Origin of the sequence: Gordonia jinhuaensis (genome assembly GCF_014639795.1) — a bacterium.
Taxonomy (GTDB): domain Bacteria; phylum Actinomycetota; class Actinomycetes; order Mycobacteriales; family Mycobacteriaceae; genus Gordonia_B; species Gordonia_B jinhuaensis.
In genome coordinates this window covers 169,510-226,295 of the sequence record NZ_BMGC01000004.1, presented here as the reverse complement: position 1 = coordinate 226,295, position 56,786 = coordinate 169,510, and the positions used below count along the sequence as shown (strand labels likewise).

General features: G+C 68.0%; 56 protein-coding genes (2 of these 56 only partly in view). 38 read left to right on the top strand and 18 right to left on the bottom strand.

All coding sequences use genetic code 11. From position 1 onward, the window contains the following. Positions 1 to 1,443 carry the 3' portion of a magnesium-translocating P-type ATPase gene (mgtA, locus tag IEW22_RS04940; protein ID WP_188585471.1) on the top strand. 1,158 nt of this gene lie to the left of the window's left edge, so 1,443 of the gene's 2,601 nt are visible here — the last part of the coding sequence; the start codon falls outside the window, past its left edge; it ends in the stop codon at positions 1,441 to 1,443. A 10-nt stretch (positions 1,444 to 1,453) separates the two neighbouring features. Further along, positions 1,454 to 2,770, top strand: coding sequence for a WS/DGAT domain-containing protein (locus IEW22_RS04935; protein ID WP_188585470.1), 1,317 nt, complete (start codon positions 1,454 to 1,456; stop codon positions 2,768 to 2,770). Between the two features lie 10 nt (positions 2,771 to 2,780). Here IEW22_RS04935 and IEW22_RS04930 read toward each other — a convergent pair whose 3' ends face one another. Continuing rightward, positions 2,781 to 3,656 (bottom strand): hypothetical protein, encoded by an 876-nt coding sequence (locus IEW22_RS04930; protein ID WP_188585469.1) that lies wholly within the window; start codon positions 3,654 to 3,656, stop codon positions 2,781 to 2,783. 75 nt (positions 3,657 to 3,731) lie between these two features. Then, a complete protein-coding gene (locus IEW22_RS04925; RefSeq protein WP_188585468.1) occupies positions 3,732 to 4,307 on the bottom strand; it encodes an HhH-GPD-type base excision DNA repair protein in 576 nt (191 codons plus the stop codon). A gap of 244 nt (positions 4,308 to 4,551) precedes the next feature. On the opposite strand from IEW22_RS04925, the gene IEW22_RS04920 reads away from it, so the two are divergent. Then, positions 4,552 to 6,006 carry a sugar porter family MFS transporter gene (locus IEW22_RS04920; RefSeq protein ID WP_188585467.1) on the top strand — a complete coding sequence of 485 codons (1,455 nt, stop codon included), beginning with the start codon at positions 4,552 to 4,554 and terminating at the stop codon, positions 6,004 to 6,006. Positions 6,007 to 6,016: 10 nt separating this feature from the next. Here the strand turns inward: IEW22_RS04920 and IEW22_RS04915 are convergent, their stop codons facing one another. The 4 genes from IEW22_RS04915 to IEW22_RS04900 all read right to left on the bottom strand — a co-directional run bounded on the left by IEW22_RS04915 (position 6,017) and on the right by IEW22_RS04900 (position 10,353). Then, positions 6,017 to 6,811 (bottom strand): lysoplasmalogenase family protein, encoded by a 795-nt coding sequence (locus IEW22_RS04915; protein ID WP_188585466.1) that lies wholly within the window; start codon positions 6,809 to 6,811, stop codon positions 6,017 to 6,019. Positions 6,812 to 6,822: 11 nt separating this feature from the next. After that, complete coding sequence (locus IEW22_RS04910) at positions 6,823 to 8,145, bottom strand: lipase family protein (RefSeq protein ID WP_188585465.1); 1,323 nt, start codon at positions 8,143 to 8,145, stop codon at positions 6,823 to 6,825. A gap of 102 nt (positions 8,146 to 8,247) precedes the next feature. After that, complete coding sequence (locus IEW22_RS04905) at positions 8,248 to 9,210, bottom strand: hypothetical protein (RefSeq protein ID WP_229742186.1); 963 nt, start codon at positions 9,208 to 9,210, stop codon at positions 8,248 to 8,250. A gap of 318 nt (positions 9,211 to 9,528) precedes the next feature. Then, a complete protein-coding gene (locus tag IEW22_RS04900; protein WP_229742185.1) occupies positions 9,529 to 10,353 on the bottom strand; it encodes an Rv1157c family protein in 825 nt (274 codons plus the stop codon). 442 nt (positions 10,354 to 10,795) lie between these two features. Here IEW22_RS04900 and IEW22_RS04895 point away from each other — a divergent pair, with 442 nt between their 5' ends. The 12 genes from IEW22_RS04895 (at position 10,796) to IEW22_RS04840 (ending at position 25,423) form a co-directional block, all read left to right on the top strand. Continuing rightward, on the top strand, positions 10,796 to 11,821 hold the full coding sequence (locus IEW22_RS04895) for a thiamine ABC transporter substrate-binding protein (protein WP_229742184.1): 1,026 nt from the start codon (positions 10,796 to 10,798) through the stop codon (positions 11,819 to 11,821). 19 nt (positions 11,822 to 11,840) lie between these two features. Next, positions 11,841 to 13,490: an ABC transporter permease gene (locus IEW22_RS04890; RefSeq protein WP_308421358.1), complete on the top strand. Its 1,650-nt coding sequence runs from the start codon at positions 11,841 to 11,843 to the stop codon at positions 13,488 to 13,490. Further along, a complete protein-coding gene (locus IEW22_RS04885; protein ID WP_188585462.1) occupies positions 13,487 to 14,659 on the top strand; it encodes an ABC transporter ATP-binding protein in 1,173 nt (390 codons plus the stop codon). The genes IEW22_RS04890 and IEW22_RS04885 overlap by 4 nt, the downstream gene beginning before the upstream one ends. Further along, positions 14,656 to 15,078 (top strand): NUDIX domain-containing protein, encoded by a 423-nt coding sequence (locus IEW22_RS04880; RefSeq protein ID WP_188585461.1) that lies wholly within the window; start codon positions 14,656 to 14,658, stop codon positions 15,076 to 15,078. Before IEW22_RS04885 ends, IEW22_RS04880 begins: the two co-directional genes overlap by 4 nt. A gap of 194 nt (positions 15,079 to 15,272) precedes the next feature. After that, a complete protein-coding gene (gene typA / locus IEW22_RS04875) occupies positions 15,273 to 17,183 on the top strand; it encodes a translational GTPase TypA (RefSeq protein WP_188585460.1) in 1,911 nt (636 codons plus the stop codon). Between the two features lie 81 nt (positions 17,184 to 17,264). Beyond that, a complete protein-coding gene (locus IEW22_RS04870; protein ID WP_229742183.1) occupies positions 17,265 to 19,205 on the top strand; it encodes an ABC transporter family substrate-binding protein in 1,941 nt (646 codons plus the stop codon). A 13-nt stretch (positions 19,206 to 19,218) separates the two neighbouring features. After that, positions 19,219 to 20,112: an N-acetyl-1-D-myo-inositol-2-amino-2-deoxy-alpha-D-glucopyranoside deacetylase gene (gene mshB / locus IEW22_RS04865; RefSeq protein ID WP_188585459.1), complete on the top strand. Its 894-nt coding sequence runs from the start codon at positions 19,219 to 19,221 to the stop codon at positions 20,110 to 20,112. Positions 20,113 to 20,138: 26 nt separating this feature from the next. After that, complete coding sequence (locus tag IEW22_RS04860) at positions 20,139 to 20,576, top strand: facilitated glucose transporter (RefSeq protein ID WP_229742182.1); 438 nt, start codon at positions 20,139 to 20,141, stop codon at positions 20,574 to 20,576. 134 nt (positions 20,577 to 20,710) lie between these two features. Further along, positions 20,711 to 21,838 (top strand): FO synthase, encoded by a 1,128-nt coding sequence (locus IEW22_RS04855; protein ID WP_188585458.1) that lies wholly within the window; start codon positions 20,711 to 20,713, stop codon positions 21,836 to 21,838. Then, entirely contained in the window at positions 21,835 to 23,352 is a 1,518-nt protein-coding gene (locus tag IEW22_RS04850) for a flavin-containing monooxygenase (protein WP_188585457.1), read from the top strand. The genes IEW22_RS04855 and IEW22_RS04850 overlap by 4 nt, the downstream gene beginning before the upstream one ends. After that, a complete protein-coding gene (gene cofG / locus IEW22_RS04845; RefSeq protein ID WP_188585456.1) occupies positions 23,349 to 24,626 on the top strand; it encodes a 7,8-didemethyl-8-hydroxy-5-deazariboflavin synthase CofG in 1,278 nt (425 codons plus the stop codon). Before IEW22_RS04850 ends, cofG begins: the two co-directional genes overlap by 4 nt. Continuing rightward, on the top strand, positions 24,623 to 25,423 hold the full coding sequence (locus IEW22_RS04840) for a hypothetical protein (protein WP_188585455.1): 801 nt from the start codon (positions 24,623 to 24,625) through the stop codon (positions 25,421 to 25,423). Before cofG ends, IEW22_RS04840 begins: the two co-directional genes overlap by 4 nt. Before the next feature lie 24 nt (positions 25,424 to 25,447). Here the strand turns inward: IEW22_RS04840 and IEW22_RS04835 are convergent, their stop codons facing one another. Beyond that, complete coding sequence (locus tag IEW22_RS04835) at positions 25,448 to 26,317, bottom strand: helix-turn-helix domain-containing protein (protein ID WP_188585454.1); 870 nt, start codon at positions 26,315 to 26,317, stop codon at positions 25,448 to 25,450. 110 nt (positions 26,318 to 26,427) lie between these two features. Between IEW22_RS04835 and IEW22_RS04830 the strand changes: the two genes are divergently transcribed. Beyond that, positions 26,428 to 26,940: a VOC family protein gene (locus IEW22_RS04830; RefSeq protein ID WP_188585502.1), complete on the top strand. Its 513-nt coding sequence runs from the start codon at positions 26,428 to 26,430 to the stop codon at positions 26,938 to 26,940. 40 nt (positions 26,941 to 26,980) lie between these two features. On the opposite strand, the gene IEW22_RS04825 is transcribed toward IEW22_RS04830, so the two are convergent. Then, positions 26,981 to 28,090 carry an LLM class flavin-dependent oxidoreductase gene (locus IEW22_RS04825; protein WP_188585453.1) on the bottom strand — a complete coding sequence of 370 codons (1,110 nt, stop codon included), beginning with the start codon at positions 28,088 to 28,090 and terminating at the stop codon, positions 26,981 to 26,983. A 245-nt stretch (positions 28,091 to 28,335) separates the two neighbouring features. Between IEW22_RS04825 and IEW22_RS04820 the strand changes: the two genes are divergently transcribed. Further along, on the top strand, positions 28,336 to 28,806 hold the full coding sequence (locus IEW22_RS04820; protein WP_188585501.1) for a DoxX family protein: 471 nt from the start codon (positions 28,336 to 28,338) through the stop codon (positions 28,804 to 28,806). A gap of 55 nt (positions 28,807 to 28,861) precedes the next feature. Here IEW22_RS04820 and IEW22_RS04815 read toward each other — a convergent pair whose 3' ends face one another. Both IEW22_RS04815 and IEW22_RS04810 read right to left on the bottom strand, forming a co-directional pair. After that, entirely contained in the window at positions 28,862 to 29,266 is a 405-nt protein-coding gene (locus IEW22_RS04815) for a rhodanese-like domain-containing protein (protein WP_188585452.1), read from the bottom strand. Positions 29,267 to 29,308: 42 nt separating this feature from the next. Then, positions 29,309 to 29,947 (bottom strand): cysteine dioxygenase, encoded by a 639-nt coding sequence (locus tag IEW22_RS04810; RefSeq protein ID WP_188585451.1) that lies wholly within the window; start codon positions 29,945 to 29,947, stop codon positions 29,309 to 29,311. Between the two features lie 382 nt (positions 29,948 to 30,329). Here IEW22_RS04810 and fdxA point away from each other — a divergent pair, with 382 nt between their 5' ends. Together fdxA and dapC are read left to right on the top strand one after the other, a co-directional pair. After that, a complete protein-coding gene (gene fdxA, locus IEW22_RS19995) occupies positions 30,330 to 30,659 on the top strand; it encodes a ferredoxin (protein ID WP_229742181.1) in 330 nt (109 codons plus the stop codon). After that, positions 30,656 to 31,762 carry a succinyldiaminopimelate transaminase gene (dapC, locus tag IEW22_RS04805; RefSeq protein WP_229742180.1) on the top strand — a complete coding sequence of 369 codons (1,107 nt, stop codon included), beginning with the start codon at positions 30,656 to 30,658 and terminating at the stop codon, positions 31,760 to 31,762. Before fdxA ends, dapC begins: the two co-directional genes overlap by 4 nt. A gap of 71 nt (positions 31,763 to 31,833) precedes the next feature. On the opposite strand, the gene dapD is transcribed toward dapC, so the two are convergent. Both dapD and IEW22_RS04795 read right to left on the bottom strand, forming a co-directional pair. Next, complete coding sequence (dapD, locus tag IEW22_RS04800) at positions 31,834 to 32,796, bottom strand: 2,3,4,5-tetrahydropyridine-2,6-dicarboxylate N-succinyltransferase (protein WP_188585449.1); 963 nt, start codon at positions 32,794 to 32,796, stop codon at positions 31,834 to 31,836. Positions 32,797 to 32,807: 11 nt separating this feature from the next. After that, complete coding sequence (locus IEW22_RS04795; RefSeq protein WP_188585448.1) at positions 32,808 to 33,224, bottom strand: VOC family protein; 417 nt, start codon at positions 33,222 to 33,224, stop codon at positions 32,808 to 32,810. Between the two features lie 339 nt (positions 33,225 to 33,563). Between IEW22_RS04795 and IEW22_RS04790 the strand changes: the two genes are divergently transcribed. From IEW22_RS04790 to IEW22_RS04745, 10 genes are all read left to right on the top strand, one after another. Then, positions 33,564 to 34,478: an SMP-30/gluconolactonase/LRE family protein gene (locus IEW22_RS04790; RefSeq protein ID WP_229742179.1), complete on the top strand. Its 915-nt coding sequence runs from the start codon at positions 33,564 to 33,566 to the stop codon at positions 34,476 to 34,478. A gap of 42 nt (positions 34,479 to 34,520) precedes the next feature. Next, positions 34,521 to 35,642, top strand: coding sequence for a succinyl-diaminopimelate desuccinylase (gene dapE, locus IEW22_RS04785; protein WP_188585447.1), 1,122 nt, complete (start codon positions 34,521 to 34,523; stop codon positions 35,640 to 35,642). A gap of 57 nt (positions 35,643 to 35,699) precedes the next feature. Next, positions 35,700 to 36,581, top strand: coding sequence for an LOG family protein (locus tag IEW22_RS04780; RefSeq protein WP_188585446.1), 882 nt, complete (start codon positions 35,700 to 35,702; stop codon positions 36,579 to 36,581). Beyond that, positions 36,578 to 37,114, top strand: a complete 537-nt coding sequence (locus IEW22_RS04775) for an LOG family protein (protein WP_188585445.1) — start codon at positions 36,578 to 36,580, stop codon at positions 37,112 to 37,114. Before IEW22_RS04780 ends, IEW22_RS04775 begins: the two co-directional genes overlap by 4 nt. 187 nt (positions 37,115 to 37,301) lie before the next feature. Further along, complete coding sequence (locus IEW22_RS04770) at positions 37,302 to 39,017, top strand: long-chain-acyl-CoA synthetase (RefSeq protein ID WP_229742194.1); 1,716 nt, start codon at positions 37,302 to 37,304, stop codon at positions 39,015 to 39,017. After that, positions 38,995 to 39,885, top strand: a complete 891-nt coding sequence (gene folP, locus IEW22_RS04765; RefSeq protein WP_188585443.1) for a dihydropteroate synthase — start codon at positions 38,995 to 38,997, stop codon at positions 39,883 to 39,885. The genes IEW22_RS04770 and folP overlap by 23 nt, the downstream gene beginning before the upstream one ends. Then, positions 39,882 to 40,937, top strand: coding sequence for a glucosyl-3-phosphoglycerate synthase (locus IEW22_RS04760; RefSeq protein ID WP_188585442.1), 1,056 nt, complete (start codon positions 39,882 to 39,884; stop codon positions 40,935 to 40,937). Before folP ends, IEW22_RS04760 begins: the two co-directional genes overlap by 4 nt. An 81-nt stretch (positions 40,938 to 41,018) precedes the next feature. Beyond that, complete coding sequence (locus IEW22_RS04755) at positions 41,019 to 41,510, top strand: DivIVA domain-containing protein (RefSeq protein WP_188585441.1); 492 nt, start codon at positions 41,019 to 41,021, stop codon at positions 41,508 to 41,510. A gap of 210 nt (positions 41,511 to 41,720) precedes the next feature. After that, positions 41,721 to 41,888, top strand: a complete 168-nt coding sequence (locus tag IEW22_RS04750; protein WP_076479797.1) for a DUF3117 domain-containing protein — start codon at positions 41,721 to 41,723, stop codon at positions 41,886 to 41,888. Between the two features lie 25 nt (positions 41,889 to 41,913). Further along, positions 41,914 to 42,837 carry a putative RNA methyltransferase gene (locus tag IEW22_RS04745; protein ID WP_188585440.1) on the top strand — a complete coding sequence of 308 codons (924 nt, stop codon included), beginning with the start codon at positions 41,914 to 41,916 and terminating at the stop codon, positions 42,835 to 42,837. Here IEW22_RS04745 and glgA read toward each other — a convergent pair. Next, complete coding sequence (gene glgA, locus IEW22_RS04740) at positions 42,816 to 43,988, bottom strand: glycogen synthase (protein ID WP_194440720.1); 1,173 nt, start codon at positions 43,986 to 43,988, stop codon at positions 42,816 to 42,818. The two genes, IEW22_RS04745 and glgA, sit on opposite strands and share 22 nt — an antisense overlap. 195 nt (positions 43,989 to 44,183) lie before the next feature. On the opposite strand from glgA, the gene glgC reads away from it, so the two are divergent. After that, positions 44,184 to 45,410: a glucose-1-phosphate adenylyltransferase gene (gene glgC, locus IEW22_RS04735; RefSeq protein WP_188585439.1), complete on the top strand. Its 1,227-nt coding sequence runs from the start codon at positions 44,184 to 44,186 to the stop codon at positions 45,408 to 45,410. Between the two features lie 71 nt (positions 45,411 to 45,481). Here the strand turns inward: glgC and IEW22_RS04730 are convergent, their stop codons facing one another. From IEW22_RS04730 to IEW22_RS04720, 3 genes are read right to left on the bottom strand one after another with little or no spacing between them, the layout of a single operon-like run. Beyond that, positions 45,482 to 46,039, bottom strand: coding sequence for an NUDIX hydrolase (locus IEW22_RS04730; protein ID WP_188585438.1), 558 nt, complete (start codon positions 46,037 to 46,039; stop codon positions 45,482 to 45,484). Then, positions 46,036 to 47,460: a coenzyme F420-0:L-glutamate ligase gene (locus IEW22_RS04725; RefSeq protein ID WP_188585437.1), complete on the bottom strand. Its 1,425-nt coding sequence runs from the start codon at positions 47,458 to 47,460 to the stop codon at positions 46,036 to 46,038. Before IEW22_RS04725 ends, IEW22_RS04730 begins: the two co-directional genes overlap by 4 nt. Continuing rightward, complete coding sequence (locus IEW22_RS04720; protein WP_188585436.1) at positions 47,457 to 48,518, bottom strand: 2-phospho-L-lactate transferase CofD family protein; 1,062 nt, start codon at positions 48,516 to 48,518, stop codon at positions 47,457 to 47,459. The genes IEW22_RS04725 and IEW22_RS04720 overlap by 4 nt, the downstream gene beginning before the upstream one ends. A 657-nt stretch (positions 48,519 to 49,175) precedes the next feature. Between IEW22_RS04720 and IEW22_RS04715 the strand changes: the two genes are divergently transcribed. Continuing rightward, positions 49,176 to 49,427, top strand: coding sequence for a WhiB family transcriptional regulator (locus IEW22_RS04715; protein WP_188585498.1), 252 nt, complete (start codon positions 49,176 to 49,178; stop codon positions 49,425 to 49,427). Positions 49,428 to 49,546: 119 nt separating this feature from the next. Here the strand turns inward: IEW22_RS04715 and IEW22_RS04710 are convergent, their stop codons facing one another. Further along, on the bottom strand, positions 49,547 to 50,065 hold the full coding sequence (locus tag IEW22_RS04710) for a metallopeptidase family protein (protein ID WP_188585435.1): 519 nt from the start codon (positions 50,063 to 50,065) through the stop codon (positions 49,547 to 49,549). Between the two features lie 142 nt (positions 50,066 to 50,207). Here IEW22_RS04710 and IEW22_RS04705 point away from each other — a divergent pair, with 142 nt between their 5' ends. From IEW22_RS04705 to manA, 3 genes are all read left to right on the top strand, one after another. Then, on the top strand, positions 50,208 to 50,735 hold the full coding sequence (locus IEW22_RS04705; protein ID WP_188585434.1) for a DUF3499 domain-containing protein: 528 nt from the start codon (positions 50,208 to 50,210) through the stop codon (positions 50,733 to 50,735). A 134-nt stretch (positions 50,736 to 50,869) separates the two neighbouring features. After that, entirely contained in the window at positions 50,870 to 51,961 is a 1,092-nt protein-coding gene (locus IEW22_RS04700) for a hypothetical protein (RefSeq protein ID WP_188585433.1), read from the top strand. Beyond that, a complete protein-coding gene (manA, locus tag IEW22_RS04695; protein WP_188585432.1) occupies positions 51,958 to 53,283 on the top strand; it encodes a mannose-6-phosphate isomerase, class I in 1,326 nt (441 codons plus the stop codon). The genes IEW22_RS04700 and manA overlap by 4 nt, the downstream gene beginning before the upstream one ends. Positions 53,284 to 53,349: 66 nt before the next feature. Here the strand turns inward: manA and IEW22_RS04690 are convergent, their stop codons facing one another. Further along, the gene (locus IEW22_RS04690; protein WP_188585431.1) at positions 53,350 to 54,006 is read right to left on the bottom strand and encodes a TetR/AcrR family transcriptional regulator; all 657 of its coding nucleotides are present in this window, start codon (positions 54,004 to 54,006) and stop codon (positions 53,350 to 53,352) included. A 190-nt stretch (positions 54,007 to 54,196) separates the two neighbouring features. Here IEW22_RS04690 and IEW22_RS04685 point away from each other — a divergent pair, with 190 nt between their 5' ends. The 4 genes from IEW22_RS04685 to nrdE all read left to right on the top strand — a co-directional run. After that, a complete protein-coding gene (locus tag IEW22_RS04685) occupies positions 54,197 to 54,739 on the top strand; it encodes an NAD(P)H-dependent oxidoreductase (protein ID WP_188585430.1) in 543 nt (180 codons plus the stop codon). A 631-nt stretch (positions 54,740 to 55,370) separates the two neighbouring features. Continuing rightward, positions 55,371 to 55,607 carry a redoxin NrdH gene (locus IEW22_RS04680; protein ID WP_188585429.1) on the top strand — a complete coding sequence of 79 codons (237 nt, stop codon included), beginning with the start codon at positions 55,371 to 55,373 and terminating at the stop codon, positions 55,605 to 55,607. A 139-nt stretch (positions 55,608 to 55,746) separates the two neighbouring features. Further along, positions 55,747 to 56,301, top strand: a complete 555-nt coding sequence (gene nrdI, locus IEW22_RS04675) for a class Ib ribonucleoside-diphosphate reductase assembly flavoprotein NrdI (RefSeq protein WP_229742178.1) — start codon at positions 55,747 to 55,749, stop codon at positions 56,299 to 56,301. A gap of 98 nt (positions 56,302 to 56,399) precedes the next feature. Further along, positions 56,400 to 56,786, top strand: the start of a protein-coding gene (gene nrdE, locus IEW22_RS04670) for a class 1b ribonucleoside-diphosphate reductase subunit alpha (protein WP_188585428.1). The gene runs 1,809 nt beyond the window's last position; the window shows 387 of its 2,196 coding nt (coding positions 1–387); its start codon is at positions 56,400 to 56,402; its stop codon lies beyond the right edge, outside the window.

The following is a 56,786-nucleotide window of genomic DNA, read 5'->3' as shown; positions in this document are numbered from 1 at the left end:
GAGGCACCGGATTCGGCTGCGGCGCGTGAACAGCCCTGGGATCGTGTCGACCTGCTGCCCTTCGATCACAAGCGGCGGGCGACGAGTGCGCTGGTCGTCGACGGGCAACGTCGGATCATGATCACCAAAGGCGCACCCGAGCAGGTGATGGCCGCGTGCGTCGACGTGCCCGCGGCGGCGTCGGACGTGCTCGAGGATCTGTTCGGGCAGGGCCGACGGGTTGTCGCAGTCGCATCGAAACCCGTTGCTCCCGACTGTGATCACCTCACCGTTGCAGATGAGCAGAGCCTGCACCTCGACGGATTTCTCGTGTTCGCCGATCAACCCAAGGTTGCGGCACGAGAGTCGCTGAAGGCACTCGACAGCCTGGGAATCGTCGTGAAGGTGGCCACCGGGGACAATGCGCTGGTCGCCGAAAAGGTCTGCAGCGAACTGGGTCTGGTCTCCGGCGGCACGATCCTCGGTCCCGACATCGACCGCCTTGACGATCACGAACTCGCCGATGTGGCCATGCGCAACACCATCTTCGCGCGGGTCTCGCCCGAGCAGAAGGCGCGAATCCTCACGGCTCTGCGCACGCAGCGGTCGTCGGCGTTCCTCGGCGACGGGGTCAACGATGCGCTGGCACTGCACGCCGCCGATGTCGGCATCTCCGTCGACACCGCGACCGATGTCGCCAAGGACGCCGCCGACGTGGTGCTGCTGGAGAAGGATCTCGGCGTACTCGCCTCCGGGGTGGCCACCGGGCGACGGATCTTCGCCAACACCATGAAATACGTGCTGATGGGCACGTCGAGCAACTTCGGCAACATGTTCTCCGCCGCGGCGGCATCGGCGTTCCTGTCGTTCCTGCCGATGCTGCCGTCGCAGATCCTGCTCAACAATCTGCTCTACGACAGCAGTCAACTGGCGATCCCCACCGACAATGTCGACGTCGAACAGTTGCGGCGGCCCTCGCACTGGGACATCGGGTTCATCAGGCGGTTCATGACGCTGTTCGGCCCGATCAGCTCACTGTTCGATTTCCTCACCTTCGGGCTGATGCTCGGCGTCCTGCACGCCGGCGTCGCCGAGTTCCGCACCGGCTGGTTCGTCGAGTCGATCGCGACGCAAACCCTGATCATCTTCGTGATCCGCACCCGACGGATACCGTTCTTCCGCAGCCGGCCCAGCGGACCGCTGGTCGCGGCGATGTTCGGGGTGATCGCGGTCGGGGTGGTGCTGACGGTGCTGCCGTTCGCCGGCCACCTCGGTTTCACCGCACTGCCGTGGCAGTTCTACCTGGCGCTGGTGGGATTGATCATCGGTTACCTCGTGGTGGTCGAATTGGCCAAGTGGGCGTTCTACGCCGACCCGCTGCATCTCGTCCGGGTCGAGCGCGACGCCGGCTCGGCGATTCGCCGGATCAACCGGCGCGCATCCAGATTCAGCACCGGAGACTAACGTCGTCGTCGTGGATCAGCTCAGCGCCCGCGACACCCAGACGTTGTGGCTGTCGGCGAAGATCCCGTCGGATCAATTCCTGGTGTTCGGTTTCGACCCCGTCGATTCGATCCCGGAATTGCTGTCGCAGTTGATGGTTCGTGCTCATGTGGTGGACGGCCTGGCGGTGCGGGTCGACGCCCCGGTCGGCCGTCTGGACCATCCGTACTGGGTTCCGACGCTGATCGGCCCCGAGCGGTTCATCACCCACGACGCGGTGGTCGATCTCGACGCCTGCTACCGGTCTCTCGCCACGGCGATGAGCGAGCAGGTCGATCCCTACCGCCACCCGTGGCGATGCCACGTGTGGCCGGTGGGTTCGGGCGCGCCGACGCCGTCGGGTGCGGCAACCGTCGTGGTGGTGCAGATGTCGCATGCCTTCGCCGACGGCCGGCTGGCGACTGCCTTCGCGCGCCGGCTTCTCGGGGGTCGTGACGAACTGCCGGTCTCGCGAGCGGTCGACGTGGCCCGGTCGCGTGCGTTGCTGCGGGGTATCGGCAGATTCGGCCGTCAGTCCGCGCGGCTGATCGCGGCGGTGCGCGACGAGCAGCGATGTGTCCGTGCGAGCCCCGACGACGGTGGTGGCGGCGGCGTGCCGGTCTGCCGGGTCAATCGCGCCACCGGGGCGGTTCCGGTCGCCGCCTCACGGACGGTCGCGACCGCCGACCTGCGCCCCGGCGACGTCGGTGTGTCGGCAGGAGCGCTGGCGACCATCTCCGCCGCACTGGCCGGATATCTCGGCGCCGACCCGGCAACCCCGTTGGCGGCCGAGACCACCATCGCTCGTCCCGGTTCGCGAGAGACGCCGGATCTGCTCTATCGCAACCACTTCCGCAACGTCGGCGTCGATCTGCACACCGAGATCGGTGACCTCGCCGAGCGCGCTGCTGCCATCGCCGCCGCGCTGCGGGTCGCGCAGGTCGTGCGCCCGCGCGCCGACGCCGCGGCCCGGGTGGCCCAGAGTGTGCCCGCACCGATGCTCGCCGCCGGGGTGCGGGCCTTCGACGTGCAGACGCGCTCACCCGTGGTCACCGGGAACACCGTCGTCTCGTCGGTGAACCGCGGATCCGCCGATCTGGTGCTCGGCGGCGCGGCAGTTCGGTTCACCGCCGGATTCCCGGCACTGTCACCGATGCAGGGACTCACCCACGGCGTCCACGGAATCGGTGACACCGTGACGGTCTCGGTGCTCGCCGATCCCACCGTGGTGGACGTACCCGACTACCTCACCCGGTTGGATGCTGCCCTCGAGGCGATGACCGCGGTCGCCGGGCGTTCGCATCGGTGACGTTTCGCGCTCAGTCCTCGGAGTCGGCCACCAGCTCGGTGCTTGAGTTCTTCCCGCGCACGAGGCGCCGCGGGATCCGTCCGGCGAGTTCGCCCAGCGGTGTGACCGCGGCGTTGAGCATGTCCACGGCCGTACGCAATTCGCCGACCGTCTCCTGCATCGTGGCGATCTGCGGGGAGAGGATGTCGATCACGTCGGCGAGTTCGGTGATCTTGTCGAGCGGGCCGCCCGGAGCGATCGCCCGTTCGAGTGCGCCCTCCTCGCCGACGAGCTGGTCGAGCAGACCGTCGGGTGCGGCCAGGCGATCGAGCAGCCCGCCGGGAGCGGTGATCTTGTCGAGCACGCCGGCGTCGGAGGTGAGCTTGTCGATGAGCCCGCCCTCGCGGGTGAGTCGATCGAGTACGCCCTCGTTGTCGGTGATCTGATCGATCACGCCGCCATCGCGGGTGAGTCGGTCCAGCGGGCCGTCGCGACTGGTGAGGCGCAACAGGATGCTGTCGGGTTCAGTCATCTGGTCGAGGAGGCCGTCGTCGGCGGTGAGTCGGTCGAGGATGCCGCCGGGCTGGGTCAACCGGTCGAAGACGCCGCCGTCGGCGAGCAGCCGGTCGGCGACTCCACCGGGAGCCAGCGCCTTACCCACCGGGCGATCGCGCTGCAGGAGATCGGCGACCTGTTGGAGCAGCGCGAACGGGGTCGCCGAGGCGCCGACGTCGGCGGCGTCGAGTCCGAGCGAGCTGGCGACCTCACGCGTGAGGGTGTCCACCGCCATCCGGCTGAGCGTGATGCTCGCCTCGGCGATCGTGAACGAGGTCTCGGTGACCGCCGCACTCAGGCGCATCGGGACACTGACCGCGTCGCGCAGGTTCTGAAGATCGAGGCCGGGCATGACTGGCAGCCTAGATGATCGGACAGATCAGTCGGTGGGCGTTGGCGGTCACAGCCTCACCCATCGGTCACAGCCTCACCCTTGGGTGGCTGCCTTGGTCTTCGCCTTGACGGCCTTCTTGTAATCGCGGACCTTCTGCAGCGAGTCGGGGTCGGTGACATCGGCGACCGACCGGAATCCGCTCTTGCCGTAGTCGCCGACCGCCTCCTCCCAGCCGTCGGGTCGGACGCCGAGCTGTTTGCCGACCAACGCGGCGAAGATCTTCGCCTTCTGCTCGCCGAATCCGGGCAGTGCGCGGATACGCGTGACGAGGTCGGCGCCGGACTCGGCCTGTGTCCAGATCAGTTCGGCGTTCCCGTCATAGTTCTCCACCACCGCCGAGGCGAGAGCCTGCAGTCGACCCGCCATCGACCGTCCGTAGCGGTGGATGGCAGGCGGGGTCGAGCACAGCTCGGCGAAAGATTCCGGGTCGGCGGTGGCGATCCGATGCGGATCAAGGGTGCCGAATCGGTCGAGGACTTTCGCCGGCCCGGCGAAGGCGCGTTCCATCGGGAATTGCTGATCGAGGAGCATTCCCGCCAGCAAGGCGAACGGGTCCGACGACAGCAGCGCGTCGGCGTCGGGATCCTGGGCGATGTGCAAGGCCACCATGGTCGACCATCGTAATGCGACCAGTCTGCGCAGACGGCATCGACGTACGACCGCGTGCGTGACGACGAGACATCGCGGATCGGCAAACACGTTGTCCGACTTGGACTGTCGAAATGACCGATTCGTCTGGAACTGCAAAAGAATGTGTCGCGATGTGGTACGAGAACGCCAGTCTCGGCATGTAGCGTCGGGACAGAGAGCGTGCATGGTTCATACAAGGCGTCGGCGAGACCGGGGGCTATACATGACAAATCCACAGACGTCGGTGCATCACGATCAACACGTCGGCAAGGTCATCGGCGTCACGATCGCCGCGGCAGTAGGCGGCTTTCTCTTCGGCTTCGACAGTTCGGTCATCAACGGTGCGGTCGACTCGCTGACCGATCACTTCCACCTCAATCACTTCATGAGTGGCTTCGGCGTCGCCATCGCCCTGTTGGGGTGTGCGCTGGGCGCCTGGTTCGCCGGCCGACTCGCCGACATGTGGGGCCGCAAGCGCGTGATGCTTCTCGGCGCGGTGCTCTTCTTCGTCTCCTCGATCGGAACCGGTCTCGCGTTCAACGTCGGCATCCTGCTGTTCTGGCGCGTGCTCGGCGGTATCGGTATCGGCATCGCATCGGTCATCGCCCCCGCCTACATCTCCGAGATCGCGCCCGCGCGCTATCGCGGCGGACTCGCGTCGATGCAGCAGCTGGCGATCACGGTGGGCATCTTCGTGGCGCTGCTCTCGGATGCGATGCTGCGCGATGCGGCCGACGGCGCGGCCAACACCCTGTGGTGGGGATATGAGGCATGGCGATGGATGTTCTTCGTCGGCGTGATCCCCGCAGTTGTGTACGGAGTGCTGGCGCTGATGATCCCGGAATCGCCGAGATATCTCGTCGGCAGCCATCTCGACAACGAGGCCGCGAAGATCCTGCGTGACGTCACCGGCGAAGAGCATCCACTCGAACGCGTCAAGGAGATCCGACTGACGCTGCGCCGTGAGTCGCAGGCGTCGGTGAAGGACCTGCGAGGTCCCACATTCGGGCTGAACCCCTTTGTGTGGGTGGGTATCTGGCTTGCGGTGCTGCAGCAGTTCGTGGGTATCAACGTGATTTTCTACTATTCGAACACGTTGTGGCATTCGGTCGGATTCTCCGAGAGTCGGTCGTTCACCACCTCGGTCATCACGTCGGTCATCAACGTGGTGATGACCTTCGTGGCGATCCTGTTCGTCGACCGGATCGGCAGGCGGTTGCTGCTGATGGTCGGATCGGTGGGCATGTTCGTGGGTCTGCTCATGGCGTGTATCGCCTTCACCCAGCAGCAGGGATCCGGTGACGACATCACGCTGCCGAAGGGTTCTGGTGTGACGGCACTGATCGGTGCGAACCTGTTCGTGATCTTCTTCGCCGCCACCTGGGGGCCGATCATGTGGGTGATGCTCGGCGAGATGTTCCCCAACCGCATCAGAACTGTGGCCCTGGGGCTGTGTACGGCGGTGAACTGGATCGCGAACTTCATCATCTCATTGCTGTTCCCGCAGCTGAACAGCACGATCGGACTCGCCTGGATCTACGGGTTCTTCGCGGCGTGTGCGGCCATCTCGTTCTTCTTCGTCAAATTCAAGGTGCCCGAGACCAAGGGGCTCGAACTCGAGGAGATGGACGGGCTGGGTGGTCCACGCGTCCCGGCCCATTCCTCGGACATCGTCTGAGCCGCGGTGGTCACCGCGGGTGTGAAGCGGTTCGCGCCGGTCGTCGGCGCACGCCGGCACCGGCCGCGGTCGGCAGGAGGAGACGCTGCGCGCCGAAGTAGGTCGCGAGCACCACGGCCTCGGTGACCGCGCGTCGGCGTCCGGACAGCAGATGTCGACGATTGATCAGCAGGTCATCGGAGATCACGAACAGCATTCCACCCACACGCAGACGGGTCGCCGCGGCGCCCGATGACGAGCACTCGCCGGCCGACGCAGGATCGGCGGCCATCGCCGACATCGCCGACAGCACAGCGCCGTACGGGCCCAGCACCGGCGTCAGCGCGGGACGGGCGGCGGCGACCAGCAGTCCCGGCTCGCCCATCACTGCCAGCCGGGGGAGTATGCGCCGGCTGCTCAACCGGCCGCCGCGGCGTCCGAACAGCCCCAGATAGGACAGATGTGCGCAGCCGAAGGCCAACGCGCCCAGGCGCATCCAGTCGTCCTTGCCCCGAGGTGTGCTGTCCTTTGCCGTCGCCGGGCGACGGTGTGGTGCATCGTCGGCGAACTCTTCCCGGTACATCAGGTAGTCACCCGCCAGCGAGAACACCGCGGCGCCGGTGAGCAGTGCCCGGTCGAGCGGGGCGTTGCGCGCGATGTCGGGAACCGAACGGGCGATCACGGCCGTCAGCGCCAACGGTTTGGCGGCGGCGACCAGCCGGCGCCGATGCAACGCCCCACCCAGGCACACCGCGAGCGTCGACGCGACGAAGACGGCGTCGATCTGCGGTGCCCAGCGGGGCGTCAGCTGTCGGTCGTGCGACATCGGGTGCGTGGTCAGTGCCGTGTCGGGGGCTTCGCGCGCAGGAAGCGGTTGACGAATGCCGCCGAATCGGCCTGTGCCGCCAGCGGTGTCGACGTGGAGGTGCCAGGGTAGGTCTTCACGGTCACCTCGCTGGACGGCAGACCCACAGCGGCCAGATAGGTCAGCGTCAGTGGCATCACCACGTCGGTGTCAGCCAAGCCCTGCGCCATCATCGCCGGGGTGGAGAACCCCAGCACCGGCAGGTGCAGGTAGTCACGCAACGCCGAGAGCAGGGCGGGTTCGGTACCCATCGACCGGTCGATCAGACTGCCCAGTGCCACCCCCGAGATCTCCTGGGCGAGTTGGCCGGAGCACTCGGTCTTCGCGCGGGTGAGCCAGCGCCGGCCGGCATCGGTCATCTTCGAGGCGACCTTCAGTTCCGGGCGGGCGGCGTCGAGTCCGGCGAGGGCGTACACCGCCGACGCGGTCGCGCCGCCGGGCAGTGCGAGTGGCAGTCCGGGTGCGATGGTCGACACCAGCTGGTCGAGGTAGGCGGGGATGCCGATGGCCACCGAGGCGCGTAGATCCAGTCCGCTGGCCCGGATCTGACCGGCCATCGACGAGGTGGCGAGGTTCAGCGAAGCCATCGATCCCTGCGAGATCCCCAGGGAGACGAATGATTTCGAGAGTGTCGGCACGATGTCGTGGGCGGCGTGCACACCGTCGACCACGTTGTTGGCCGCCGCCTTTCCGTCGAGGAAGTCGACCTGACCCGACGTCCCGGCACCCGCGTAATCGGTTGCGGCGATGGCATATCCGTCGGCGAGCCACTTCGAGGCCACCGTGGACTGGGGGCTGGTGGCGGTCAGCGCGGTGGAGCAGCGGTCGGCCAGACCCGCGGCTGCCGGTGCCCAGCCCACCACCGGCCAACCACCTTTGGGCGCAGTGCCCTTGGGTGTGAACAGGGTTCCGTAGGACAGTCGCGGCTGTCCTGCGGAGTTACGACTCCAGTAGGTGTAGCGGAAGCCCTGCGCGGCACCGGCGACCCACTGATCTGCGGGCAGCGAGCCGGTGGCGAACACACTGCCGGTGTGACCCGAATGCGAGGGTGCGGCCGCATCGGCGGCCGCCGGGATGGACGCCGCTGCGCCGGCCGCCGGAACGGGCGTCGCGCCCGAGGCATCGGTGGCGGAGCTGATCGGGGAGGCCGCGGTGTCGTCGGCACCCTCCGGTGCGGCCGACGCGGCGACCGTGGAGATGACGGCGGTCGCGGCGACGGTGGTGACCGTCATGGCGGCGATGGCCGACAGGCGTCGGCGAGCGATCGTGGTGTGACGCCGCACGCGCGGGGACATGGGCAGGCTCCTGGTGATCGGAAGGGGGAGAGGGGGCGAGCGCTGAGCGCGGGTGTGCGATCAGGCGTCAGGCATCAGGCGTTACGTGTCAGGCGTCACGCGTCAGGCGTTGACGATGCCCACCATGGGGAAGAAGAAGCAGCTGCGACCGCCGTTGTCGACGGTCCCGTAGACCGCGGCCAGCACGGTGCCGTGCCCGGTCTTCACCGGTGCCAGGCGCATCCCCGGCATGGTGTCGAGGCTCTGGGCGATGCGCGTGAGTGCCGCCACCGCAGGAACGCGCAGGATGGGCGGCAGATCGGTGGGCAGTGCGGCCAGCCACGTCTGCAAGACCACCGAGGACAGCTTGCCCATCTGGGCGAAGCCGCCCTGCAGTGTGTTGACGTTGAACCAGGCCACCTGCATGCCCGAACCGACGGTGTCGGAGGTGATCCCGCTGGGGACGAAGGCGAATGCGGTGTCGCCGCTCTTGACGATGTTGGGATCGAAGCCGCCCACGGTCGGCAGCGACGTGCCCAGCGTCCACGGTCCGGCGACCGCGCCGGAGACGCCGGGGACGATGCCGAGCGGGTTGTCGGCGGTGGGGACAGCGCAGTTGAACGAGACCGACGGATTCAGGAACGGCTGGACCTTGAGCGTCTTGAGGATCGCGTTCACCGCAGCGAGGCCGCTGAGTACGTCGGTTGGACCGGCGGCGGGCGTGGCCCCTGATGGTGTGGCTGGTGTGGCCCCTCCCGCGGCGAGAATCGACTCAGCCGCAGAGGCCGCGACGGAGTACGCGGGCAGCCGGCGCGCTGCCGAGGTCAGTTGCGCGACACTGGGCGAGGCCGTGTCGGCAGACGATGTCGCAGCGGTCGGTGCGGCGTCGGCGGTCGCGGTGAGCGCCGGTGCGGCGGCCAGGGCACCGACGGTGCACAGCGCGGCTGCGGTCACCGCGAGTCGGCGCCGGGCCGCGGGACGGCGAGCAGGCCGACGGCGTGCCGACACCGCACCGCGTGTGTCGACGGAATCGTCGGTGCTGACAATGCTCCCGGTGCTCGCCGTGGCCGTGACGACCGTGTTCATGGCAACCCGCCCTTGCTCTCGTACCGTCACAGCCGCGACATCACTCACGCGTGTTACTGATGTTGCTGATGTGACTAATGATGACTGAGTTAAAGATAATCATGTCGCGGACGTCGTTTTCAAGCCCGTGCATGTGGGCGTGACCGAACTGCGACCGCTGGCCGGCTACTGGCCGCCGACGCTGCGGCAGATACGACGATGGCGCCCGACCAGCTGGTCGGGCGCCATCGCGGGGAATGTGGGACGTAGCTCAGACAATCACCTGACGCGCATGTCAGCCGAGGGCCATGTCAGTCGAGAGCCATGTCAGTCGAGGGCTCAGACGAACGCCAGGCCCACCGTCGGGATGATCGTGCAGCCCACGACCTTGCCCTTGATCGTTGTGGTCACGTTGCCGTAGATCGCCGAGATCACCCGGCCGCGGCCGGTGTTGGCGATGGCGGTGAACGTGCCGGGACCCTTGGCGGCGTTGATCTTCGGATTGCGCAGCAAGTTGATCTGACCGGTGCGCTGGGTGTCGATGTTGATCCAGGCGGCCACCAGCGGATGGGTCTTGCTGTTGAACGCCGGGCCGGTTCCCAGTGCGGTGTAGACGTATCCGGCCTGACCTGCGCGCGGGCCGGGTGCGGGAGCGTCCTGCGGACCGGCGGTCACGAGGGCGGTGCCCACCGAGTTGCCGCCGGGGATGCAGCCGAAGCCCACGGTGGGGTAGAGGAACTGCTGGATCTTCGGGGCGTTCGGGCCGGTCGGGATCTCCGGTGCACCGCCCGCGGCGCGCGTGGCGGCGGCAGGCTTGGCGGAACCGTCGAGGAAGGAGATCACCTGGTCCCAGATCGCCTTGAGCTCGGGCGGGAACTGCCCGGTCGCGGCCAGTGCCCTGGCCTGCTCGAGCAGGGCGGTGTTGATCTTGCCGTCGGCCCCCGGGGTGGCCGCCGCCCCGATGATGGCGGGCACGAAGGCCCCGACCGAGGACAGCACGCGCTGATCGACCTTCGGCGGAGTGCTCGGAGTGCCGAACGGCGAGGCGCCGGCGACCGTCGTGCCGACGGGCGGTGAGGGCACCGCGGGAGAGGCCGGTGCCGCCTGCGCGAGGGGCGCCCCCAACACTGCTGCGGCGACCACGGCTGTCGCGGTGATCGTCATCTGCCTCAGGGGGTGGCGCAATCGCACGGTGGGCTTCCAATCCTCGTCGGTCGGTCGGTCGTGTCGGGTCTGCCCGAGATGCCAGGCCCGTGCAGAACATCGTCGCAGCCGCGGTGTTCGCTACACCCGGGGCGTCCGGTGAACTCTCGAGCCCGGCCGGACAACCCGGTCACAGGTGCACCGGCTGCAGGCGCACATGACACTAGCCTGTTACAGAAGTTACTAGTGTGAATGTTGATGCGATTGTTACCTGCATCCGGCCATCGGTGCCCGTGGACCGGACTCATCGTCGCAGAGATCGCCCACTGCGTCGCGGTGGCCGGGTGGGGTTAGATCGTGGGGATCGTCCGCATGTCGACAACAGAAGAAGGGGATCACGAGAATGCGAGCTGGGCGGGGGTCTGCGGCCGCGGTGAGACGCAGGGGAAAGTGGCGCCGGAGTATGCGCGCCGACGCCACCACGACGGTGGCGCTCGCGATGGCGGGAGTGGTCGCCACGGGGCTGGTGGCTGCCTGCGGCGGGTCCGGCAGTGACGCCAAAGAGGTGGTTCTGATGACGCACGACTCGTTCTCGCTGCCGCAGTCGTTGCTCACGTCGTTCACCAAACAGACCGGGTGGACGATCAAGACCGTTGCCGCCGGTGACGCCGGCAAACTCGCCACCACGGTCTCGCTCACCCCGGGTAAACCCAAGGCCGATGTGGTCTACGGCATCGACAATGCCTTCGCCTCACGTCCGGTCAAGGCCTCAGCGCTGGAATCCTATGAGTCACCCGAGGTCGGCAACGGGGCGTCGGACTACTCCATCACCTCCGACAACGAGCTGACCGCCATCGATCACGCCGACGTCTGTATCAACGTCGACCCGGCCTGGTACGCCTCCCGCGGTATCCAGGCGCCCACACAGATCGATCAGCTGACGCAGCCGACGTACAAGGACCAGACCGTGGTGCTCGACCCGGCCACCTCCTCGCCCGGACTCGGCTTCCTGCTGGCGACCATCGCCAACTTCCCCGGCGACTGGCAGAACTACTGGACGGGTCTGAAGAACAACGGAGTCGAGGTGCAGTCGGGCTGGGAGACCGCCTACAACCAGCGCTTCTCCGGTGGTCCGGGTAAGGGTCCCAAACCGGTGGTGGTGTCGTATTCGTCCTCACCGGCGGAGAACACCCAGACCAAGGCATTACTCGACGGCTGCTTCCGTCAGGTGGAGTACGCGGGGGTACTTCGCGGCGCCAAACACCCCGACGCCAGCAAGAAGGTGATCGACTTCCTGCTCAGTACACCTGTGCAGCAGGCACTTCCGGAGTCGATGTATGTCTACCCGGTGAACAACGGTGTGGCACTGCCCGAATCGTGGAGCAAATATGCCCCCGCGCCGACCGATGTGATCTCACTCGACGCCGCCGCGATCGCAACGCGTCGTGACGACTGGCAGAAGCAATGGCGCCAGATCATGGGGCGCTGACCGTCGCGTGCACATCCTCGTGAGTGAGCGCCCCGCCCGACGGCCGACCGGTCGCCCGGCGGGGCGTGCACGCACCACCGTCGCGTTGCTGCTCGTCGGTGCGATCCCGGTGATGTTCGTGGCGATTCTGTTCGCACTGCCGGTGATCGCGCTGGCCGTGCGCGCCTTCGGTCACGGTGGCGGCGGTGATCTCCTCGATCTGCTCGATGGTGCCGGCGCCTGGCATCTGGTGGCCTTCACCGTCGAACAGGCCGCACTCTCGGCGGTGGTGACGCTGGCGGTGTCCCTACCCATCATCTGGCTGGTGGTGCGCGCGGGCCCGACCGTCAGACGCATCGTCATGGTCGGCGTCACCGTCCCATTCGTTCTGCCGACGGTGGTGGTGGGCATGGCCTTTCGTGCGCTGCTCGGCGACGGCGGCCCACTGTCGCTGCTGGGGCTCGACGGCACGATCGGCGCGCTGCTGTGCGCCCACGCCTTCCTCAATGTCGCGGTGGTGGTGCGGGTGGTCTCGGCGGTGTTGCTGTCACTGGACACCCGGGCGGCGGAGGCAGCACGCACTCTGGGCGCGAGCGCGCCGCGCGCCTTCCTCACCGTCGTGGTGCCGCGGCTGATGCCCGCGGTCGCCTCGGCGATGGCACTGGTATTCCTCTTCTGCAGCACGAGTTTCGGTGTGGTGCTGATACTCGGCAACGGGAGACTGCAGACCATCGAGACCGAGATCTATCGTCAGGCCGTCGACTACTTCGACATCCCCACCGCCGTCGCGCTGACCCTGCTGCAGGTGGTGTTGGTGGCCGCGGTGGCGCTGCTGACGATGCCCTGGCGCGCCGACCGCGCCGTCGCGGTCGGTCGGCGCGGTCGCAGACCCGCATCGGCGGCCACGCGTGTCGGACTGACTCTCGCAGCGGCGTGGGCGGTGGTGGTGTGCCTGCTGCCCGTGGCAGTGCTGGTGGTGCGCTCGGTGCGTCCCACCACCGGTGGTCAGTGGACGCTGGTGGGATACCGGATGCTGACCGCCCAGGTCAACGGACAGAGTGCGGTGTCGAGTCTGCGCTATTCGCTGGAGACCGCGCTGGGTGCGATGGTTCTCTCGGTGATCGTGGGAGTGGCAGCGGCGGTGGGTATTTCGCGTGCGCCGAGAGTCGTCGGGGCGTTCGGCGGGGTACTGGTGGTGCTACCGCTGGGCGTCAGTGCGGTGACGGTGGGGTTCGGCTATCTCATCGTGTTGTCGAATGCGCCCGATTCCATCGCGACCTCGGCAGCGGTGATCCCCTGTGTGCAGGCGCTGATCTGCATCCCAGTGGTCTACCGGATGGTCGCGCCCGCGTTGGCAGCCGTGCCGCAGAACCTCCGCGACAGTGCCGCGACGCTGGGTGCGGGGCCGTTGCGATTGTGGTGGACGGTCGACCTGCCCATCGCCTCGCGGGCGATCACCTCGGCGGCCGGCTTCGCCTTCATCATGGCCGTCGGTGAATTCGGTGCGACCAGCTTCCTCACCCGCCCGGGCACGGTGACCCTGCCGGTGCTCATCGGCGCGGCACTCGGGCGACCCGGTGAGGAGAATCTCGCCGCGGCGATGGCGGCGTCGGTGCTGCTGGTGGTGATCACCGGTGCGGGGATCGCCGTCATCGAGATGTTCTGCCGCGACGGGGAGGCGGGTATATGAGCCGACACGACGTTCACACGCACGGTGAGCATCGCGCGGCCGACACCCTGGCGTTGCGTGAGGTGACCGTCGCCTACGGCGACACCGTGGTGCTCGACCACCTTGATCTAGTGGTCCCGGCCCGCTCCGGCCGGTCGATCACCGTGCTGCTCGGGCCGTCGGGATGCGGCAAGTCGACGTTGATCCGCGCCGTCGCCGGTCTGGAACCTCTCACTGGTGGCACGATCACCGTCGACGGGGCCGACCTGTCGTCGATTCCGGTGCACCGCAGGGATTTCGGGGTGGTCTTCCAGGATCATCAACTCTTCGCCGGGCGCAGCGTATTCGACAACGTCGCCTACGGCCTGCGCATGCGGCGGGTGCCGCGCGCCGAGATCGCCGCGCGTGTGGCCGAGGTGCTCGATCTGGTGAAACTGTCGGGCCGCGAACGTGATTCGGTGCAGAACCTGTCCGGCGGGCAGGCGCAGCGGGTGGCATTGGCACGTGCGCTCGCGCCGAGACCTCGGCTGCTGCTGCTCGACGAGCCGCTGTCGTCGCTGGACCGCCGGCTGCGGGAGGAACTGGCCGAGGATCTCGCCGAGATCATCGCCGCCGCACGCACACCCGCGGTGATGGTGACCCATGACCACGACGAGGCGGCCGCGCTGGGTGATGCGGTCGCGGTGATGCGCGAAGGGCGTATCGAACAGGTCGGTGCGCCGTCGAGACTGTGGCGGTCACCGCGCAACGACTGGGTGGCGCGTTTCCTCGGTGCGACCGACATCGTCGACGTCGAGGTCTCGGGCCCCCGGGTGTGCGGCGACCTCGGCGATCTGAGTGTTCTCGCGGCGGGCGAAGGCGGCACCCTCACCCGCACCGATATCGCGCTGACCGACGGCCCGCACCGCCTCGCGTTACGGCCGGAGAGTCTGGTGGTCGAGGCGGCGCGACCCGGGGAGCCGGGCGCGGGCGAGGTCGTCGCGAGTGTGTCGCTGCCCGGGCGCCACCGGGTACGTGTGCGCCTCGACGCGACCGGAACCGGCACACACTCGCAGGCCGCCACCGGGCTGCGTGAGCTGCGCGGGGTCAGTGCCGCCGACCTCGCGGTCGGGACCCGGGTGAGGCTGCGGCTCGATCCGGCCGCGGTCGCCTTGGTCGGCGAGGACCAGGGAGGGGGAGCAGTGGCATGACCGACGGTGCGGAGATCCGGCTCGTCGTCGCCGGTGCGGTGATGCGGTCCGGGCGGCTGCTGCTCGCCCAGCGCACCTATCCGCCCGAGGTGGCCGGTCGGTGGGAGTTGCCCGGCGGAAAGGCCGAACCGGGTGAGCATGCCGCAGCGGCGTTGCGGCGCGAACTGGCCGAGGAGCTCGGCGTGGTGGTGCAACCGGGGTCCCGGCTCGACGCGGAAGTGGATCTGCCCGGCCCGATGAGGCTGATCGCGTTGCGGGCCACGCTGGTCTCCGGTGAACCCGTGGCCGAGGAACACAGCGCGCTCAGGTGGGTCGACGCCGCCGAACTACGGCAGATGGCCGCGCGCGACGAACTGGTCGCGGCCGACACCGTGTGGGTGGCACAGCTGTGCGCACTGCTCGACTCGACTCGTCCATGAAGTAGAGCGGGCCATGAGGCAGAGCGGGCCGACCAGTGCGGGATAGCGGTGGGTGTCGGCGCGCAATTGTGCCGGTGAGAGGCGTCTGGGTCACCGGGAATCGGTGATCTGCGGCCTAACCGATACGCTGGAGGGTAGTACGACTCGACGGCGCGGCGCCCTCGCCCGCCACACACCACGTGAAAGAGACCTCAGTGAGCGCTGCCCCCAACTTCCGCAATGTCGCGATTGTCGCGCACGTCGACCACGGCAAGACGACTCTGGTCGATGCGATGCTGCGTCAATCGGGTGTGTTCGGTGAGCGTGAGGAACCCGTCGATCGAGTCATGGACTCCGGTGACCTCGAGCGCGAGAAGGGCATCACCATTCTCGCCAAGAACACCGCGGTGCACCGTCGCCAGCCCGACGGCACCGAGGTCATCATCAACGTCATCGACACTCCCGGCCACGCCGACTTCGGCGGCGAGGTGGAGCGCGGCCTGTCGATGGTCGACGGCGTGGTGCTGCTGGTGGACGCCTCCGAGGGCCCGCTGCCCCAGACCCGCTTCGTGCTGCGCAAGGCGTTGAGCGCCTCACTGCCGGTGATCCTGGTGGTCAACAAGACCGACCGTCCCGATGCCCGCATCTCCGAGGTGGTCTCCGAGACCCACGACCTGCTGCTGGACCTGGCGTCGGATCTCGACGACGAGGCCGCCGAGGCCGCCGAACAGGTGCTCGACCTGCCGGTGCTCTACGCGTCGGGTCGTGCGGGCATCGCCTCCACGGTGGAACCGCCCAACGGTGAGGTCCCCGAGGGAGAGAACCTCGACCCGTTCTTCGATGCGCTGCTCGAGTACGTGCCCGCACCCAAGGGTGACGTCGACGCTCCGCTGCAGGCGCATGTCACCAACCTGGACGCGTCGGCCTTCCTCGGCCGGCTGGCCCTGGTCCGTATCCACAACGGCACGCTGAGCAAGGGGCAGACCGTCGCGTGGATGCGTGAGGTCGACGGCGAGCCGGTCACCGAGCGCGCCAAGATCACCGAACTGCTCGCCACCGTGGGTGTCGACCGCCAGCCCGCCGAGACCGCTGTCGCCGGCGACATCGTGGCCGTCGCGGGTATGCCGACCATCATGATCGGCGACACCCTGGCCGATCCGGAGAACCCCAAGGCGCTCCCGCGCATCACCGTCGACGAACCCGCCATCTCGGTGGTCGTCGGCACCAACACCTCGCCGCTGGCGGGTCGGGTGTCCGGGCACAAGCTGACCGCGCGCATGGTCAAGGACCGGCTGGACTCGGAGCTGATCGGCAACGTGTCGCTGCGCGTCCTCGACATCGGTCGTCCCGACGCCTGGGAGGTGCAGGGTCGTGGTGAGCTCGCGCTGGCGATCCTCGTCGAGCAGATGCGCCGTGAGGGATTCGAGCTCACCGTCGGCAAGCCGCAGGTGGTCACCAAGAAGGTCGACGGCAAGGTTCATGAGCCCTTCGAGAACCTGACCGTCGACGCCCCCGAGGAGTACCTCGGCGCGATCACCCAGCTGCTCGCCGCCCGCAAGGGCCGTATGGAGCAGATGACCAACCACGGAACCGGTTGGGTCCGTATGGAGTTCGTGGTCCCCTCGCGAGGTCTCATCGGATTCCGGACCGACTTCCTCACCGAGACGCGCGGTACCGGCATCGCCAACGCGGTCTTCGAGGGTTATGGCCCGTGGGCCGGTGAGATCCGCGCCCGCCACACCGGTTCGCTGGTGTCCGACCGCGCCGGAACCGTCACCCCCTACGCGATGATCCAGCTCGCCGATCGCGGCACGTTCTTCGTCGAGCCCGGCGCCGACACGTATGAGGGCATGGTCGTGGGCATCAACCCGCGCGCCGAGGACCTCGACATCAACGTCACCCGCGAGAAGAAGCTCACCAACATGCGGCAGTCCTCCGCCGACGTGATGGAGACGCTGGCCAAGCCGATGCAGCTCGACCTCGAAGGCGCGATGGAGTTCTGCGCCGGAGATGAGTGTGTCGAGGTGACCCCCGAGGTGGTGCGAGTTCGTAAGGTTGACCTCGACGCCTCCACCCGCGGACGGGAGAGGGCACGGGCAAAGGCGCGCAACCAGAGCGTCGGGTAGGAGTACACGATCAGTACTGCTCGTCGGTTCGGGTATCGGCTGACCGCGGGGTGTGCGGCTGCCGTCGTCGTCGCACTGGGAGTGTCCTCGTGTGCCGCCGATCCGCCCCCGCCTCGTCAGCAGACAGAGGTCGCCGCCGCACCCGATGACGGGTCGGCGGGCGGCTCACAGATCGTGGTGGCCATCGACACGATCGGCAGTGGACTCAACCCGCATCTGATCGCCGATCAGGGACCGGTCACCAATGCCGTTGCCGCGATGACGCTTCCGAGCCCGTTCCGCCCGGTGGCCACCCCGGGTGGCACCGAGTGGATGCCCGACACGTCGCTGCTGTCGTCGGCGGAGGTCACCTCCACCCAACCGTTCACGGTGACCTACCGGCTCAATCAGAACGCCCAGTGGTCCGACGGCCTGCCCGTCAGCGCCGACGACTTCAGTTACCTGTGGCGCCAGATGATCAGCCAGCCCGACGTGATCGACCCGGCGGGCTATCAGCAGATCACCGACGTGGCCTCTCGCTCGGGTGGCAAGGAGGCCGTGGTCACCTTCGGCGGCAATTACCCGGCGTGGCGTCAGCTGTTCTCCGGGCTCCTGCCCTCCCACGTGCTGCGCGGGACCCCTGGCGGCTTCCAGACCGGCATGGACACCGGACTGCCGCCGTCGGCGGGGCCGTTCTCCATCAACACGATCGACCGCTCCCGCGATGAGGTGCGCCTGATCCGCAACGACCGGTACTGGACCACCCCGAGCGTGGTCGACAAGGTGTACCTGCGCCGCATCGGCGACACCGGTCAGCTCGCCGAATCGGTGCGTGCCGACGACACCGGCGCCGTGTCGATCACCGCCGGACCCGCGCTGGCGACTCAGCTCGGCGCGATCCCGGGCGTGGTGACCGGCCGTCAGCCGGATTCGCGAGTGCTCGGGGTGACGGTGAACACCCGCACACCCGAGATGAGCGACGTGTCGATCCGGCACGCGATCCTGGGTCTGGTCGACACCCGGCTGCTCACCGCGGCCAGCGCCGGGGATGCGGTGGTCACACCCTTCGGCAATACGTTGTTCGCCCCCACCGATCGGGGATACACGCCGGTGAACCGTCCGGCGCTGTCGCCGGCGCAGGCACTCGAACTGTTGCGTTCTGCGGGTTACGCGCCCGCGGCGGCATCAGGCTCACCGCGCGGTGCCGGCGCCGCCACCGCCTCGCCGGAGAATTCGGCGGTCGCCTCGGCCCCGGCGAGTCCCGGGGACAGTCCGCAGTCACCGGCGGCCTCGTCGCCGACCGAGTCGGTGGCGTCGTCGACAAGTGCCGTGCCCGACAGTGATTCGGCTTCGTTGCCCGAAGGCGTCGCGCGTATCGAACACGACGGCACCCCCCTGCAGATCCAGGTGGGTGTGGTGGCCGGCGACCAGCGGGCCGCCTCGGCCGCAGCCAGTCTCGTCGACCAGCTGCGTTCGCTGGGCATCGAGAGTTCGGTACAGAGTGTCGCCGGGTCGGCGCTCTACGGCACCGCACTGTCGACCTCCGGTGTGGATCTGATCGTTGGCTGGTCGAGTACCGCCATCGATCCGGCCACCCGGTTCGCCTCGCGCACCGCCTGCCAGCCGAATCCCTCGGGCGTCCCCCCCACGACACCGGCACCGACCACCGCCGCACCCACGACAGCAGCACCGACGACTCCGGCCGCCGAGGGGGCTGCCGCGTCGACGGTCCCCACCGCCACCACCACGTCGCCCACCGCACCACCGCCGGGAGCTCAGGACTCGTTCGCCGGCAACGTGTCGGGACTGTGCGATCCGGTGCTGTCGCGGATCGCCGCGCAGGCCATCGCCACCCCCGACCCGATACCGTCGTTGCGCGCAGCCGAATCCGACTTCGCCGCACGCTACGTGTACCTGCCCGTCTACCAGGACTCCCTGTTCACCCTCGCCGGGTCGACCGTGGTGGGTGTGCCCCGGACCGGGCCGGTGCAGACCGGCATCTTCGGCACCGCCGCGACGTGGAACGTGAAAGCCGACAAATGAGGATGAGTGACCGATGACCGGACGTCGACTGCTGCTGGTCCACGCACACCCCGACGACGAATCGTTGATGACGGGCGGGACCATCGCCCACTATCTCGCCCAGTGCGCCCAGGTGATGGTGGTCACCTGCACACTCGGTGAGGAGGGTGAGGTCATCGGCGACACCTGGGCGCAGCTCGTCGCCGACGGCGGTGCCGATCAACTCGGCGGGTATCGCATCCTGGAGCTGACCCGCGCACTCGCCGCGCTGGGGCCAGATGCCCACGGCGACGTGCTCACCCCACGATTCCTCGGCGGCGCCGGACGCTGGCGCGATTCGGGGATGGCGGGATCGCCGTCGGCGCGCAACCCCCGCGCATTCGTCAACGCACCGCTCGCCGAGCCGGTCGAGGCGCTCGCGGAGATCATCGGTGAATTCCGGCCGCAGGTGGTCGTCGGCTACGACCCCGCGGGCAGTTACGGACACCCCGACCACCGACGCGTTCACGACATCTGCGCACGGGCGATCGACGTCGCCGCCACCACGCCGGAGGACCGGTGGCGCGTCGACAAGCACTACTACGCGGTGACCGAGGCGACCGCGCTGGCCAAGGGGCTCGCCTCGGTCGACGAACTGCACCCGCAGTGGCGGATGCCCGCGGACGGTGAGCTGCCGTCCTATCCCGACGCGCAGGTGACCACCGAGATCGACATCAGTGAAGTCTACGACCGCAAGGTCGCCGCGCTGCGGGCGCATGCCACCCAGGTGACCGTCGCCGCCACCGACGACGACCGCCGGCCCACCAGCTATGTGCTGTCCAACAACATCGTGCAGCCGATCTTCGACCGCGAGCACTTCATCCTCGTTCGTCCCGAACCGGTCGCCGGTGTGCGCGAGGATGATCTGTTCGCCGGGTTGGATCTCTGACGAGCACAGCCGCACAGGAACCGCCGGTGAGCACAGGAGGTGAGCCGATGGGCGTCGAGGGCTCGTCGCGTCGTCGTGGCGCTGGTCGCACCCCTGGCCCCGCCCGCGGACCGGGTGAGGCGATCTGGCTGACGATGCTGCTCGTGGACGGTTTCATCGTCGGTCTGCTGTCGGTGGTCTTCCTCGACGTCTACGTCGGGTCGACGCCGGTGCCCCTCAGCGCGGTGATCGGCGGCCTGGTCAACGGTGTGCTGGTCTACCTCGCGGCACTGTTCACCCCGGACACCCGACTGCGGCTGCTGCCGGTGGCGGGATGGGTGATCGCGGCGATCGTGGCGCTGGCACCGGGGCCGGGCGGCGATGTGCTGGTGGTCGGCGACTGGCGAGTGCTGCTGTGGGTGGTGTTGGGGGTGATGGTGCCCGTCGGCATGATCTGGTCGGGGCGTCTGCCGGAACCGCGCTGAGTTCGGTGATCGGTGAGTTCGGTGACGGCGGTCTCACGCCGTCACCGGCGGTGACGGTCGCGGAGGGTATGTGGTTCGCGCTGGTCACGGTGGTGCGGACGAGCCGGTGGACACGCATTGATTACAGTCGAGACATGATCTCGCGTTCGTGGGCTGCCGACGTCACGGCACCGGTGACCACCGTGCGCGAAGCCCTCGACCGGCTGCGCGTGCAGGGCAGCTCGGCGCTGGCCGACGACGACTGGGTGGCGCTGCTCGGGTCGCAGGGCGACGAACTCGACGAACTGGCCCACCTGGCCGACCGCGCCCGCGCGCAGGTCACGGGTGAGACGTTGACCTATGTGGTCAACCGCAACCTCGACACCCCGGTGCTCGCGGCCCGGCTCGACGCCGGGGTCCGCCCCGGAATCGACGAACTCGTCGCCGAGGCGGATGCGCTGGGCGCCACCGAGATCTGCGTGCAGGGGCCACTGCCCGACGATGCGCCGGCGGATGGCCACCTGAGGATCATCGAGGCGATCGCGGCGGCTGCTCCCAGAATCCACATCCACGCCTACCGCCCGGCCGAGATCCGCGACGCCGCTGCACGTCAGGGCCGCACGGTCGAGCAGTTCCTCACCGCCGCCCGTGCGGCTGGTCTGGCCTCGGTGCCGGGCACCGCCGCACAGATTCTCGACGACGACCTGCGCGACGTGCTCGCGGGCGGTCGGGCAGCGCTGACATCGGCGGAGTGGATCGAGACGATCGAGACCGCCCACCGGGTGGGCCTCACCTCGACGGCCACAATGGTCTACGGACATCTGGAGACACCGGCCCAGGTGGTGGCGCATCTGCGGACGCTGGTCGACATCCAGTCGCGCACAGGTGGTTTCACCGAACTCATTCTGATGCCGATGGTCGAGACCAACACACCGCCGGCGGTGGCGCCGCTGGCCAAGCGGCGGCCCGGTGTGCGCGAGACGCGTGCGGTGCACGCGGTGGCCCGGCTGCTCACCGCCGGCTCATTCGATCATCTGCAGGTGGCCTGGACCAAGATCGACCCGGCCACGGCACGTGCCGTACTGGCCGGTGGCGCCGACGACATCGGCGGGCTGCTGCTCGACGGAGACCTCATGCCCGCGGCCGGGGTGGAGGCCGGATACGTGCTCACCGTCGCCGACATCGCCGCGATCGCAGCGGATCTGGGGCGTGCACCCGCCCAGCGCACCACCCGATACGAACCCGTGGACGATCACCGATCGCCGGTGCGGACCGGCTCGTGAGCGCTCAGCAGGCGACCGGCGCCGACCACGTCGATGTCGCGATCGTCGGTGCCGGGTTCGCCGGACTCGGTCTGGCCACGCTGCTCGCGCGCCGCGGGCGCGAATCGTTCGTGGTACTCGAACGTGCCGACGCGGTGGGCGGCACCTGGCGCGACAACACCTATCCGGGTATCGCCTGCGACATCCCGGCCCATCTGTACTCGTTCTCCTTCCGTCCGCCGGGCGACTGGTCGCGGCTGTTCCCGGCCGGCGCCGACATCCGCGACTATCTGCAGCGCACGGTGGACGAGGAGGGGCTGGCCGAACATCTCGAGCTCGGATGTGAGCTGCTCTGCGCGCGCTGGGAGGCGACCCCAGACGGCGGCCACTGGCAGTTGAGCACATCCGGCGGGCCGTTGTGCGCCTCGACTCTGGTACTCGCGGTGGGGCGGCTGTCGGAGCCGAGGATGCCCGCGGTGGAGGGACTCGCCGACTTCCACGGCGAGGTGGTCCACACCGCCACGTGGCGAGACGACCTGCTGATCGACGGCGCGCGGGTGGGTGTGGTCGGATCGGGGGCTTCTGCCGTGCAGATCATCCCGGGGCTGGCCGAGCGTGCCGCCGAGTTGGTGGTGTTCTCGCGGACGCCCCCGTATGTGGTGCCGCGCGGCGACCGTGCTTACACCGACGCCGAACGCGCAGACCTCCGCGTCCCCGCCCACGCCGACTCGCTGCGCGAACAGCTGTTGCACGACGCCGACAAGGCCTTCGGGCAGCGGCTGCGCCGGCATCCGGACATCGACGAGATCCGTGCGCGGGCCAGCGACCACCTGCACGCCCAGATCCCCGATCCCGACCTGCGGGCCGCACTCTCGCCCGACTACGAGATCGGTTGTAAGCGAATACTTCTCAGTGACGACTACTATCCGGCGCTGATGCGGGACAATGTGATCTTCGAACCGAGTGCGCTGGTGAGCGTCAGTGAACACAAGGCGACGGCGGCAAGCGGTCACGCCTACGAGGTCGACACCCTGGTGATGGCGACGGGCTTCGAGGCCACCGCACCGCCGGCCGCCACGCGGATCAGGGGGCGCGACGGTGAACTGCTGGCGCAACACTGGTCGCAGGGGATGGTCTCCTATGCCTCCACGGTGGTGCACGGCTTCCCGAACATGTTCGTCCTCGACGGTCCCAACGCCGCGCTCGGGCACAACTCGGCGATCTACATGATCGAGACCCAGCTCGACTATGTGCTCGGTGCACTCGACCACCTGGCGCAGAGCGGTTGCGGCACACTCGAGGTCACCGCGCAGGCCGAGGCGGACTACACCGCCGAGATCGACGAGCGGTCGGCATCGACGGTGTGGCTCACCGGTTGTGAGAGCTGGTATGTGGATCCGCGATCGGGCCGGCTGACGTTGCTGTGGCCGGGGACCGCCGAGTCGTTCCGCCGTCGCAACGGACACTTCGATGCCGCGCCGTTCATGACCGCGCGAGACGACGAGCAGACAACAGGCGAGGAGAGTGGCAGATGACCATCGGTGAGCGTGACAGCGGTAGCGCCGGTGCGCCGGCGGCGATCGACGCATCACTGGAGAAGGCCCGTGCCGGAACGGCACTCGACGTCGACGATGTCACCGCACTGCTGTCGGCATCGGGTGAGGCACTGCGCGCGGTGCAGCAGCTCGCCGCGGATCTGCGCGACGAGGGACTCGCGAGGGTGCGGCGGCGCGGACAGATCACCTACTCGCGCAAGGTCTTCGTACCGCTGACCCGACTCTGCCGCGACCGCTGCCATTACTGCACCTTCGTCACGGTGCCCGGAAAACTCGCGCGCGCCGGGCAATCGATGTTCATGGAGATCGACGAGGTGGTCGACCTCGCCGCGCGCGGTGGCGAACTCGGTTGCAAGGAAGCGCTGTTCACCCTGGGTGACCGTCCGGAGGCGCGTTGGCCGCAGGCGGCACAGTGGCTGGCCGAACGGGGCTATTCCTCGACGCTGGATTACGTCCGGGCCGCCGCGGTCGCCGTCCTCGAACAGACCGGACTGTTGCCTCACCTCAACCCGGGGGTGATGAGTGCCGAGGAGATGCGCACACTCAAACCCGTCGGGCCGTCGATGGGGATGATGCTCGAGACCACCGCCCACCGTCTGTTCGCCGAGAAGGGGCAACCGCATTACGGAAGCCCCGACAAGGAGCCGGCGGTGCGCCTGCAGGTTCTGCGGGATGCCGGGGAGGTGGGTGTGCCGTTCACCACCGGCATCCTCGTCGGTATCGGCGAGACGCTGCGTGAACGCGCCGAATCGATTCGTGCGATGGCCGAGATCGCCGCAGAGTTCGGGCACATCCAGGAAGTGATCGTGCAGAACTTCCGCGCCAAACCCGACACCGCGATGCGCGGCACGCCGGATGCGCACATGACCGAATTCCTCGCCGCAGTGGCAACGACCCGGATCGTGCTCGGGCCCGACATGCGCATCCAGGCGCCACCGAATCTGGTGTCGGCAGACGAGTGTCTGGCGCTGATCGCCTCCGGAATCGACGACTGGGGCGGCGTGTCGCCGCTGACACCCGATCACGTGAACCCCGAACGGCCGTGGCCCAATCTCGACACGCTCGCCGAGATCACCGCGAGCGCCGGGCATGTGCTCACCGAACGCATCACCGCGCAGCCGCCCTATGTGCTCGACGCGCAGCGGTGGATCGATCCGGCGATCGCCGGACATGTTGCCGCACTGGCCGATCCGCTCACCGGACTCGCTGCCGACGTGCGCCCCTCCGGGTCGCCGTGGACTCGCGCGGCATGAGCGCTCACCGACTGACCGACACCGACCTCGCGCGCACCCTCTACGGGGCGACCGGCGTGGCCGACGCGATCATCGACGCGATGGAGTCCGATCCCGCCGGCCTCAAGGACGCCAGCCTGGCACAGACCATCGCGGACTGGCGGGTTCCGCGGGTGTTGTCGTTGCCCCGTCGCGGCGTGGCACTGGTCGCCGACGCCGCCACCGCCGCAGTGGATCTGACCGGTGCGCCGGGAACCTCGCGGTGGCAGGGATGGGACCGCCGCCGTCGGGTGCGATGGTGGAACACCCGAGTCGGGGCGCTCACCTCGATTCTGGTGGCCTATCCGGGAGTGTTCGGCGCGGCGGCGCGTCGACTTCCCGTGGCCGACCTCGCCGGATTCGTCAACCAGCTGCTGTTGCTCACGGCGGCGCTGCGGGTCTACAGCGTCACCGATCGCTACGAGCAGACCGACCGACTGGCCGAGGTGCTGTGTCATCGCAGCGTCGACTCACGCCGGCTGCTCGGACCCGCGGAGGAGGGGGAGCGCTCCGACGAGAAGGTGGATGCGGCAGAAGGATCGGCGTGCCGATCGCGTTCACCCAGAGCGCTGGTCGGCGGACTGTGGTCGCTGAAGAAGACCTACGACGCGATCGTCGACGAACTCGCCGAACGGCCGTCGCCGTCACTTCCGTGGCGGTGGCTGGGAATGGTGCCGTTCGTCGGGGCGCCGGCGACCTACATCGGTGAACGTCGTGCACTGCGTCGCGCCGACGCCGAACTGATCGAGCGGCTGGAGTCGGAGACACCGGACAGCTGAGACACCGGGCAGTGCGTACGAGTCCTATTGGGTGCGGCGATATTCAGAGGGTCCCAGACCCAGTACCGAGCGGAACTCCGCCGCCAGATGGGCGTGGTCGGTGTACCCGAGTGCGGCAGCCACATCGGCGATCGACGTCGACGTGTCGGTGCGCAGCTGTTCGGCGGCCTCCTGTAGCCGTCGTCTACGGATGAGAGCCGCAGGGCTGATCCCGATTCTGTTGCGGCTCAGTCGTTGCAGTGTGCGCACGGAGACACCCAGCCGGTCTGCGACATCGTCCACGCGCATCAGCGAACGGTCGCTCTCGACGAGGTCGAGATAGGCGTTGGCCACCAGGTCCTCGGGCTGCGGTACCGGGAGCGTGCCGGCAAGCCAGTCGGAGAAGACGCGCACCGCTCGCATGCGCCGGGTGTCGCCATCGACGCCTCCCGGCTCGTCGACACCGATGTGCATGGCCGTCACCACCGCGCGTCGTAGCCTCGGTGCGTCGAAGTCCGTATAGCCATCGGTGATCGCGGCGAGATCACCCACGAGATGGGTGACGGCCGCCGGTCGCAGCAGAGCACCCACGGCCCATCCCCGTCCACGCAGGTCCCGATAGCCGGGTTTCGTTGCGGGACCGGAGATACCGACGAGTTCGGTCACCTGCGCTGCGGTCCTGTCGGTGGGGTTGGTGCTCACCGAACCGGATTCGACCACCAGATTGCATCCGGGGTAGGGAAGGATGTGCTGGCGCGACACACATCCGGCTTCGATATCCCACTCCGGGATCCAGAACCACCGCACCGCCCACGACACCTCCTCCGGGGCGCTGAGCCGATGCAACGAGGGCAGCCGAGCCGGATAGAGCGGCCCGCGGCTGGCGGGGTCGCGATCCGATGGCCCTGACGTCATGTCGCGAATCTACAAGCCGACGACGGACTCGGCGTTCTAGCGTCGAATCCATGTCTTCTCCACAGCATGACCCCGACCCCGCGTCTATGACGCCCGATGTCCTTGAGTCCATGACGCCCGATGAGCCGGCGTCTGAGACGGCGGCCGACGGTCGATACACCACCGCCGGTGTTCCGCACGGGAGTACCAGTCTGACACCGTTTCTGGTCATCGACCAGGCACGACAGGCGATTCGCTTCTACGCCGACGTGTTCGGCGCGCGGGTTGTCGACGTGACCGAGATGGGCGGTGTCATCGCCCACGCGGTGCTCGACTTCGGTAACGGCCAGTTGCAGCTGGGCGAACCCAACCCGCAGTACGGACTCGTCGCGCCCCCGACGACCGGCGACGAGATCTGTTACTCCGTGGGCTTTTACTGCGCCGACGTCGACTCCGTGCTGGCCCGTGCCGAGGCGGCCGGAGCCACCGTCCGCGAGCCGGCAACGACTTTCGTCTCCGGGGACCGTTTCGCCAGTATCCGCGACCCGTTCGGTGTGCGGTGGTCGGTGATGACACGCGTCGAGGACATCTCCGAAGCCGAGAGCAACCGTCGGGTTGCCGAATGGGCCGCCTCGCTGTCCTGACGGGGACATGCGCATCTCCCCGTCACACGGCCCGCGACCCCTACTCCGACGTCACCGACAAGGACTGTCGCACCAGCGGGATCACCTCGGTGCCGAAGAGCTGCACGCAGTGGAGCAGATGTTCGTGGCCGAGATTGCCCATCGAGTACTTGAGGTCGAATCGGTCGAGGTCGAGGAGCTGCACCACGGAGGTGATCTTGGCCGCGACGGTCTGCGGCGAGCCGACGAACAGTGCGCCGTCGGGCCCCACCGCATGCTCGAACTCCGCCCGGGTGACCGGCCCCCAGCCGCGCTCCCGGCCGAGCTGGGTCATCTGCGCCTGCCAGAACGGGTAGAAGATGTTCTTGGCCTCCTCGTCGGTGTCGGCGACGAATCCGGGGGAGTGGACGGCCAAGGGCTGCAACGGCGTGCCGAACTGGGCGTATGCCCGCCGGTAGAGATCGGCCAGCGGGGCGAAGCGCGCCGGTGAACCCCCGATGATCGCCAGCATCATCGGCAGATCGAACCGGGCGGCGCGCACCACCGACTCGGGGCTGCCGCCCACACCCACCCAGGTGCGGATCCGTCGCCCCGACTCCGGTGCGGGATACACCCGCTGGTCGGTCAGCGGTGCGCGCTGCGTCCCGCTCCAGCTGACCGGCTCGTTGTGCAGCAGGCGTTCGAACAGCTCGAGCTTCTCGTCGAAGAGGATCTCGTAGTTCTCCAGTTCGTAGCCGAAGAGCGGGAAGGATTCGATGAACGACCCGCGGCCGACGATGATCTCGGCGCGACCACCCGACAGCCCGTCCAGCGTCGAAAAGCGTTCGTAGACGCGCACCGGGTCGTCACTGGAGAGCACCGTGACCGCCGAGCCGAGCCGGATGTTGTCGGTGACCGAGGCGATCGCCCCGAGTACCACCTCCGGGGCCGAGATCGCGAAGTCGGCGCGGTGATGTTCCTCGACGCCGAAGAACCCGACACCCGCCGCGTCGGCGGCTTGCGCCTCGGCCACCACGTTGCGCAGCACCTGCGCCGCCGGGAGCGGATGTCCGTCGGCGTCGCGAGTGATGTCACCGAATGTGTGCAGTCCGAAATCGATCGTGTCGGAGCCGGGCCGAGCACCGGTGTCCGGGGTGTCCGAAGGGTTCGATGCGCCCGAATCTGTTGGCACGTCAGCACTCCTGTCGTCTGGTCACGCCGGTCGCGACCGTCGATGGCTGTCGTCTGCAGGTTACCTTCGGCCCGGCGCGGCGGCGGAAGCCCGACCGTTTCACCGTGCGGGGCGTATCAAGGAGGGGAGCTGCCGAGGAGATGACGACCTCGCGGCACAGGCGAACACACGATGGCATGACGAGTACACGATGAGGCGGACTGATGACCGAGATCGCGACCACTGGCACCCGGGGTATGTCGAACATGGATCCGGCGGCGAGGACCGACGGCAGCGATGAGACAAGCAGCGATGAGAAGAGTTGTATCCCACCGACCACTGCGCCCCGCACCATCGCGCGCCTGGCGCTGGCCGCGGCGATGGTCTTCGCCGGGCTGAGTCATCTGTTCTGGGCGCGCAACGATTTTCGCGCCCAGGTGCCCACCTCGCTGACCGAGTCGCTCCCGATCGACGAGGACGGCGTGGTGATGGCATCGGGTGGCGTCGAGATTGCGCTCGGAGCCGGTCTGGCACTGTTGCGGCGCGACCGGGTGACGGTGGGGCGCCTGCTGGCGCTGTTCTTTGTGGCCGTCTTCCCCGGCAACATCGCGCAGTACGTCAACAGGCGAAGCGCATTCACTCTCGACACCGACCGGAAACGCTTCGTGCGCTTGCTGTTCCAGCCCCTCCTCGTGGCGTGGGCGCCGTGGTCGACGGCGGTCCCCAGAAAGAAGTGACCCCTACGACGAAGCAGGCACGGGTCGAGAAACAGGCACAGGCGACGGAATGCGGTCAGCGTGTTCGCCAGTGCTCGGCGAGCGCCTGATATCCGCCGATCAGATCGGTGGCCCGGTGCAGCCCGATGCCCTGTAGTTCGGCAGCGGCCAGGCTCGAGGCGTACCCCTGTGAACACAGGATGATCCACCGGATGTCGTGATCGTCGGCGAGGTCGATGCGGGCGTCGCTGGTGGGGTCGAGCCGCCACTCGAGCACGTTGCGGTCGATGACGAGGGTGCCGTCGGGTGCGGGCCCTTCGCCGTCACGCTGGGCCTGCGGGCGGATGTCCACGAGGACAGCGCCCTCGGCGAGTTCGCGGTCGAGATCGGCCGGCGCCACACGGTCGAGCCCCACCCTGGCCTCGCGTAGCCGTTGGTCGATCGCCGAGTGCGGTGTGTCCACGGATGTGTGGGTGCTCATCTGCTCCCTCGCTTTCCTTGCGCTCTCCCGAGTATGGCGCGCTCACTCGGGTTGATCGGTGAGTTCGGTGCGGGTGCGTCGGAGTGTGTGGGGTCCGTTCAGCTCGTAGTAGGACATCGCCGTCAGCGGCGGGGAGTAGGCGTGCACGCTGAGCGTGGGCGCCGGCGCGGCCGGAGTCACCGGGGAGGCCATCACGTCGTGGACCCAGCCGAGCGGGAAGGAGGCCTGGTCGCCCTCGTGGAGTTCGCGCGACCGCAGTGCGCTTCCCGTCCAGCGGTATTCGATCAGAGATCCCGACAGGACGGTCAGCGAGCCGATCGATCCGGCGTGGTCGTGCAGCTCGGTGCGTCGATCCGGTGTCCAGCTGATCAGCCAGACGTCGAACTCGTCGTCGCTGTACAGGCGAGTCGACCACCGGTCGATCGGATCCCAGGTCTCGGGCAGCAGGTGGTCGTGGCGTCCGTCGATCACCTCGGCGGCGCCCTGATCGGTCAGCCGCAGCAGGTCGGCGGGCCGCAGCCGGGTGGGTGTCGACCGCGCGAGCAGGTCCTCACCCGCGCCGGGTCGGATCGGCGAACGGGCGGCACGGGCCGACGAGAAGCGGCCCGACGAGTTGATGGTGGAGGAGTTGCGGGTGGAATAGGTGCGAGAAGTGCGTGCGGTGGGCACAACGTTGGTCATACGAAGTTCCTTCGTGGTGGTCGAGGAACGCGGCGGTATGTGATGCCGGGTCCTCGCGACGGGGGTCTCTCCCGAGGCGGTCGGTTGCCTCCAGAGGTGGTTGTCATCGGCAGGCGGACAGAACACACCTGCGACACGAGAGCTTCGACATCCCGAATGTGCGCACGTTTCGAGGATGCGCCTCGGTGCGTGAGGTGGCCACGGTTGCGCCCATGCTGATCGCAAGACGCGATGCCGGGCGCGCAGCGACCGCGTGATAATCGCACCCCCGCTTTGACTGGAGTTTGCGGAGCCGGATACTGGAATCGAGCGAAGCAGGCATCCACCGGTGGACGCCTGCTGGTGAGCGCGTGCAGCCCACGCGTGATCAGTTAAGGAGAGTGTGTTGACGTACATCATCGCCGAGCCGTGTGTCGACGTCCTGGACAAGGCGTGTGTGGAGGAGTGCCCGGTCGATTGCATCTATGAGGGCGGACGCATGCTCTACATCCAGCCCGACGAATGCGTGGACTGCGGCGCCTGCGAGCCGGTGTGCCCCGTGGAGGCGATCTTCTACGAAGACGACGTCCCCGACGAATGGGAACCCTACGTCAACGCCAACGCCGACTTCTTCGACGACCTCGGGTCGCCCGGCGGTGCGAGCAAGGTGGGCAAGACCGATTCGGACCCCGCGTTCATCAAGGGGCTGCCCCCGATGAACGAGGGCGAGTGAACTCGTCTCGAACACCTCTCGGGTCGCGGCTGCCCGACTTCCCGTGGGATTCGCTGGCGCAGGCGAAGACCCGCGCCGCAGCGCATCCGGGTGGCATCGTCGACCTGTCGGTAGGTACTCCTGTCGATCCCGTCGACGGCGTCATCCGGGCCGCTCTCGACGCCTCGTCGGAGTTCCCCGGTTACCCGGCGACCATCGGGACCCCCGAGCTGAGGCGTGCGGCGTCGGCGGCCCTGAGCAGGCGATACGGCACGGTCGAGCTGGGGCTCGACTCCGTGCTGCCGGTGATCGGCACCAAGGAGGCGATTGCGTCGATCACCTCGTTCCTGGGGTTCGGTTCCGGCGATCTGGTGGTGATCCCCGAGGTGGCTTATCCCACCTACGAGGTCAGCGCGCTGCTCGGCGGCGCGAAGGTGATCCGCGCCGATTCGCTGGTCGCGCTGGGCCCGCAGACGCCGGGCATCATGTTCCTCAACTCACCCGGCAACCCCACCGGCCGCGTACTGGGCATCGACCACCTGCGCAAGGTGGTGGGATGGGCCCGCGAGCGCGGGGTCATCGTGATCTCCGACGAGTGCTACCTCGGTCTGACGTGGGAGGGCGAGGCGTATTCGATCCTCGACCCTCGGGTCAACGACGGAGATCTGACCGGCCTGATCGCCGTGCACTCACTGTCGAAGGTGTCCAATCTTGCGTCCTACCGTGCGGGATTCCTGGCCGGTGATCCGGCGCTGATCGGTGAACTGCTCGAGGTCCGCAAACATGCGGGGCTCATCGTGCCGTACCCGGTTCAGGGAGCGATGGTCGCCGCACTCGACGACGACACCCATGTCGAGGCCCAACGCGAGCGTTACCGGGCCCGGCGAGTGGTGCTGCGCACCGCACTGACCCACGCCGGGTTCACGATCGACCACTCCGAGGCGGGCCTCTACCTGTGGGCCACCCGCGGCGAGAACTGCCGCGCGACCGTGGACTGGTTGTCGGACAAGGGAATCCTGGTGGCGCCGGGCGACTTCTACGGACCGCTCGGGGTGGAACACGTGCGGTTCGCGCTCACCGCCACCGACGAGCGGATCGCGGCCGCGGCCGCACGCCTGGCCTGATCCCCGGACCCGCAACCGGCGTCGCGCGGGCGGGCCCGGGGCAGTGCCCGAAGGTCAGTTGGGCCCGAAGGTCAGTTGGCGTGCAACTGGTCGTTGAGTTCGACGCCGACCGTCTTGCGCTGCACCACTTCCACCGCTCCGTTGGTCGAGTTGCGCCGGAACAGCATGCTCGAGGTGCCCGAGAGATCGAGCGCCTTGACCGTCGAGCCGTCGGGCATCTTCACCTTGGTGCCCGCCGTGATGTAGAGGCCCGCCTCGATGATGCAGTCGTCGCCGAGTGAGATGCCGCATCCGGAGTTGGCGCCCAGCAGGCATCGCTTGCCCAGCGAGATCGTCTCCTTGCCGCCGCCCGAGAGCGTGCCCATGATCGACGCGCCGCCGCCGACATCCGAACCGTCGCCGACGACGACGCCTGCGGACACGCGGCCCTCGATCATCGACTGGCCGAGTGTGCCGGCGTTGAAGTTCACGAATCCCTCGTGCATGACGGTGGTCCCGTCGGCGAGGTGCGCGCCCAGGCGCACCCGGTCGGCGTCACCGATGCGCACACCCGAGGGGACCACGTAGTCGACCATCCGCGGGAACTTGTCCACGCCGTAGACGGTGACCGTGCCGCGACGGCGCAGCCGGGCGCGCACCGTCTCGAATCCCTCGATCTGACACGGGCCGAAGTTGGTCCAGGCGACGTTGGCGAGCAGGCCGAACACGCCGTCGAGGTTGAGGTCATGTGGCTTGATCAACCGATGCGAGAGCAGATGCAGACGCAGGTACACGTCGTGGGTGTCGATCGGCGGGCTCGACAGGTCGCCGATCACGGTGCGCACGACTACGACGTTCACGTCGCGGTCGGCGTCGGTGCCGACCGACTCGCGCAGTTCGGCGGGAATGTCGTCCCCTTCCAGGACGGTAGTCCCGGCGTTGTCATTGCGGACCACCAATTCCGGTGCGGGATACCAGGTGTCGAGTACCTGTCCCTTGGTGGTGATGGTGGCCAGTCCGATGGCGGATGCGCCCGAGGTCGCTACGTCAGTCACGCCGTCGAAGTTTACCGGCCGCCCGGGGTCGGCAGGAGCGGTGCGTAGAAGTCGACGGGGGCACCGTCGGGATCGAGTACGGCCGCATAGTGCTGACCCCAGAACGCGTCGAACGGTTCGTGATGGCTGCGGTATCCCAGCGCGATCAGCCGGGCGTGGGCGGCATCGACGTCGGCGGGTGTGTCGCAGGCGAAGGCGAGGGTGAACCGGTGACCGCCCGCCGGCGCCGACCAGCCAGGGTCGAAACTGCGGACCGTGTCGATGGTGTCGAACATCAGCCGGAAACCGTCGGCGACGGGCACGTCGACATGCGGGTGATCGTCGACGTCGTCGGGGATCGCCAGACCGCAGGCGCGGTAGAACGCCAGTGACGCGGCCATGTCGGACACCACGATCGACGAGCCGTCGAGACGGGGAAGTGCGGTCATGGGGCCACGCTAGGACGTCGAGCCCGTGTGGTGGTGCGCATTCGGACATTCACGCATTCGGGCCGATCGGTTTGGTGAGGTCGTTAGACTCGGGCGCTGCGGGACCAGAAGCGTGGCGGGACCACAAGCGTGGCGGACTGAAGACCACTCGGTGCGTGCATCATTCCCGGCGGTAGCCGGACACGGAAAAGTCGAGCAGCCATGATCACCCTGCGCTCACAGTATCACCCGTCACGGCATGTGCCCTCGAGTCGCAGTCGTGTCACTGGGCCCCGTCGTGTCATAAGCCGCCGTCATGTCACCGGTCGCTGTCGTCGCCTGTTCGCACCCTTGGTCTGTGTGGTCCTGGGCTCGGCGGCTATCACCCTGGCCCCCAGTGCCTCGGCTGCGCCGGGATCGGCCACGGCGCGAGTGTGCGCCGGTGCCGGACAGGCCCCGGTTCTCGTCGGGCGGGTGCCGGGCGCGATCCTCGAAGGAGCTGTCGCCGATCCGTCCGGTCGGCTCTACGTCACCGATCTGGTGTCGGGCCGGCTCTTCCGGTTCGATCGCCCCGGAGCACCGGCGATCGCGGTGGCCACGGTGCCCTCCGGGGGCGGTGGTGCGTTGGCCTGGGCCAAGGACGGTCAGTTGCTGGTCGGCTACGGCGCCGACCCGCGCGTGTTCGTCGGCGACACCGTGCGCGCAGCCGGAATCGCCCGCTTCGACCCGGCGACCGGTCGCCTCACACCGTGGGTGTCGGGTCTGTCGGCCGCCGATGGGCTGGCGGTGGCCCGATCCGGAGATGTCTACGCCACCAACGACTTCGGGTCGCTGGTGGGTAAGATCTCGCCGACCGGCGCGGTCAATCCGTCGTGGGCGTCGATCCCCAGCGCCAACGGTGCCGCCCTCACCTCCGACGACGACTGGCTCTACGTCTCACGGACCTTCGCCGATCCCGGTGTCAGCCGGATCTCCACCGCGAATCCGCTCGTGCAACAGAAGATCGTGTCGTTCCGCGGTGTCGGGGTGCTCGCCGCCGCCGACGGACTGACCCTCGACTCCCATGACCGTCCGATCGTGCCGACCGACGTCAGTGGGGAGATCCTGCGCGTCGACGGCCCCGGGCAGTTCTGCGCGCTGGCGACCGGGCTGCCGCTGTCGAGTGTGGTGACCTACGGACGTGGAGACTCCGGTTTCGCCGCCGGGCGGCTCTACCGCGCCGGATTCGATGGTGCGGTCTACGAGATCCCCGGCGGCCGAGACGCGCGGCGGTAATGGTCTCGGCGGTAGTAGTCGCGGCGGTAATACCCTCAGGGGGTGACCGACCTCGATCTGCGATCCGATCCCGCCGACCTCACCGCCGCGCTCGTCGACATCGCCAGCGTCTCGCGTGACGAGACCGCCATCGCCGACGCGGTGGAGACGGCGCTGCGCAACCAGACCGACGGATTCGAGATCGTGCGCACCGGTAATCGCGTTCTGGCGAGGACCCAGCTCGGACGCGACTCGCGAGTCATCCTCGCCGGCCATCTCGACACCGTGCCGATCGCCGACAATGTGCCGTGTCGGCGTGAGGGCGCCGGCGACGACGAGATCATCCACGGCTGCGGCACCGTCGACATGAAGTCCGGTGACGCGGTGTTCCTGCATCTGGCCGCGACGATGACCTACCCCGACATCTCCGACACCGACCTCGCGCACGACCTGACCCTCATCTTCTACGACTGTGAGGAGATCGAGGCGCGCTACAACGGTCTGGGCATCCTCGCCGAGGAGATGCCCGACTGGCTCACCGCCGATGTCGCGATCCTCGGCGAGCCGACCGGAGGGATCATCGAGGCGGGCTGTCAGGGCACTTTGCGGGTCCGGTTGACCGCGTCGGGGGTCCGGGCACACTCGGCCCGATCATGGCTGGGCGACAACGCGATCCACAAGCTCGCCGGACCGCTGTCGGTGCTGGCCGACTATTCGCCGCGGCGCGTGGTGATCGATGGTTGCGAATACCGCGAGGGTCTGTCGGCGGTGCGCATCGACGGTGGGGTGGCCGGCAATGTGGTCCCCGACGAGGCCTTCGTCGACGTCAACTTCCGGTTCGCCCCCGACCGTGATGTCGACGCGGCGACCGCGCATGTGCGTGAGCTGTTCGCACCGTTCATCGACGCCGGCGAGGTGACCTTCACGCGCACCGATGCCGCACCCGGCGCATTACCCGGCCTGGCGCACCCGGCCGCGGCAGAACTGGTCGCCGCCGCCGACGGGCGTTTCCGCGCGAAATACGGCTGGACCGATGTGTCGAGGTTCGCCGCACGCGGTGTGCCCGCGGTCAACCTCGGCCCCGGCGACCCGAACCTGGCGCACAAACGCGACGAGCGCGTCGAGTCGGCCCAGATCCGCGAGGTCGCCGATCTGTTGCGTCGTTACCTGTCGGTGGAGGTGTGAGGCGGCTCGTGGACGCGTGCGGGTCGTCGGTGCCGGGGGATTGCTAGCGTTTCGATCATGTCCTCCACACCACCTGGGCCCGACGGGCCCGACCCGATCGATCCGGCCGCCGAGTCCGGTGGCCAGAGCCCTGCGGGGTCGCGCGGGTCTGGGCAGACCGGATCCGGGCAGAACGGATCTGGGAGCGAGTCGGTCCGCTACGTCGGAGCGACCCGACTGCGCGGTGACGCAGACGCCTCCGCCGAGCTGACCACCGACCGTCGGTTCCTCGACGCGACCGATCTCAGCGACGCCGAACGCAAGGCCAACCGGCGCGCCCGCGACCCGTGGCGGGTGCTGCGCATCCAGTCGGAGTTCGTCGCCGGATTCGACGCACTGACCGATGTCTCACATGCGGTCACCGTGTTCGGATCGGCCCGCACCGACGTCGACAGCGCCGAATACGACCTCGGTGTCCGCGTCGGCGCGGCGCTCGCGGGTATCGGTCGCGCCGTCATCACCGGCGGCGGACCCGGACTGATGGAGGCCGCCAACCGAGGCGCCTGCGAGGCCGGCGGGGTGTCGATCGGGCTGGGTATCGAGCTGCCGTTCGAGCAGACCCTCAACGAGTGGGTGACCCTCGGGATCAACTTCCGCTACTTCTTCGTCCGCAAGACGATGTTCGTCAAGTACTCGCAGGCCTTCGTTTGTCTACCAGGCGGATTCGGATCACTCGATGAACTCTTCGAATGCCTGACGCTGGTGCAGACCCGCAAGATCACCCGGTTCCCGATCGTGCTGATGGGTGTCGACTACTGGTCGGGACTGCTGGACTGGATGCGCGACCGGTTGGTGGGCACCGGCAAGATCGCGCCGAGTGACCTCGACCTCATCAGCGTCACCGACTCGGTGGAGGAGATGGTCGAGATCATCACCGCACACGGACCCGTGGCGCTGTGACCGCCATCTGCGTGTACTGCGCCTCGGGTCCGGTGCCCCGGCATCACCTCGAGCTCGCCACCGAACTCGGCACCGAGATCGGCTCCCGCGGACACACCCTCGTCTCCGGCGGGGGCAATGTGTCGTCGATGGGGGCGGTGGCCCGCGCAACCCGCGCCGCGGGCGGGCACACCATCGGCGTGATCCCCAAGGCCCTCGTACACCGCGAGATGGCCGACGTCGACGCCGACGAGCTGGTGGTCACCGACACCATGCGTGAACGCAAGAAGATCATGGACGAGCGCGCCGACGCCTTCATCGCGCTGCCCGGTGGCATCGGCACCCTCGAGGAGCTGTTCGAGACGTGGACGGGGCGCTACCTCGGCATGCACGACAAGCCGGTGATGCTGCTCGACCCCGACGGATTCTTCACGCCGCTGAGCGACTGGCTCCGATCGCTGGTCCCCAGCGGTTTCGTGCGCACCGAGTCGCTGGCGGCGCTGGAAACTTACTCGTCGGTAGGTAGTGCAGTCGATCGAGCCGAGAAAGGGTAATCTGGGCCACACTCGGGATACGCCCGACGTCGCGGGCGGCCTGGCCGTCCCGGGCGCCGGTCAACCCGGCGAACTGTCCAGGACAAGCAACGACGCTGAACGTGGGGGACTGTAGGTGGGGCGAAACGACGGAAAAGACGCAGCGGCGACGGTGAGCCTGCTCGATCTGGCCAAGGGCGTGGTCACCATGCGTCCCGACGCCACGGTGATGCTCGGTAACGCTGCCGGTCTGTTGTTGCGGCGGCCCTCGGCCACCGACTCCATCGGCAAGATCTTCCAGAAGCACGCCGCGGCCCATCCCGACCGGCCCGCGCTGCGGTTCGAGGGCAAGTCCTACAGCTACGGCGAGGTCAACCGCGCGGTCAACCGCCACGCGGCCCTGCTGCAGCGCGAGGGCGTGGGGGTCGGGGACGTGGTGGCGATCCTGTCGACCAACCGTCCCGAGGCGGTGCTCGCGATGCTCGCTGCGGTGAAGATCGGCGCGGTCGCGGGGATGCTCAACTACAACCAGCGTCATCAGGTCCTCGAACACTCGCTCGGCGTGCTCGACGCCAAGGTGATGATCGCCGATCCCACGGTGGCCGACGCCCTCGAGACGGTGAGCGCCCAGGCCATTCCGTCGAAGGTCTACACCTTCGACGAACTCGACGCGGCCTCGGCGCGCTGCACCGAGGACAACCCTGCGGTGACCGCGACGCTGCCGGCCAAAACCAAGGCGTTCTACATCTTCACCTCCGGCACGACCGGGATGCCCAAGGCCAGCATCATGAGCCATTACCGCTGGATGATGAGCATGTCGGGGATCGGTGGCATGGGTGTGCGACTGCACCACAACGACACCATGTACGTGCCGCTGCCGCTCTATCACAACAACGCGCTCACGGTCGCCCTCTCGTCGGTGCTCGCCTCCGGCGCCTGTCTGGCCATCGGCAAGAAGTTCTCGGCGAGCCGGTTCTGGGACGACGTGATCCTCAACCGCGCCACCGCCTTTTGTTACATCGGCGAGCTGTGCCGCTACCTGCTCGCCCAGCCGCCCAAGCCGACCGACCGCACGCATTCGGTGCGCCTGGTGGTGGGCAACGGCATGCGCCCGGACATGTGGGACGAGTTCACCCACCGCTTCGGCGTCAAGCGCATCGTCGAGTTCTACGGCGCCAGTGAGCTCAATCTCGCATTCATCAATGTGTTCAGCGTCGATCGCACCGCCGGATTCACCCCGTACAAGTACAAGGTCGTCGCCTACACCGAGGACGGCGAGCCCAAGCGCGACGCGCAGGGTCGGCTGACGCCGGTGGGCCGGGGTAAGACGGGGCTGCTGATCTCGGAGATCTCCGACAAGGTGCCCTTCGACGGGTACACCGACGCCGATGCGAGCGAGAGGAAGATCATCCGCGACGCCTTCGCCGACGGCGACGCCTGGTTCAACTCCGGCGACCTCGTGCGCGACCAGGGCCACCACCACATCGCCTTCGTCGACCGGCTCGGCGACACCTTCCGCTGGAAGGGCGAGAACGTGGCGACCACCGAGATCGAATCGGCACTCGACGCATCCGACCAGGTACAGCAGTCGGTGGTGTTCGGCGTGGAGATCCCCGGCACCGACGGCAAGGCCGGGATGGCGGCGGTGACCGTGCGCGACGACGGCGGGTTCGACCCCTCGACGCTGGCCGAGGAACTCTACGAGTCACTTCCGGGGTATGCCGTTCCGCTGTTCATCCGCGTGGTCGACGAGCTCGAACAGACCTCCACCTTCAAGACCCGCAAGGTCGAGTTGCGCGAACAGGGCTACACCAAGACCGGCGACGACCCGCTCTACGTGCTGTCGGGACGTCGTGATGGTTACGTGGAGTTCTATGAGGGGTATGTCGAAGACGTCGCGAATGCACGAGCGCCCCGGGGCTGATCAACCCTCGCCGGTCTTCTGCGGCCGACCGGTGACCACCGAGCGTGCCCTGGTGATGGCGATCGTCAACCGCACCCCCGATTCCTTCTTCGACCGCGGTGCGACATTCACCGATCAGGCGGCACTGGATCGGGTCGCGCAGGTGGTCGACGAGGGTGCCGACATCGTCGACATCGGCGGGGTCAAGGCAGGCCCCGGGGATGTGGTGACCGTCGACGACGAGAAGCGGCGTGTGGTCGGGTTCATCGCCCAGGTCCGGCAGCGCTACCCCGACCTGATCATCAGCGTCGACACCTGGCGTGCGGATGTGGCGCGTGAGGCGGTGGCGGCCGGCGCCGACCTGGTCAACGACACGTGGGCCGGTGCCGATCCCGACCTCGTGTCCGTGACGGCGGAGGTCGGCGCGGGCATCGTCTGCTCACACACCGGCGGCGTGACACCCCGTACCCGACCGCATCGGGTGCGCTACACCGACGTCGTGGAGCAGGTGAGTGCCGAACTGGTCGCCGCGGCCGAGAACGCCGCGGCAGCCGGTATCGATAGGACGTCGATCGTGATCGATCCGACACACGACTTCGGCAAAAACACCTTTCACGGACTGGCGCTGTTACGTGGGGTGAACGTTTTGGTTAAAACGGGCTGGCCGGTCCTGATGGCGCTGAGCAACAAGGATTTCGTGGGGGAGACTCTAGGGGTAAGCCTGGAAGCCCGGTTGGAGGGAACCCTGGCCGCCACCGCACTCGCAGCGTCGCAGGGCGCTCGGGTGTTCCGCGTCCATGACGTTGCCGCCACCCGACGGGTGCTCGACATGGTTGCCGCCATCGCGGGAACCATGGCACCCGCCCGAACAGTGAGGGGACTCGCATGACCGGCGAACCCAACCGCACCATCACCGGCGCCTCGTCGCGGGGAGTCAACTCCGCGAGTACCACTGCGCGACACTCGTCGACCCTGTGGCCGGCACCGGCCGCAGATTTCGGTGACGAACAGATCTGGTCGGCGACCCACACCTGGGAACGCCCCACGTGGACCATCGACGAACTCATCCTCGCCAAGGGCGATCGCACCGTCTCGGTGGTGCTGCCCGCGCTCAATGAGGAGGAGACCGTCGCCGATGTGATCGCCTCGATCCGTCCGCTGCTGGGGACTCTGGTCGACGAGCTGGTGGTCCTGGACTCCGGTTCGACCGATGCCACCGCCGAGCGTGCGCGCGCGGCCGGGGCGCAGGTCGTCTCCCGCGAACAGGCCGTGCCCGAACTCGAGCCCGTGCGCGGCAAAGGCGAGGTGCTGTGGCGCTCGATCGCGGCGACCACCGGCGACCTCATCGCCTTCGTGGACTCCGACCTCATCGATCCCGATCCGATGTTCGTGCCGAAACTGCTTGGCCCGCTGCTGATCAATCCCGAGATCCAGCTGGTCAAGGGGTATTACCGCCGTCCGCTGCTCACCGGCGGCAGCCACGATCACAACGGCGGTGGTCGCGTGACCGAACTGGTCGCCCGACCGCTGCTCGCATCGCTGAAGCCCGAGCTGAGTTCGGTGCTGCAGCCGCTCGGCGGCGAGTACGCGGGCACCCGTGAACTGCTCTCGGCGGTGCCCTTCGCGCCCGGCTACGGCGTGGAGATCGGACTTTTGGTCGACACCTACGACCGGTACGGACTGTCGGGGATCGGCCAGGTCAACCTCGGCGTGCGCACCCACCGCAACCGGCCGCTGATCGAGCTGGGCGTGATGAGCAGGCAGATCGTGGGGACGCTGATGCGTCGCTGCGGTATCGACGACTCGGGCGTGGGGCTGACCCAGTTCTTCGCCGAGCAGGACGGCAGCTTCACCCCGCAGACCACCGATGTCTACCTGGTGGATCGCCCGGCGATGAACACCCTGCGGCCCGGCGAGATCGAGGACGTCCGCGCCTCCTGAGGCCGCATCAGCTGATGCCGGGTCGCCGACGGGTGGCCCGGCATCGGCATGTCCACGCCGCGCTCTGGGATAGTGGGAGTCGTGCAAACCCTGCTCGTCTATCTGCTGGTCGCTGCCCTGGTGATGATCGTCGTGTTCGCCGTGGCGTGGTTCGTCTTCGGCCGTGGCGAGGATCTCCCCGCACTGCAGCGCGCGACGACGCTGACCCGCCTTCCGCGCACGGGTATCGACGGCAACGACGTGCGCGCACTGCGCTTCGCCCAGACCCTGCGGGGGTACAAGCAGTCCGAGGTCGACTGGGCGCTGGAGAAGCTGGCCCGCGAGATCGACGAGTTGCGTGACATCGTGGTCACCCTCCAGGGTCGTGATGCGATGGACTTCTCGCCCGGCGCCGGCAGGGGTTTCGACCTCGACGCCGATGCGCACACCGACGACAGCGCGCACACCGATGACACCGGGCACACCGATGACAGCGCGCACACCGATGACAGCGGTGCTGCCGACAGTCGTACCGATGGCGGGGATGAGGACGCTGCCGTCTGCGACGAGAAGGGAATCGGTCGCACTCGCTGACCTGGGCGCACCCGGGCCCGGGCGGGCCCGCCGGTCGCCGGTGGTGAGCTCACAGGGCGGCGACCGGGTGTCGGTGACCGCATCGCGATGGCGGTGTCCGTAAGATGGACAGGACAGGTCTGGCGGGACAGCACGTCCGGCTGCCGAACACCTACACGATCAGACTTCGCGGCTGCCTCGGCAGTCGAGGGTCTGGAGGGAGCAGAAGACATGGCGGCGATGAAGCCACGCACTGGTGATGGTCCGCTCGAGGCAGCCAAGGAAGGCCGGGGCATCGTCGTACGGATCCCCATCGAGGGCGGTGGCAGGCTGGTCGTCGAGCTGAGCGCCGACGAGGCCGCGGCGCTCGGTGAGGAACTCCGCGGGGTCACCGGCTGACCGCCCGAGATCCGAAGCTTCCCTGATGCCAGCGCTGACGTCGTCATTCGAGAACGCGCTCGACATCCTCGCATGCCCGCTATGTGGCAATCGGTTCGAATTCACCGGTAACACCCTGGTCTGTACGTCGGGCCATTCCTTCGACATCTCCCGCAAGCGGTTCGTGACGATGCTGACCGGCGGCGGGACCCGGATGCGGTCGGACACCCCGGAGATGCTCTCGGCGCGCTCGCGTGTGCTGGCCTCCCCGTTCTTCTTCCCGGCACTGGCCACCGTCGCCGACATGATCGCACAGCTGCCGCTGGTCGGCGAACGTCTCGCGGTGGCCGACATCGGCGCGGGAACCGGACAGTATCTGGCCGCGGTGATCCGCCGGCTCGCCTCGGATCGTCCCACGAGTGACGTCCGCGGCGTCGGTCTGGACCTGTCCAAACACGCCGCCCGCATGATCGCCTCGATGGATGCGGCGGTGAGTGCGATCGTCGCCGACGCGTGGGCGCGCCTGCCGCTGGCGGATTCCTCGGTCGAGGTGGTCCTGTCGGTGTTCGCCCCACGCAACGTCAAGGAGTTCCGGCGGGTGATCACCGAGGACGGTCACATCGTGATGGTGACGCCTACGCCCCGGCATCTGCAGGAGATCACCACTCCCATGGGCATGCTCTCCGTCGACGACGGCAAGGCCGAACGGCTTGCCGCGGTGATGTCGGAGGATTTCACCCCGGCGTCGGAGGAACTGGTGGAGTATCACCGCACACTGGGGGTCTCCGAGATCGAGGATCTCGTGGCCATGGGGCCGAGTGCCTTTCACCTCTCGCCCGATCAGATCGCCGCGCGTGCAGCAGAACTCGGCCACACCAATGTGACCTTGTCCCTGGTGGTCAGTGTCTTCAGTCCCCGCCCGAGGGTGGCCGCCGACCTCGGCGGCGATCAGCGAGACGAGCGCGCCTGAGCGTAGACGTCCATCGTCTGCTCGGCGATCGTGTCCCAGGAGAACTCCGCGACGGCCCGTTCACGTCCGGCGACACCCATCGCCCGGGCGCGCTGCGGATCGGCGACCACGGCGTTGACGGCCTCGGCGAGGCCCCGTTCGAAGTCCGCCGGCGCGTCCTCGTGGTAGGGGACCAACACGCCGGTCACGCCGTCGTCGACGACCTCGGGGATACCGCCCACGGCCGAGGCGACCACCGCCGTGGCACACGCCATGGCCTCGAGATTGACGATCCCCAACGGCTCGTAGATCGATGGGCAGATGAAAACCGTTGCTGCGCTGAGGATCTGACGGATCTCAGGCTGGCCGAGCATATCCTGCACCCAGTAGACACCACGCCGTGAGGCGGCGAGTTCGCGGACGGCCTCGGCGGTCTGTGCAGCGATCTCGGGTGTGTCGGGCGCGCCCGCGCACAGTACGAGCTGGATCTCGGGGTCCAGATGGTGTGCGGCGGCGATGAGGTGACCGACCCCCTTCTGCCGGGTGATGCGCCCGACGAAAGCGGCGATGGGTCGGGTCGGGTCCACACCGAGGCGCGACAGGGGAGAGGACTCGTCGAAGGTGTCGTCGACGGGATACCAGACGGTGGTGTCGATCCCGTTGCGCACCACGTGGACCCGGGCGGGGTCGAGACGCGGATAGGCGTCGAGGATGTCGGCTCGCATTCCCGAACTGACCGCGATCACCGCGTCGGCGTACTCGACCGCGTTGCGTTCGACCCAACTCGACAGGCGGTAGCCGCCGCCGAGTTGTTCGGCCTTCCACGGTCGACGCGGTTCCAGAGAGTGCGCGGTGAGCACGTGGGGGACGCCGTAGAGGGTCGCCGCGACATGCCCGGCGAGCCCGGTGTACCACGTGTGTGAATGCATGACGTCGGCACCCTCGGCGCCCACGGCCATCCGCAGATCGGTCGAGAGCATCTGCAGTGCCGGATTGGTCCCGTCGAGCTGAGGGTCGGCACCGTAGACGTGAACACCCGGACGCGGTGCGCCCATGGCATGGACATCGACCGTCGCCAGTCGTGACAGGTGTCGAACCAATTCGGTGACGTGAACTCCGGCTCCACCGTAGACCTCTGGCGGATACTCCCGGGTCATCATCGCCACGCGCATTCCCCGACGCTATCTGTCGTCCCGGCTTCCCGCCAGCCGACACCAATCGCGCGCTCGCACAGTCGGTTGTCCGGATGCGGACGGTGCGCCCGCGAGGCCGCGGCGGGGGCCGACAACGGTAGACGAGGGCGGGGTCACGTGATCGGTGCGGGTGTATGTCTGGCTAGGCGCAACGAACCTCGCTAGGTTGGCAGAGTGAGATCGCAGCCGAACGTGCTTGGTATCGTCCTCGCCGGTGGGGAGGGAAAGCGGTTGTACCCGTTGACCGCCGACCGCGCCAAGCCGGCGGTGCCGTTCGGCGGATCGTACCGTCTGATCGACTTCGTACTCTCGAATCTGGTGAATGCCGGCTACCAGCGACTGTGTGTTCTCACCCAGTACAAGTCCCATTCACTCGACCGCCACATCTCCCAGACCTGGCGGATGGCGGGATTCAACGGCGAGTACATCACCCCGGTGCCCGCACAGCAGCGACTCGGGCCGCGGTGGTACACCGGCAGCGCCGACGCGATCCTGCAGTCGATGAATCTGGTGTACGACGAGACCCCCGACTACATCATCGTCTTCGGTGCCGATCACGTGTACCGGATGGATCCCGAGCAGATGGTCGATGCGCACATCGCGTCGGGGGCTGCGGCCACGGTCGCCGGTATCCGTGTCCCGCGTTCGGAGGCATCGGCTTTCGGATGTATCGACTCCGACGAGTCGGGATTGATCACCGGATTCCTCGAGAAGCCGGTGGAGCCGCCGAGCGTACCCGACGACCCCGACGTGACCTTCGCGTCGATGGGCAACTACGTGTTCACCACCCAGGCGTTGATCGACGCGATCGTGGCCGACTCGGAGAATCCCGACTCCGATCACGACATGGGCGGCGACATCATCCCGGCCTTCGTCGAACAGGGCCAGGCACATGTCTACGACTTCGCCGACAACGAGGTGCCCGGCGCGACCGACCGCGACCGCGGTTACTGGCGTGACGTCGGCACCATCGACGCCTTCTACGACGCGCATATGGACCTGGTGTCGGTGCACCCGATCTTCAACCTGTACAACCGCCGCTGGCCGATCCGGCACGCATCGGAGAACCTGCCGCCGGCGAAATTCGTCCACGGCGGCCTGGCGCAGGAGTCGATGGTCGGTTCAGGATGCATCATTTCGGCTGCGACGGTGCGCAATTCGGTCCTGTCGGCCGATGTCATCGTTGACGACGGTGCCACCGTCGAGGGATCGGTCCTGATGCCGGGTGTGCGCGTGGGCAAGGGTGCGGTGGTGCGTCGGGCGATCCTGGACAAGAACGTGACCGTGGCCGCCGGGGAGATCGTCGGTGTCGATGCGGCGCGCGACGCCTCGCGTTTCGCGGTCAGCGCCGGTGGTGTGGTGACCGTGGGCAAGGGCATCCACATCGACGGCGGTAGCTGACGCCGACCGCCGCACTTCGCGGTGCGGCCGGTGTGGGCGTGTACCTCGCCGTGCGTGTTGATCGTGCGTGTTCAGCTCAATCGGGCCAGAGCACGGCCGATGAGGTCGTCGATCACCGGCCTTTCGGCGTCGGCGGGCAGGTCGGTTATCGGCCACCAGGCGAGGTCCACCGATTCGTCGCTGATCACCGGCGTGGGCCGGACGCCGGCGGCCACCGCGGCGAACCGCAGATCCAGGTGACGGGTGGGCACGCCCAGCGAACAGGTGATCGGGTGGGTGTGGATCTCCACGAGGTCGCCGGTCACCGACAGCTCCGGCAGACCCGATTCCTCGCGGGTCTCGCGGGTCGCCGCGTCGACGACGGTGGTGTCGGTGGGTTCGCAGTGGCCGCCGAGCTGGATCCATTTGCCCACCCGCGGATGCAGGGTCAGCAGCACGTTGTCGAGTGTCTCGTCGAAGACGATCGCCGAGGCGGTGATGTGGCCGGGGACGCTCGCCCGCAGGCATGCGTCGGGAACGGCGGCCAGAAATGCCAGGACCGTGTGGCGAACGGAGTCCTGGTCTGTGTCCGGCGGCGTCCACCCGGTGAGCAGATCCACTGCCGACGCGTGGAGCGAGGAGGCACTCACAGTTCGATCACCAGACCCTGAGTCGAAGCGGGCTCACGCAGCGCCACCGTCTCGCGATCAGCAGCGTGACCGATCGCGATGGCGCCCATCGGTCGTGCGTCGGGGTCGAGTCCCAGTGTGCGACACGTGATCTCCGGCGCGAAGATCGTCGAACCGATCCAGCAGCTGCCGATGTCGCGCACCGACAGCGCCACGAGGAAGGCCTGGACCGCGGCGCCGACGGCCACGGTGAACATCGTCGCCTCGGCGGCCGTGCGCCGCTCGTCGGGGTAGTCGTGTGCGCCCTCGCCGACCATCACCGGGATCACGACCTCGGGGGCGTCGTAGAGGATGCGTCCGCGGGCCACGCGTCTGTCGATCGACTCCGGCGACGTGCCGTCGGCGAGCAGATCTGCGCGCCAGGCCTCGGCCATGCCGTCCAAGAGTCGGCTGCGCAACGACCGGTCGCGCAGCCAGACGAAGCGCACCGGGCGCGTGTGGTGCGGTGCGGGGGCGGTGAGCGCCTCGCCGAGAGCGGCACGGATGTCGTCGGCCGCCACGGGTTCGTCGGTGAACGTGCGCACCGAACGTCGGGTGAGCAGCGCCTGCCGGCGGCCGGTCTCGACGGCTTCGGCGGTGCCGAGCCAGAACATGTCGTCGGATCCCGTGCGTACGAGGTCGCGGGCGCGCGAGCCGTTGTCGCGCGGCCGCAGACCCCTGACCACCGCGACGGGTACGCCGGTGAGTTTGCCCTTCACCAGGTCGGCGGCGGCGGCGATCTCGTCGGCGACGGCCACCTCGGTGACCACCAGCGGGTTGCCGTAGTCGTCGACCGACCCCTCGTAGGGGTGGGTCACCGCCAGTCCCGCCGAACCGATGGCGGCGTCGGTCTGCCCGATCCGCCACGCCCGCCCCATCGTGTCGGTGATGACCACGGCGACGTCACGTCCGGTGCGCTGTCCGATCGCCTCGCGCAGCGCCTGCGCGGAGGCATCGGGATCCTCGGGGAGCAGTGCGAGTTCGTCGGCGGCGACGTTGGATCCGTCGATCCCCGAGGCCGCGGCGACGATACCCAGTTTGTTCTCGGTGATCAGGGTGCGGTTACGGCGGGCGACCACCCGCACGGCCTCCTGCTCGACCAGTCGTCTGCGCAGCGCATCACGCTCGTCGGGGTCGGCAGGTGCGGGCACCATACGGCCCTCGACCTTGGAGACCACCTTGCTGGTGACCACCACGACGTCGCCGTCGGCCAGCCACGGGGCCGCGGCGATGATCGCACCGGCGAGGTCCTCACCGGGTGCGAAACGTCGCAAACCGGTCACCGGTCGGATCTCGATACTCGCGGCTGTGCCGTGATCAGCGGGGGCTTGATCGGTGGGGGCGTGGTCGGACGGGGATTCGACGGCCTCGCCGGTGGAAGAGTCGATGATGTCGTCGGTCATCGCCGTGTGGGCCTCACGTCGACACCCACGAGATCGCCCGCGTCGATGATCATCTGGGCGGTCGCCTGCGGATCCGACATCAGCAACGGCGCCGAGGCGACCGCGACGCCGGGGATCTCAGCGGTGTCCTGCGGTGCGATCAGCCACCCGTCGAGCAGACCGTTGCCCGAGCGGGCGCCGTAGTGCTCGCCGACGGCCTGTGCGGTGGTCGGCACCCCGATCGCGGAGAGGCATTCGTCGGCCATCCCCCGCAGTGGCCGGTCGGCGATGATCGGGGAGATGCCGACCACCGGTGCAGCGGCCGAGCGCAGCGCCGCGCGAACACCCGGCACCGAGGTGACCGCACCGATGCTGACCACCGGATTGCTGGGTGCGAACAGGATCAGGTCGGCCTCGGCGATCGCCTCGAGAACGCCTGGCGCAGGGGCAGTTTCGTCGGAACCGACCTGGGCGAAGCCGTAAGTGGGGATCTGGGCGCGATATCGCACCCACCACTCCTGGAAGTGGATGGCGATCTTGGCGATCTCGCCGTCGCTGCCGCCGGCCAGATCCGGCGCTGTCTCGCCCGACGGCAGCGGCCTACCCTCGGGTGCGGCCACCACCACATGCGTCTCATGGCGGTCGTTGGTGACCGGCAGCAATCGCACGCCCGGATCCCAGCGCCGGCACAGTGCGGCCGTGACGTCGGACAGCGCGAACCCCGCGTCGAGCATCTGTGTGCGGATGAGATGGGTCGCCAGGTCGCGGTCACCCAGGCCGAACCAGTCCGGGTCCGCGCCGTAGGCGGCGAGTTCCTCCTTGGCATGCCACGTCTCGCCGGCACGGCCCCAGCCGCGTTCGGGGTCGATGCCACCGCCGAGGGTGTACATGCACGAGTCCAGATCGGGACAGATCCGCACGCCGTGCATCCACGCGTCGTCGCCGACGTTGACGATCGCGGTGACCGTGTTGTCGCCGGGAGCTGGGTCGTCGGGGAACGGGGTGCGGCCGAAGAGTTCGCGGGCGCCGAGCAGGAAGCGGGCGCCGCCGACGCCGCCGACGAGGACGGTGATCTTCACAAGGGTCCACTTTATGCTCGTGTCGTCACTGTCATTCGAGGGGATCAAGTGGTAAAGCATTTTGCTCATCGGCTTGACCTGAGTGGCCGATCCCGTGTCTAATTACAGCAGTGTCATTCCAGGTTTGTGATCGAGAATTGTTGGAACACAACATGTTCGACCACATGTTCGAAACATGGTTCAAACCTGGTGGCCACCCGGGCCGACACGATCGTGGTGCCTTCACCTCGGTGGCGGCGCGTGATGGCAGTACAACACCACCAATCCAGACGTGGACATCCGCCCTCGGCGGGTGGCATGTCCAGCAGGAGTCGATCGTCCCGGGTGAGTCCACACCGCGGGCGTAGGGAAAACGGCAAGCTCAGATGAGGAGGCGGGACGATGGCTTTTGAGCGCAGCAACAGCCTAGAACCGCAGTTCGAGGCCCGAGCCGCATATGTGACCGAAGCTCGCGAGGCGAACAATATGGACGTCGATTCGGCTGTGGCCGAACCGAATTCGTCCACGCCGGCACCCTTCGGTGTAGGGGCTTCGGGTGCGGATTCGTCCGGTACGGAGTCGCTGGGTGATCGGCTGGCTGATCCCAGCCGCCCGCATCTGCGACTCGTGGAGCCGCCCGTCGCCGGCGACTGCACCACCTCGGTCGCCGGTGCCGGCCTGGCCGACTTCGAGGGTCTGTTCGAGACCGTCGAGGAACAGTGGCAGGACCGCGCACTCTGTGCGCAGACCGATCCCGAGGCGTTCTTCCCCGAGAAGGGCGGATCGACCCGCGAGGCCAAGCGCATCTGCCAGGGCTGCGAAGTGCGGTCGGAATGCCTCGAATACGCCCTGTCGAACGACGAACGGTTCGGCATCTGGGGCGGCCTCAGCGAGCGTGAGCGTCGCCGCCTCAAGCGCGGCATCATCTGAGCCGATCGTCGGCCGCCAGGCCGGCGATCAGTGCGGCCGTCAGATCGTGTGGACGGCGATTAGTCAGGAATCGATCAGTCAGGAATCGATCAGTCAGGAATCGATCAGTCAGGAATCGATCAGTAGGAATCGGGGTCGATGGTGTCCTCGTCCACCCCGAGGTGCGTGGCCACCTGCTGGACAAGGACCTCGTGGAGCAGGTCGAGGAGATCGGTGCCGCGCTTGGCCCGGCTCTCGAGCGGGCGGCGGAACACCACGATCCGTGCCCGGGTGGGGCGACCATGACTGTCGATACCGGCCGGGACCAGACGCGCGAGCGGGATCGGCCCGTCGGCGGTGACCTCGTCGGGCCATTGGATCGACTCGGGGTCGCGCGGAAGCATCCGCGGGATGTCGTCGACTGCGATGTCGAGATCACGCAGCCGGTCGTGCCAGCGAGCGTCGATCTCGGCGAACGCCTCGAGAACCACGACGTCGAACGATTCGGCGCGCGTGTTGGAGGCCGGGACCGTCTGGGGCAGCAACGTCGAACGCAGACCACGGCCGCGACGGTCGCGTACGCGTATCCCGCGCCGACGTCGCGGGCGGGGGCGGTCGGAGCGCGCAGTGCGTGTGCGCCGTTCGACGGGATCCGGCATGGCGCGATCTTAATCCTCGGTGCGGTCTGTGGTGTTCGAGCGTCGCGGCGTGCGGCGTGTTCGGTTCTGCCGACCCGATCGTGACGATCCGGCGGGCGTGTCGGCGGGCGGGGCGCAGACGCCGGGGATAATCTCGGACATTGTGAGGCTTCCACGTCAATGCTGCAGGCCGGGATGCGCCGATGCGGCGGTGGCGACCCTGACATTCGTCTATGCCGAGTCGACCGCTGTCGTCGGCCCGTTGGCAACTGTCAGCGAGCCCCATTCGTGGGATCTCTGCGAGCGCCACGCCGCACGCGTCACCGTTCCCCGCGGGTGGGAGATGATCCGCAGCGGGACGGGGTTTGCGCGCCCCGTCCGTGACGACGACGATCTCACCGCCCTCGCCGAGGCTGTCCGCGAGGGTGCGCTCGGCGACGGGGTGGTTCGCGAGGTGAGCGGTGGTCGCCGGGTGGAGTTCACCGCTCCCCGCGGCGAGGAGCGCGCCGACATGCCGATCCCTCCTGGTCCCTCCTACTCCCGGCGTCCGTCGGGGCCGGTGCCCGGCCCGACCACCGGCGCCGAAGGCCCCGCACATCTGCGTGCCGACGCCGCCCGCCGCGACGGGCGGTCCTCGACCCGCCCGGGCCGCCGCGGACATCTGCGCGTCCTGCCCGATCCGGTCGACTGACCGCGCTTTCCGGTTGATCGCGCTTCCCCGTTGATCGCGGCCCTGTCGGCTGAACGTAGGAGCATGACCGCACCGACCCCGATCGCGCGAGCCGGTTTCCAGCGAGCCGGCACGCCGATGTCTACTCTGGGCTCATGTTGACGGGACTGTCCGACCTCGACGATGTCGATGCGGTCAACGCCGCTGATGTGGCGCGTGATCTGCACTCGGTCGCGCGTGCGGGTGCCCAGGTTCGTTCGGTCGCCGAGGCGCAGCGTGAGGGCGTTCTCGAGACGCTGGCCGAGCTGCACCCCAGAAGTGTGGTCATCATCTGTGAGGTCGGCAGTGCTTGGCGCGCAGCACAGTTCGTGATCGCTGCCTATGCCGCGGCCGTCGATGTCCCGCTGGTGTGCACGGCGACCCTGCCGAGCTGGGTGGGGCCGTTGGACGTGGTGGTGGTGTGCGGCGACGACGCGGCCGCGCCGGGCCTGCCCGATGCGATCGCGCGTGCCGGCAGACGCAGCGCCGAGGTGGTGATCGGCTGCCCTGTCGAGGGTCCGGTCCGTGAGGTGGCGACCGGGGCGATGGTGGACCTGTCGCCCCGCGTGATGGTGCCCCGCCGGTTCCGGTTCGTCGGTCATGTCGCGGTGTTGCTGGCCGTCCTGGCCGCGCTGCGCCGCGTCCGGGTCTCCGAACCGCTGCCCGACCTTGACGCTCTGGCCGACGCGCTCGACATCGAGGTCGCCCGCAACAGTCCGGCCAATGAGACCTTCCGCAACGACGCGAAGCTGCTCGCGACGCGTCTGGCGCAGCGTCCGGTGGTGTGGGCCGGTGACGGACCGCCCGCTGTCGGTATCGCCGCCTGTGCCGCCGCGGTCGCCGCGACGACGGCTGGGGTGGTCAGCACCCCGGTGGCGCTGGGCGAGGCGGTGGAAACGTTCTCCGGTCTGCAGATGCGCGGCGGCGCCGCCGCTGCAGCGGACTCGATCTTCTACGACCCGCAGATCGACGGCCCGGCCGCGGCGTCGCCGCAACTGGTCGCGATCTGCACCACCGACAGGGAGTGGGTTGTGCGCCAGCAGGTTTCGGCTTTGACCGATGTCTACGTGATGACATCGGCCGGCGGCGATGACCCTGAGACGCCGGCATCGGCGTCCGGTGGTGGCTGGGCCTCGGAACTGATCCTGCTGGAGAGCCGGATCGAGATGGCATCGGTGTACCTCGAGTTGATGGGCGCGCAGGGATGAGACTGATCGCGGGAGTCGTCCGTCCCTACGCCTGGGGTTCGCGGGTTTCGTTGGCCGCGCTGCGCGGGATGCCCGTTCCGTCACCGCATCCCGAGGCTGAGCTCTGGTTCGGCGCACACCCCGCCTCACCCTCTCCGTGGCTCGGCGACGCCGGGGCGCAGCCGGGTGACGGCGAAGATCTGCTCGCCGCGATCGAACACGATGCCTGCGGTGAACTCGGCGCCTCGACAGTGTCGGAGTTCGGCGACCGGTTGCCTTATCTGGTGAAAGTGCTTGCCGCCGAAGAGCCTCTGTCGCTGCAGGCTCATCCGACCTCGGAGCAGGCCGCGCAGGGTTATGCACGCGAGAACGACCTGGGCGTGCCGCTCGACGCGCCGGAGCGCAACTACCGCGACCGCTACCACAAGCCCGAACTGATCGTCGCCCTCACCGAGTTCGAGGCGCTTGCGGGGTTCCGGGATCCGCAGTCGACCATCGAACTGCTCCGCGCACTGCAGACCCCCGAGCTCGACAGCTATCTGGGACTGCTGGTGGGCAGTCCCGACTCGTCGGGACTGCGTGCCCTGTTCACCACGTGGATCACCCTGCCCGATCCGACACTGCAGACGCTGATCCCGGCGGTCCTCGATGGCGCGGTGCGTTACCTCAACAGCGGCGGCACGGTGTTCGCCCGGGAGTGCCGCACGGTGCTCGAGCTCGGCGAGATGTATCCGGCCGATCCGGGTGTACTGGCCGCGATGCTGCTCAACCGGATCTCCCTGCAGCCCGGGCAGGCCCTCTACCTGGGTGCGGGCAACCTGCACGCCTACCTCTACGGCACCGGCGTCGAGATCATGGCCAGCTCCGACAACGTCCTGCGTGGTGGTCTGACCACCAAACACGTCGACGTGCCCGAGCTGCTGAGGGTGTTGGACTTCACCCCCGTGGCGCCCGCAGACCTGAGCCCGACGGTGCGAAACCTCAACGCCGAGAGGATCTATCTGACGCTGGCTGCGGACTTCCGGCTCTCGCGGGTGGAACTCGACGGCACCGGACTCGTGCACGCCTCGTCGATCAGCTTCGACATGCCCGGGCCGCAGATCCTGCTGACTACCGCCGGCGCGATCGAGGTACGTCCGATCGACGGATCTCCTTCGGCCACCGTGCCCGCCGGCGCGGGGGCGTGGATCCCCGACAGCGACCCCGACGTGGTGGTGCATGCTGCGGCCTCGCGTGCGGTGTTCTACCGAGCGCTGGTTCCCGGCCTGGCGACGCGTCCGGTCGACGAATCCGGGACCGACGCCGATGCGACGGACCTCGACGCGGCGCGTCTGGTCGGCTGACCGTACTGCTGCGCGACGTCACGTACGCCCGCGGGCGGGCTAGGGTCACGTACGCCCGCGGGCGGGCTAGGGCTGGTGACTGCGACCGGCGATCAACATGCGCGCGGTGCGTTCCCATTGCGCGATGATCTGCTCGAGCGTCAGGTGCTGATCGAGGAGAAACCGCAGCGCCGAGGCATCCATCGGCGCGAGCAGTGTCAGCGTCAGGGTCTCGAGGCCGTCGCCGAAACCCAAGGACTGCAGCAGAATCCGTATGTGCAGTCGTGACGCGGTCGCGGCCGGATGCATCAGTCGTTCGATTCCCGCGCCCTCGGCCTCGGCGAGCACGTCGAGATGGGCATATGCGGTCTGCAGTCGTGCGCGTCCGAAGGCCAGCAGTCGCTCGTCGGGGGGCGCACCCGGACCCAGCGGTGGCGGGCCGTACAGATACGAGCGCTGCAACTCTGTCTCCGACCGGTCGAGCAGCGCGTGCATGAGTCCGGTCCTGCTGCCGAATCGGCGGAAGACCGTGCCCTTACCCACACCAGCGGCCTTGGCGACGGCATCCATCGTGACAGCGGCCGCGCCGTGCTCCTCGATCAGCTGTGTCGCGGCATCGAGAAGCAGCTGCCGATTCCGAGCCGCATCGGCCCGCTCGGAGTCCTGAGCCCAGGCGGTCACGGTCAGGGCGTCCGGCGGCGTCAGCGACACCGTCTCGGGTTCACGCGCAGACGGACCGACCATGCGCATGAGCGTAGACGACCGCGGGTGCGGCGCAATGAGTGCATATCCGGCGTTGGTCGATCGAGACGCCCGGGTGGGTGATCGGACACACACCGCAGTACGGAATTGTCTCGGACTCGAGTCCGTTTACACGAGTGATCAGATATCAGCCACGTGACCGGTACACAGCCGGGGAAGTGAGGATGCCTTCATGGCGACATCAGTACTGGCGCTCGTCGGAAGTCTTCGTCAGGAGTCCAAGAACAAGGAACTCGCCGAGCTGGCCCGTGACCTCGCCCCCGAAGGCGTGTCGGTGAGCCTGTTCGAGGGTCTCGATGAGCTTCCCTTCCACAACGAGGACATCGACGGCGACCAGGTCGCCGAGGCCGTGACCCGCCTGCGTACCGCGGTGGCCGATGCGGATGCGGTGCTCGTGGTCACCCCTGAGTACAACGGCACCATTCCGGCCGTGCTCAAGAATGCGATCGACTGGGCGTCGCGTCCGTTCGGCAACGGCTCGCTGACCGACAAGCCGGTCGCGGTGATCGGTGCATCGCTTGGTCGCTTCGGTGGCAAGTGGTCGCATGACGACACCCGCAAGGCTGTCGGTATCGCTGGCGCACGCGTCGTCGAGGACGTCGAGGTGGGGCTGCAGTCGTCCACCTACGACCGCGCCGCCGAGGATGAGCAGGTCGTGGACAAGGTTCGCGGCGCGCTGACCCGGCTCGTCGACTTCTCGGGCGTGCCCGCCTGAGAGTGCCGGGGCCGCCGCCCGTCGATCGACCTCGTGGTCGGTAGGGGTGGGGCCCGGTGAGAATCAATGGCCCCAGATCGCCGGTGACGGCGGTCCGGGGCCGTTCTCGTTCTGCGGTCGTCGCGCGCCGGTCGAGCGAGGACGCGGGTCTGCGCGGCGGTCGCGGGCCCGGGATGTCGGTGGCAGCCGATACCGTCGCGTCATGCGGTGCAGGTGCCACGGGCAGACAGTCCTCATGCGGCATCGACCCTCGTGTGGCATCGACGGTGATGCGACACGCCGCTGCGGTGGTTGTCTTTGCCAGCGTGCATGGCTCCGACCAGCGAATATCACGAATGTGATTCGCAAGCTGTTGTGGTGTTCCCATCCTGACGCCACTAGGTGTAGTGTTTCCAGCACCCGGTCAGCACGACAGGTTGTGGCGAGAACGCTCGGTTGGAGCACGGTCGGCGCGCCCTGTTACACGGTTCGGGATTGCTATGACAAATCGCTCGACACGACGTTCGCCGGGTACGTATCCGGGGGTCGTCGGCAACAACTGACTCACAGCATTCGGGTGCGGGGAAGCGCTCGGATGTTCTCTGTACCCCGCACTCACGACATATCTCTCGGAGCTGAAGGAGTCGACCTCATGAGCAGCATCACCGTGTACACCAAGCCCGCCTGCGTCCAGTGCAATGCGACCTACAAGGCACTCGACAAGCAGGGTCTGGATTACGACGTGGTCGACATCACCGAGGATGCCGAGGCCCGCGATTACGTGATGGCGCTGGGTTACCTGCAGGCGCCGGTCGTGGTGGTCGGTGACGACCACTGGTCGGGGTTCCGTCCCGATCGCATCAAGGCCCTGGCTGTGGCCGCTGCCTGAGCGCGCGCCAGCGCAGAAGAAGGTTCAGCGCAGCAGTAGTTCGTTCGTCACCAAGCAGAGAAGTCGACGGGCCCGGTAGCCCCCGGGCCCGTCGGCGTCTGATCCGGCCCCCGAGTCACGATGGGAGGGAGTGGTCACGATGACCGCTGGTATGCCGACGCACACCTCCGTCGATACCCGCCGCTGCGCCGATCGTCGGGCTGACGAACCGCTGTTGGACGAACCGCTGTTGGACGAACCGCTGTTGATCGTCTACTTCTCGAGTGTCTCGGAGAACACCAGTCGATTCGTCGACAAACTCGGGATGCGTTCGATGCGGATACCTCTGACCGGTCGCGACCAGCCGCTCTCGATCGACGAACCGTATGTGCTCATCTGTCCGACCTACGGCGGAGGCAAGCACCAAAGCGGCTCCGTCGGTGGGGGATTCGTTCCCAAGCAGGTGATACGGTTCCTCAACGACCCGCACAACCGGTCGCTGATCCGGGGAGTGATCGCCGGTGGGAACTCGAACTTCGGCGAGGAGTTCTGTCTGGCCGGCGACATCATCGCCGCCAAGTGCAAAGTGCCCTACCTGTACCGGTTCGAGTTGATGGGGACAGCTCACGACGTCGAGCGGGTCCGCGACGGGTTGGCCGAGTTCTCGCGCACCGTGGTGTCGCGCACCGTCGATGATCACGCCGTCACGGTGTGAGTCCACTGCCCGGCGCGGGCCAGCACTGATCCACCCCTCGACTTCACCCTTTCGACTTCACCCTCCCGACCAAGACGCAACAACCCTCAGGAGTCACAGTGTCGCCAACCGCCACATCCGTTCGTGAAGGCACCACCGTCGGGGTGTCGGGTGCGCATGCCGACCCTGCGGGTCATTCGCCCGCAGAACACGACTATCACGCGCTCAACGCGATGCTGAATCTGTACGACGCCGAGGGCAAGATCCAGTTCGACAAGGATCGCGAGGCTGCCAACCAGTACTTCCTGCAGCACGTCAACCAGAACACGGTCTTCTTCCATGATCTCGACGAGAAGCTCGACTATCTCGTGGAGGAGAACTACTACGAGCCCGAGGTGCTCGCCAAGTACGACCGTGAATTCGTGAAACTGCTGTTCGGACATGCCTATTCGAAGAAGTTCCGCTTCCCGACCTTCCTCGGTGCGTTCAAGTACTACACCAGCTAC

What these genes read in the sequence shown, in the direction of transcription:
- IEW22_RS04920 (WP_188585467.1), top strand. Translation starts at nt 4,552, where the DNA reads ATGACAAATCCACAGACGTCGGTGCATCACGATCAACACGTCGGCAAG.
- mshB (WP_188585459.1), top strand. Translation starts at nt 19,219, where the DNA reads ATGACCGGACGTCGACTGCTGCTGGTCCACGCACACCCCGACGACGAA.
- IEW22_RS04750 (WP_076479797.1), top strand. Translation starts at nt 41,721, where the DNA reads ATGGCGGCGATGAAGCCACGCACTGGTGATGGTCCGCTCGAGGCAGCC.
- IEW22_RS04680 (WP_188585429.1), top strand. Translation starts at nt 55,371, where the DNA reads ATGAGCAGCATCACCGTGTACACCAAGCCCGCCTGCGTCCAGTGCAAT.
- IEW22_RS04840 (WP_188585455.1), top strand. Translation starts at nt 24,623, where the DNA reads ATGAGCGCTCACCGACTGACCGACACCGACCTCGCGCGCACCCTCTAC.
- IEW22_RS04690 (WP_188585431.1), bottom strand. Translation starts at nt 54,006, where the DNA reads ATGGTCGGTCCGTCTGCGCGTGAACCCGAGACGGTGTCGCTGACGCCG.
- folP (WP_188585443.1), top strand. Translation starts at nt 38,995, where the DNA reads ATGCACGAGCGCCCCGGGGCTGATCAACCCTCGCCGGTCTTCTGCGGC.
- IEW22_RS04700 (WP_188585433.1), top strand. Translation starts at nt 50,870, where the DNA reads ATGTTGACGGGACTGTCCGACCTCGACGATGTCGATGCGGTCAACGCC.
- IEW22_RS04895 (WP_229742184.1), top strand. Translation starts at nt 10,796, where the DNA reads ATGCGCGCCGACGCCACCACGACGGTGGCGCTCGCGATGGCGGGAGTG.
- nrdI (WP_229742178.1), top strand. Translation starts at nt 55,747, where the DNA reads ATGACCGCTGGTATGCCGACGCACACCTCCGTCGATACCCGCCGCTGC.
- IEW22_RS04710 (WP_188585435.1), bottom strand. Translation starts at nt 50,065, where the DNA reads ATGCCGGATCCCGTCGAACGGCGCACACGCACTGCGCGCTCCGACCGC.
- IEW22_RS04820 (WP_188585501.1), top strand. Translation starts at nt 28,336, where the DNA reads ATGGATCCGGCGGCGAGGACCGACGGCAGCGATGAGACAAGCAGCGAT.
- IEW22_RS04830 (WP_188585502.1), top strand. Translation starts at nt 26,428, where the DNA reads ATGACGCCCGATGAGCCGGCGTCTGAGACGGCGGCCGACGGTCGATAC.
- IEW22_RS04885 (WP_188585462.1), top strand. Translation starts at nt 13,487, where the DNA reads ATGAGCCGACACGACGTTCACACGCACGGTGAGCATCGCGCGGCCGAC.
- IEW22_RS04795 (WP_188585448.1), bottom strand. Translation starts at nt 33,224, where the DNA reads ATGACCGCACTTCCCCGTCTCGACGGCTCGTCGATCGTGGTGTCCGAC.
- IEW22_RS04810 (WP_188585451.1), bottom strand. Translation starts at nt 29,947, where the DNA reads ATGACCAACGTTGTGCCCACCGCACGCACTTCTCGCACCTATTCCACC.
- IEW22_RS04780 (WP_188585446.1), top strand. Translation starts at nt 35,700, where the DNA reads ATGTCCTCCACACCACCTGGGCCCGACGGGCCCGACCCGATCGATCCG.
- IEW22_RS04760 (WP_188585442.1), top strand. Translation starts at nt 39,882, where the DNA reads ATGACCGGCGAACCCAACCGCACCATCACCGGCGCCTCGTCGCGGGGA.
- IEW22_RS04725 (WP_188585437.1), bottom strand. Translation starts at nt 47,460, where the DNA reads ATGACCGACGACATCATCGACTCTTCCACCGGCGAGGCCGTCGAATCC.
- glgA (WP_194440720.1), bottom strand. Translation starts at nt 43,988, where the DNA reads ATGCGCGTGGCGATGATGACCCGGGAGTATCCGCCAGAGGTCTACGGT.
- IEW22_RS04930 (WP_188585469.1), bottom strand. Translation starts at nt 3,656, where the DNA reads ATGCCCGGCCTCGATCTTCAGAACCTGCGCGACGCGGTCAGTGTCCCG.
- manA (WP_188585432.1), top strand. Translation starts at nt 51,958, where the DNA reads ATGAGACTGATCGCGGGAGTCGTCCGTCCCTACGCCTGGGGTTCGCGG.
- IEW22_RS04685 (WP_188585430.1), top strand. Translation starts at nt 54,197, where the DNA reads ATGGCGACATCAGTACTGGCGCTCGTCGGAAGTCTTCGTCAGGAGTCC.
- IEW22_RS04915 (WP_188585466.1), bottom strand. Translation starts at nt 6,811, where the DNA reads ATGTCGCACGACCGACAGCTGACGCCCCGCTGGGCACCGCAGATCGAC.
- IEW22_RS04925 (WP_188585468.1), bottom strand. Translation starts at nt 4,307, where the DNA reads ATGGTGGCCTTGCACATCGCCCAGGATCCCGACGCCGACGCGCTGCTG.
- IEW22_RS04905 (WP_229742186.1), bottom strand. Translation starts at nt 9,210, where the DNA reads ATGAACACGGTCGTCACGGCCACGGCGAGCACCGGGAGCATTGTCAGC.
- IEW22_RS04815 (WP_188585452.1), bottom strand. Translation starts at nt 29,266, where the DNA reads ATGAGCACCCACACATCCGTGGACACACCGCACTCGGCGATCGACCAA.
- IEW22_RS04880 (WP_188585461.1), top strand. Translation starts at nt 14,656, where the DNA reads ATGACCGACGGTGCGGAGATCCGGCTCGTCGTCGCCGGTGCGGTGATG.
- IEW22_RS04745 (WP_188585440.1), top strand. Translation starts at nt 41,914, where the DNA reads ATGCCAGCGCTGACGTCGTCATTCGAGAACGCGCTCGACATCCTCGCA.
- IEW22_RS04900 (WP_229742185.1), bottom strand. Translation starts at nt 10,353, where the DNA reads ATGACGATCACCGCGACAGCCGTGGTCGCCGCAGCAGTGTTGGGGGCG.
- IEW22_RS04855 (WP_188585458.1), top strand. Translation starts at nt 20,711, where the DNA reads ATGATCTCGCGTTCGTGGGCTGCCGACGTCACGGCACCGGTGACCACC.
- IEW22_RS04835 (WP_188585454.1), bottom strand. Translation starts at nt 26,317, where the DNA reads ATGACGTCAGGGCCATCGGATCGCGACCCCGCCAGCCGCGGGCCGCTC.
- cofG (WP_188585456.1), top strand. Translation starts at nt 23,349, where the DNA reads ATGACCATCGGTGAGCGTGACAGCGGTAGCGCCGGTGCGCCGGCGGCG.
- IEW22_RS04910 (WP_188585465.1), bottom strand. Translation starts at nt 8,145, where the DNA reads ATGTCCCCGCGCGTGCGGCGTCACACCACGATCGCTCGCCGACGCCTG.
- IEW22_RS04770 (WP_229742194.1), top strand. Translation starts at nt 37,302, where the DNA reads ATGCGTCCCGACGCCACGGTGATGCTCGGTAACGCTGCCGGTCTGTTG.